We start from the raw sequence: 55,957 nt of genomic DNA, 5'->3' as shown, positions 1-55,957 counted from the left end.
CTGCGGTCGCCGGGGAGCGGGGCCGTGTTGCCGCCGATGCCGCGGGCGATGGTGCAGCACGTGACGATCTGGGACTGGGGGCAGCTGACCGAGGAGAAGCTCGGCGGGCTGTTGCGGAACTTCGGGGCGTGGCACGAGCGGCACAGTGCGCCGGGGGTGCCGCAGGCCGGGTTGTACGGGGTTCTTGAGGTGCAGCAACGCAATGGCGGCATCGCGATGTTGTCCGTGCAGGCCGATGCGGGCCTGCCGGGCGTTGACGCGATGATCGACGAGCTGGTGGGGACGGTGGGGGCGGGGCTCACGCCGGTGTTCGAGCTGCGCAAGACCGTTCCGTGGCTGCACAAGATGACGTGGCCGGGCACCGGCGAACCCGGTGACGTGCTCACGCGGCGGTACAAGATCAAGGCCGCTTACCTGCGCAAGTCGTTCGACAACAACCAGTTGGCCGCGATCTGGCGTGGTCTCAGCGACCCGGCGGGGATGCCGGGCGGGAGCCTGTTGCTGGTCGGGTATGGCGGACAGGCCAACGCCGTCGCGGCGCACGAGACCGCGATCGCGCAGCGGGACGTGGTGATGAAGGCGGTCTACCAGTCGGTGTGGAGCGAGGAGCAGGACGATGCGGCCAACCTCGCGTGGGTGCGCGAGTTCTACCGGGACGTCTACGCCGAGACCGGTGGTGTGCCGGTGCCGGGCGAGGTCAACGACGGTTCCTACATCAACTACGCGGACGCCGACCTCGCGGACCCGGCGTGGAACACCTCCGGCGTGTCCGCGCAGTGCCTCTACTACAAGGACAACTATCCGCGGCTGCAACGGGTCAAGGCCCGGTGGGACCCGCGTTCGGTGTTCCGGCACGCCCTCGCGGTCGAACCGGGCTAGTCGTGCGACCCGCCCACGGGCCGGGCGGCACCACTAGATTGACCGGCGGGGGAGAGGAACGCGGATGAGCATTCCGGTGGCGCGATGGCCGTACGTCCTGCTGGTGGTGCTGGCGGCGGCCACCTTCATGGACCGGCGGCCGGAGCCGCTCGAGCTCGTGCTGTGCGCGGTGACAGCGGGCTGGCTCGCGGCCGGCATGGCGGCGTGGGTGCGGCCCTGGGTGTTCGGTGTGGGACTCACCGCGGTGACGGCGGCCCTGGTGGTGTTCAACCCGTTGTTCGGGTTCCTGACGCCCGTGCCGTACTTCTACGCGTTCCGCACGCTGACCTTTCCGTGGCAACCGGTTGGCGTTGCGGCGGTGGCGGTCGTGGCGGGTACGGCCCAGTCGTACGCGGTGGACAAGTCCACGCCTGTCGGCTTCGCGATCTGGGTCGCGGTGATGGCCGGTAACGCGGTTCCGTTGTGTGCCTTCGCCTTCTTCAACCGGCGGCTCGAACGGCAGGAGGCAGAACGGGCGCAGGCGCTCGCGGAGACGCGGGAGGCCAACCGCAGGCTTGCCGAGTCGTTGGCGGAGAACGCCGCGCTGCACGAGCAGCTTCTGGTGCAGGCGCGCGAGGCCGGGGTGCGCGAGGAGCGGCAGCGGATGGCGCGGGAGATCCACGACACGCTGGCGCAGGGGCTCACCGGCATCATCAGCCAGCTGCGTGCCGCGGACGAGTCGACGTGGCCTCGGCACGTCGCCGCCGCGACCGGCCTGGCGAGGGAAAGCCTTGACGAGGCAAGGCGTTCGGTCGCGGCACTGCGTCCGGAACCGCTGCGGACGGCGCGGCTGGGCGACGCGCTGGCCGGGGTCGCCGCCAGGTGGTCGGAGCTGCACGACGTGCCGGTGCAGGTCGTGACCACGGGTGAGGCGCGGCCGATCGCGCCCGAGGCGGAGTTCGCGTTGCTGCGGGCGGCGCAGGAGGCGTTGGCGAACGTGGCTCGGCACGCGCGGGCGGGCCGGGTCGGGGTCACGTTGTCCTACCTGGAGAACGAGGTCGCGCTGGACGTGCGGGACGACGGGCGCGGCTTCGACCAGGCCCGTGCCGAGGGGTTCGGGCTGGTGGCGATGAGGCAGCGGATCGAGGGGGTGGCGGGGACCGTGCAGGTCGAGTCGGAGCCCGGTGCGGGAACGGGCGTGTCGGCGCGGGTTCCGGTGACGGCGTGATCAGGCTGCTGGTCGTCGACGACCACCCGGTGGTCAGGGACGGGCTGACGAGCATGTTCGCCCGCGACCCCGGGTTCGAGGTCGTCGGCGAGGCGGGGGACGGCGCCGAGGCCGTGCGGCTGGCCAGGGCGTTGCGGCCCGACGTCGTCCTGATGGACCTGCGCATGCCGGGGGTGGACGGCATCACCGCCACCAGGGAGCTGGCCGGCAGCGGTGCGCACGTGCTGGTGCTGACCACCTACGACAACGACAACGACGTGGTGGCGGCCGTCGAGGCGGGCGCCACCGGGTACCTGCTCAAGGACGCGCCGCGCGACGAGCTCCTGCGCGCCGTGAAGGCCACCGCGCGGGGTGAGGCCGTGCTCGCCCCGGCCGCGGCGGCGCTGCTGATGAAACGGGTGCGGTCTGCGGCAGCGCCCGCGTTGAGCCAGCGGGAGCTGGAGGTGCTGCGGCTGGTCGCCGGCGGGGCGACCAACCGCGAGGTGGCGGCGGGGCTGTTCATCACCGAGGCGACGGTGAAGTCCCACCTGCTCAACATCTACGGCAAGCTCGACGTCGGCGACCGGGCCTCCGCCGTCACGGAGGCGTTCCACCGCGGCCTGCTGGTCCCGCGGGTCAACCCCTGAGCAACGCGGTCGTCGCGGTCAGCGACGCTCCGGCGTTCTCCACCAGCACCGCGAAACGCCACCCTGGTAGCGACGACCAGCCGTGTTCGGTGCCGCCGCTTGCCAGGACGCCCGCCACACCGACTGTCGTCACCGTGGCGAGCGTTCCGCTGAGCAGGAGCCGGGGCGTTCCGGTCAGCCGAGCTGCGGGATGCGGGTCTGGTAGTGGCGGAGCAGCTCGGCGTTGGCCGCGTCGCCGCCCTCGACGTTCGCGCTGCGCCACAGCGGCAGCCGCACACCGGACTCGGCGGCCTGGTCGACGAGCCGGACCATCAGCAGGTTCCACAGGAACGCCGTGGCGATCGTGGAGATGGCCGCGGTCACCGGCGCCTCCGCCGGGTAGGTCGAGTCGCCGGGCGGCACGAGGTTGTCGAGCACGACCGTCGCCACCTCGGCCAGCGTCACGCCCGCGCGGCGCGGGGCCTGGGCGCTGGAGGCCACGGACGTCACGGCGACCACCGGGCAGCCCGCGTTCGCGGCCTCCTGCGCCAGCTCGACCGGGTAGTGGTTCACGCCCGAGGTCGAGAAGACGAACAGCACGTCGTGCGGGGCCAGGCCCGCCTCGCGCAGGACCTCGCCGGCGAGACCGGAACGGCGCTCGGCCGAGGTGCTGCTGATCGCGCCGTGCATCGGGAGCAGCTCGGGGTGGTAGATCGGGCGGACGCAGGCGAGACCGCCCGCGCGGTAGAAGGTCTCGGCGACCGCCGCCAGCGAGTGTCCCGCGCCGGCGGTGAGCAGGGTCCCGTCCGCCTGGACGGCGGCGAGCACCAGTTCGGCCACGTCGTCGAGCGCCGCCGCGTTGTGCTGTTCCACGCGCGCCAGATGGGTGCGCACGAGAGTGCCGTAGTCGGAGCCGGTCACGGTGTCGGTCGTCATGCGGGTCAGTAGTACCGGATCGTCGAATTGCTCACCAGTAACCCGCGCACCACGAACCCCGATACGCGCGATACAGGGGCAACTGCGCGCGGCGGACTGGCGGTGGTTTTGAGCAGACGGCACTTCTTCTTCTGGGTGGGCCTGACGGCGGTGTTCGCGGGTGCGGGTGCCACGAACATCGCGCTGGCGGTGACCTACTCCGAGCTGTGGCCGGTGTGGGCGGCGCTCGCGCTGCTCGTCGTCGCGGGCGGATGTGCGCGCGCCGCCGTGCACGCCCGGCCTTAGCCGGACCAACCGTTGCGCACGCCGGTCCTAGCGGATCTGGCCGCCGTCGCGTCGTCGCAGGTCTTCCGGCCGGTCCACGTCGTCGCCGTCGGCCACGTCCGCGCACTCGACGTGCCGGACGGTGTTCGCCTTCAGGTAGTCCCGCGCGCCCTGGTCGCCCGCCGCCGACGCCACCACGCCGGGGAAGTGGTCGGAGCCGATCAGCACCGGATGGCCGATCTCGCCGTGGTAGGTGGCGCGCGCCAGCACGCCCGGCGCGGCGAGGTCCATCAGCCGGTGCAGCGCGGCGACCGTGACGCCGGGGGTGTCGACGGGCAGAACCACGACGGCGTCCACGATGCCGGTCGCACGCAGGCCCGTGCGCAGCGACGATCCCATGCCGGTGGCCCAGTCCGGGTTGTCGACGACCGTCACGCCGTCCAGCACGGCCTTCGCCCTGACCTCCGCCGCCTGCGCGCCGAGCACGACGACGACCGGGTCGCACCCGGCGGAGATGAGCAGCCGGGCCGCCGAGTCGACGAACAGCTCGCCGCCGAGCGGGACGAGGGCCTTGGGGGAACCGAACCGGCGGCCCGCCCCCGCGGCGAGCAGCAGACCGGCCACGCGCATGTCCCCGACCCTAGTTCAGGTGTTCCAGCAGGAGGGAGGACGTGGCCTCGGGGATCTCTTCCGGGATCCAGTGGCTGACGTCCTCGACCATCTCGAACCGGTACGCGCCCGTGCACCACTTCTCGGTCTCGAACGCGGCCACCGACCCGAACGCGACGTCCTCGGTGCTCCACACGTACATCGTCTTCACGCCGACCTTGTCCGCGGCGCCGTGCGGCTTGCCCGCGCGGTACCAGTTCAGCGCGGCCGTGAGCGCCCCCGGCTCGGACAGCCGCTGGACGTACTCCTCGACGTGCGAAGGCCGGACCCGCCACTCGAACATCTGCTTCAACGCGTGGGCGTCGTTGTCCAGCATCCGCTTCTCGGTGCTGCGCTCCCGCCAGTCGAGCATGTACTGCGACCGCATCCGCTGCTCCTCGTCGGTCTGCAGCGCGGTCTTCAACGCACCGGGGTGCGGCGTCGAGAACACCGCCAGGGAACGCAGCCGCTCGGGGTGCTCGATCGCGGTCCACCACGCGACCGCGCCGCCCCAGTCGTGCCCGACGAGGTCGAACGTGCCCCAGCCGAGCGCGTCGGCCATCGCGACGACGTCTCCGACGAGGTGCGTGACCGTGTACTCCGAGACCTGCTCGGGCCGCACGCCGGGGGAGTAGCCGCGCTGGTCGGGGGCGACGGCGCGGAAGCCGTTCACGCCGAGCACGGCGACCTGGTGCTCCCACTCGACGGCGGCCTCCGGGAAGCCGTGCAGCAGCAGGACCGGGCGGCCGTCCTCGGGACCGGACGCGATGGCGTCGAAGGTGCCCGCCTCGGTGTCGATGCCGATGTGTTCGATCACCGTTCGGACACTACTGCGTGAACGGTGCTCCGATCGTGCCGGACACGTCCGGGAACGGCAGTTCGGCATGGACTTCCGACTGGGCCATTAGGACCACGTTCTCCCTCAAAAGGGTGCTGCTCCTGCCACCCGCACGGACTTCGTGGTCCTCTTGGAAGCAGGCGGTATCAAACGGCTCGCTGCGTTCTCTACTTCAGTGAAGCCCAAGCGTCGCTGTAGTGGAGGAGGTCGCCGGGATGGTTCAGCCCACAGCCGTGCGGACCGGTGGTGGTGTCGCGGTCCTCGCGCCAGGCGAAGGCGCCGAGGTCTGGAGCCGGCCAACGGTTCCCACGCGCCGGAGGGTGCGCCAGGCACCGGTCTCCAACCAGTGGCTCGCCGAGGCGGAGTTCACCGATCTCGTCGACGCAGCGCTCGACGGGGACAGACGGGCGGTCGAGCACCTGCTCGGCCGCATCCAGCCGTTGATCGTGCGCTACTGCCGCGCGCGCGTCGGCGGCCGTGAGCGCACGCTGGTCTCGGCCGAGGACATCGCGCAGGAGGTCTGCGTGGCGGTGCTCGGCGCCCTGTCGAAGTACCGCTACGAGCCCGGCTCGTTCCTCGCCTTCGTCTACGGCATCGCCGCGCACAAGGTCGCCGACGCACGCCGCCGCGCCGTCCGCAACCGCGCGGAGGTCGTGCCGGAGCTGCCGGACTGCCCGTCCCTGGAGGACGGCCCCGAGCAGCACGCCGTCACCGGCGAGATGATGGCCCAGGTCACGCGCCTGCTGCACAAGCTGCCGCCGCGCCAGCGCGAGATCCTCGTGCTGCGGGTCGCGGTGGGCCTGTCGGCGGAGGAGGTCGCGCTGGCCGTCAGCTCGACGCCGGGCGCGGTGCGGGTCGCGCAGCACCGCGCACTCGCCCGGATGCGGGAGATGATCGCCGAGGAGGGCTGAGCAGCCGCCGGGTCTCTCGCCCGAACGGATTCGCGGGACGGCCTGGACTTCCTCAGGACCTGTGCGGAGCGGGCGTCCCGAGGTCGGTGAACGCCGCCACCAGCGCCGTCACCAGGATCGCCGCGCCGAACGCCAGCAGGGCAGCCGCCCCACCGGCCGCGCCCGCGAGGAACCCGCCGAGCGCGGGCGCCAGCGGCGTCAGCACGCGGGAAGCGAGGGTCGACACCGCGTCCACGCGTCCCATCATGTCCTCGGGCACCAGCCGGGAGTGCAGCGCGGAGACCGCCACGTTGATCATCGGTGTGACGACCGCGGTGACCGCCAGCGGCACGAACGGCCAGAGGACGCCGAACGGCAGCGCCATCGCGGTGGTGCAGGTGCCGAAGACGACCAGCACGGCGACCATCAGCTTGCCGGGGGCGAGGGTGACCCTGGGCGACAGCAGCGAGCCGACGATCCCGCCGATGCCGATGCCCGCGATGACCGCGCCGGTGTCCAGGCCGTCGCCGCCGCGTTCGGCGACGAGGGCGAGCACCGGGAGCATCGAGGCGCCGCCGAACAGGTTCAGCACGAGGAAGACGATCGTGAGGTTGCGCAGGCCGGTCTGCCGCCAGAGCCAGCGAGCCGCGTCCCGCACGTCCTGACGCATCCGGCGGCGGGGCTCGTGGCGTTCGGCGCGCGCGGGGATCTTGGCGAACCACGCGCAGATCGCCGCCGCCGCGAACGTGAGGGCGTCGGCGACGAACGGGACCGCCCGCCCGGCCGCCAGGAGCAGGGCACCGAGCGGTGGACCAGCGACCCGTGCCGCGTGGCCGCGGGCTTCCTCCTGGGCGTAGGCGGTGCCGAGCTGGTCCGGTGGCACCACGGCCTGGATCGCGGAAGTGCGGGCGGGGCCGGTGAACGCGGTGCAGACGCCGTCGACGACCGCCAGCACGACGAAGACGGCGACGTACGCGTGACCGGTGAGGACGGCGACGGCCAGCGCGGCGGCGGTGAGGGCCTGGCCGGCCTGGCTCCAGAACAGCGTCCTGCCCCGGTCCCAGCGGTCGACCCAGACCCCGGCGGGCATCAGGGCGAGCAGCAGCGCGGCGGCCCGTGCCCCGGCGACGACGCCGGGCAGGAGGTACGAGCCGGTGAGCGCGACGATCAGCAGCGGCGTCACCAGAGTGGTCATCGTGGTGCCGAGCTGCGAGACCGCGCCGCCGAACCAAAGCAGCTGGAACTGAACGTTCTTCCTGAGCGGAACCCCCACGACCGTCGTTTCCAACGCATGGTCGCCCGTGGCGGATGGCAGAGTTCACGCATGGCTGATGCGGACTACGACGTGTTGCTCACCGGCACCGTGTTCCTCGACATCATCTTCACCGGACTGCCCCGGCCACCGGCTCCCGGCACGGAGGTGTGGGCGGAGGGCCTCGGCTCGTGTCCCGGTGGGATCGCGAACCTCGCGGTGGCGTTGCGGCGGCTGGAGCTGAACACCGCGCTGGCGGCGGCGTTCGGTGAGGACGCTTACGGCGACTTCTGCTGGGACGTGCTGGCCGACCAGGAAGGCGTCGACCTCTCCTACTGCCGCCGGTTCTACGGGTGGCACTCGCCGGTGACCGTGTCGATGGCGATGGAGCGCGACCGTTCGATGGTCACGCACGGGCACAAGGCGCCGGTCGTCGCGGACGACCTCTTCAACCCGCCGCCGTCGGCGAAGGCGTGCTTCGTGCACATCCAGGCCGAGGACGAGGAGTGGGTGCGCACGGCGAAGCGGAACGGCGCGATGCTCTTCGCCGACATCGGCTGGGACCGGACCGGGGCGTGGTCGCCGGAACTGCTGCGCCGTCTCGACGGGTATGACGTCTTCCTCCCCAACCACGTGGAGGCGCAGGGCTACACGCGCACCGACACGCCGGAGGCCGCCGCGCGCAAGCTCGCCGAGCACCTGCCCGTGGTTGTCGTCACACGCGGCGGCGGGGGAGCGGTCGCCGTCGACAGCTCCACGGGCGAGTGCGTGGACGTGCCGGGGCTGAACGTGGCGCAGCTCGACGCGACCGGTGCCGGTGACGTGTTTGGCGCCGGGTTCGTGATGGGCACTCTGGCCGGGTGGCCCCTGGAGCACCGGGTGCGGTTCGCGAACCTGTGCGCCGCGCTGTCCGTGCAGCACTTCGGCGGGTCGCTGTCCGCTCCGGGGTGGGGAGACATCGCGGTCTGGTGGCGGACGGTGAGCAGGCGGCCCGACGAGGAGCTGGTGAAGTACGGCTTCCTCGACGACGTCCTGCCCGACCACACGGGCGTCGAGGTGAGGAGGGCCAGTCCGACGATCGGCCTCCGGTTGCTCCGGTAGGTTGAACAACAGTCGATCAGCGGACGCAACCTCACGGGCTTCTCGCGCGACTTAATACGTAGAGGAATCTCCGAGGTCAGTTCGGAAGGAGTTGCGGGTTGTTCGCCGCACGCGCGTCAGGCTTGGTCAAGTTGCTGGGGTTGTGCCTGACTGCGGGCGTGCTCCTCGCCGCGATGGTGTTCCCGTTCGTCGGAGGTCTCGGGCTCGCGTCCAACCGCGCCGCCGACACCGTCGACCAGACGTCGGGAGACCTCGCGAAGGGTGAGCTGCCTCTCGTCACCACCATTCAAGACATGAACGGCGACCCGATCGCCTACCTGTACGACCAGTACCGCGTTCCGCTCGACCAGGAGCAGATCTCGGACACCATGAAGGCCGCGATCCTCGCGATCGAGGACAAGCGCTTCTACGAGCACCAGGGCGTCGACTGGCAGGGCATCGCCCGTGCCGCCGCCAAGGCCGGTGTGGACGGTGGCGCGACGCAGGGCGCGTCGACGCTCACCCAGCAGTACGTGAAGAACTACATGGCGTTCGTGCTCGGCGCCGACAACGAGCAGGAAGCCTGGGAGAAGGCCACCGAGGCCACCATCGGCCGCAAGATGCGCGAGGCGCGCGTCGCCCTGCAGCTCGAGCAGCAGATGACGAAGGACGAGATCCTCACCGGCTACCTCAACATCGTGCCGCTGGGCAACCAGACCTACGGCGTCGGCGCCGCGGCCAAGGCGTACTTCGACACGACCGCCGACAAGCTGACGGTCCCGCAGGCCGCCCTGCTCGCCGCCATCGCGAACCGCCCGTCGTCGCTGAACCCGGGCTCCGCCCCCGAACGGGCGCTCGAACGCCGCAACATCGTCATCGACAAGATGCGCGAGAACGGCGCCTTCGGCGCGGACGAGAGCGAAGCCCGCAAGAAGGCCGACGAGTACAAGGCGGAACCGCTCGGCGTCGTCGAGGACCTGCAGATCCTCCCGAAGGGCTGCGTCGGCGCCGGTGACGGCCCGCTCTACGGCTTCTTCTGCTCCTACCTGCTCGACTACCTGCGCCAGTCGGGCATCACGAACAAGCAGCTGCAGCGCGGCGGCCTGACCATCAAGACGACGATGGACCCGAAGGCCACCAGGGCGGCGAAGGAGTCGGCCGAGCAGCAGGTGCCGAAGACGCAGGACGGCATCGCGAACGTCATGTCGGTCGTCGAGCCCGGCAAGGACAAGCACAAGGTCCGCGCCCTCGTCGCGTCCCGCGACTACGGCAACAACGCCGAGCTCGGCCAGGTCGCCCGCCCGGTGCCCGCCGAGGTCCTCCCGTTCGGCCCCGGTTCGGTGAACAAGGTCTTCACCGCCGCCGCGGCCCTGGAGAAGGGCGTCATCGGCATCGACAAGCAGATGGACGTCCCGAAGGTCTACTACTCGCGCGTCTACCCGAACGGCGGCGCGCCGTGGAAGGTCGAGAACGCGGGCACCTACCCGGAGAAGATGTCGCTGACCCAGGCCCTCGCCACGTCCCCGAACACGGGCTTCGTGATCCTGCAGGAGAAGGCGGGCCTGACCAACGTCGTCGACATGGCCTACCGCCTCGGCATGCGCGAGACCCTGCAGGGCGTCAACCGCGCGGGCGAGCCCATCAAGTCCGACAAGTCGAACGGTCCCACCCAGGGCGACTGGACGAAGCAGAACAACGCGGGCTCCTACACCCTCGGCCCCGGCGCCACCAGCGTCCTGGAGCTGGCCAACGTGGCCGCGACCATCGTCTCGAGCGGCACCTGGTGCCCGCCCACCCCGGTGGAGAAGGTCCTGGACCGCCACGGCAAGGAGATCGCGCTCAAGGAACAGAAGTGCGAGCAGGCCGTGGAGCCGGACCTGGCGAACTCCCTGGCCCAGGGCATGTCCCACGACACGACGGGCTCGGGCACGGCAGCGGCCGCAGCCACCGCCTCCGGCTGGAACCGCCCGACCATCGGCAAGACGGGCACCACCGAAGAGCACAAGTCGGTCGCCTTCATGGCCGCGACCCCGCAGTACGCGGGCGCCGTCATGACCTACGCCGACGGCAACCGCCCCGAGGTGATCTGCGCGAACCCGATCCGCTTCTGCCCCGGCAGCTCACAGGGCGTCTTCGGTGGCCAGGTGGCCGCACCGACCTGGTTCAACGCCATGAAGGTGATCCACGAGGGCCTGCCGGTGGCCCCGCTGCCGCCGGCAACGCCCCGTTACAAGTAAGACCGCGGCTCGGCGGGTTCTCCGCCAGACCGCTGAAGCAGAGGGCCGTCGGACGCCAAGCGCGTCCGGCGGCCTTTGCTGTGGGGGAGGGAGGGGCTGGGCGTCTCCCGGCCCGCCACCGGTCCGCCTCAGTCAGCTCTGGCCCACCAGTCGCGCCAAAGCCGCCTGCCTTCCAGCCGTGCCTCACACCCCCGCTCCGGACCACCCACAACCCCGCCCAGCGCCTCAAAACACTCCAGTAGCCAGCACTCCACCCAAAGTGACCATCCACCCCCCAAGGGCCACCCACCTCACCGCCCAAACCTTTCACGATAAAGCGACTGACCAGTACAAACCCCACAACGATCATTGGTCTGAAGCCCGTTATCCGAGACCGAACAGACTCGAATACGGAGAGTGACAAACAGTGGGCCTAATCACCTGAACGCGCTCATTGCTTGCCTCTGTCGGTCACGCGAGGTTACGTTTCCGGCCGCATGTCACGGTTCGATAACCGCAAGGACACGGACTTCCCCCGAAGCGGTCCAGTCCACCACCGGGCTCCCGAAAGCCCGCAGTCCGGCCTCCCGAAGCCGGGTGAAGCGCGGTTCTCCGAACTCTCCCCGAGTGCATGGAGGCAGTTTTGGCACGCCATCGTTTGGCACGCCAGCGAGTGAAGGGCGCGTTGGTCGACGTCGTCGACCGGGTGGACCTGGACCGCAAAAAGGCAGTTACGGCGGTTGTCGCCGCGGGCGCTCTCATCGGCGCCGGTTTCACCCAGGCGATGGCCACGGTCACGCCGATGGACCGCATCGTCCCCGTCGCGGCCACGAAGGACCTCGCCGCGGCGATGACCGCGCAGCCGGAGAAGGGGCCGCAGACGGTCCGGGCGCTCTACACGGTCTCGGAGACGCGCAAGCTCATCCAGGCCGAGCAGATCCAGGCGCAGTTCAACGTCAAAGAGGCGATCAGGGTCGCCGAGGGCGCGTTCGTCCAGCGCCAGGAGGCCGCCCAGGCCGAGGCCGCTCGTGTTGCGGCCGAGCAGGAGGCCGAGCGGGCCCGCGTCGCCGCCGAGGAAGAGGCGCGCCGGCCCCAGTGCGTGAAGCCCGCCGAGGGGACGTTCACGTCCGGGTTCGGTGCCCGCTGGGGCACGAGCCACAACGGTGTCGACATCGCGAACGCCATCGGCACGCCGATCGTGGCCGCCATGGAGGGCACCGTGATCGAGGCCGGTCCCGCTTCCGGGTTCGGGCTGTGGGTGCGCGTGCAGCACGCCGACGGCACCGTCACCGTCTACGGGCACATGAACACCATCGACGTGGCACAGGGTGCGCACGTCAAGGCCGGGCAGCAGATCGCGACGATCGGCAACCGCGGCCAGTCGACCGGGCCGCACCTGCACTTCGAGGTCTGGCTCGGCGGCTCGCAGAAGGTCAACCCCGTCGGGTGGCTCGCGGAGCGCGGCGTCAGCCTTTAGCCGGTCGGCCGAGCGTGTACAAGTAGTCGATCGACCACGAAAAGTGCCGATAGTCTCCGGCCACGCCGCCGGGCATCAGGTCCGGCGGCGTGGACACCGGAGCCGCGCCCGTGATCTACCGCAGCCCCCTGCCGGCGGTGGCCGTTCCCGAGGCCACGGTCCCCGAGCACGTCCTGCGGCGTGCTCGTCACGACGACGCGGTGGCGCTCGCCGACGCGGTCACGGGAGAGTCGCTCACCTACGCCGAGCTCGCCGAGCAGGTCCGCCGGGTCGCGGGCGGCCTCGTCCGCGGCGGCGTCCGGCCCGGTGACACCGTCGCGATCACGAGCCACAACCGGCCGCGGTTCGCCGTCGGCCTGCACGCCGCGATGGCGGCGGGTGCCGCGGTCGCGCTCATCAACCCCGTGCTTCCGCCGCGTGACGCGGACAGGCTCAAGGAGCTCGCGCACGTCTCGGCGACGCTCGACCTCGACGACCTCCCCGAGGACGAGACCGCGACGCTGCCGCGCGTGGACCCCGGCGGCACCGCGGCGATCCTGTTCTCCAGCGGCACCACGGGCCGCACGAAGGCCGTCCGGCTGAGCCACCGCGCGATCGTCGCGAACCTCGAACAGCACCGGCCCGGCTGGCGCATCGGTTCCGGCGACGTGCTCGCGGCGAACCTGCCGTTCTTCCACGTCTACGGCTTCACGATCATCCTCAACTCCGGCCTGCTCGGCGGCGCCACACTCGTGACGATGCCCCGCAGCGACGCCGGGACGTACCTGCGCCGCCTCGCCGAGCACCGCGTCACGCGGGCGTTCCTGGTGCCACCGCTGGCCGCCGCCATCGCGGACCACGAGGGGCCGGTGCCGCGCCAGCGCCTCAAGCTCGTCCTCTGTGGTGCCGCGCCGCTCGACGACGCCCTCCGCCGCGAGGCCGAACGCAAGCTCGGTGCGCCCGTCCGGCAGGGCTACGGGCTCACCGAGGCGGGCGGCACGCACCAGACGTTCGACGACGACCTGGAGAGCGATCCCACGAGTGTGGGCGTGCTGTGCCCGGGAACCGAGGCGCGCGTCGTCGACCCCGGCACCGGGGCCGACTCCGAGGAGGGCGAGCTGCTGATCCGCGGCCCCCAGGTGATGGACGGCTACCTCGGTGACGAGGAGGCGACGCGGCGGGCGTTCGTGGACGGGTGGCTGCGCACGGGGGATCTGGTGCGGGTCCGCGACGGCAGGTTCCACGTCGTCGACCGCATCAAGGAGATCATCAAGTGCAACGGGTACCAGGTCGCGCCCGCCGAGCTGGAGGACGTGCTGCGCCGCCACCCCGAGGTGGCGGACGCCGCCGTCGTCGGCCGGCCCGACCGGGCGCGAGGTGAGGTTCCCAAGGCTTTCGTCGTGACGCGGGGAGACGTCACGGCGGAGGAGCTGATCGCATTCGTGGCGGGGGAGGTGGCGCCCTACAAGAAGGTGCGCGCGGTCGAGTTCGTGGCGGAGATCCCGAAGTCCGTGTCGGGCAAGGTTCTGCGCCGCGTGCTCAAGGACGAATCGGTTTGACGCAAGGGTTTTCGGCGAAGTTCACGCCGGTGGAGCAGCCGGCGGGCGAACTCTCTGTCAACGGGCAACGAATTCCGCCACACGCATGCACGAGAACAAGATATTTCTGTTGGTAGTGCGTACCTAAGACCCTTCCTCGTCGACTGGTCAACGGGGATCGTCGCGAGTGGCCCCCAGTCGTCAGGAGGCGTCATGACTGTCGGAACTTCCCCCGCAACGTTGGACCTGTCCGCCGCGCTCGAACCGGAACACCTCGAGCTCGCGCGGAATCCCTTGCACGTCACCCTTTCGGCGGATGTGCGGGACCGTGTCGCGCGGTGTCGCGAGTTCGTCCTGGACATGAGCCGGTCGGGACGCGCCATCTACGGCGTCACAACGGGTTTCGGCCCGCTGGTCGAGTTCGAGGGCCGCGCGGACAGCGCGGGCCAGAGCGACAACACGATCCTGCACCACATCGTCGGCCACGGCGACCTGTTGCCACCGCACGTCGCACGCGCGGCTGTGCTCGCCCGGCTGTTCTCGTTGGCGCAAGGGCGATCCGGTGTGTCCGAGCAGGTCGTCTCCGCGCTGATCGCCATGCTGGACAGCCGGTTCGCGCCCGCCGTGCCGCGACTCGGTTCCGTTGGCGCCAGCGGTGACCTGCAACCGCTCGCGTACGTGGCACATTGCCTGCGCGGCAACGGGAACGCGTTCTTCGAAGGACGTCTGATGCCCGCCGGGGAGGCTCTCGCCCTCGCCGGGCTGCGGAAGCTGGAGCTGGACGGGCGGGACGCGCTCGCGTTGGTCAACGGCATCTCGGTGACGGCCGCGGCGCTCGGACTCGCTGTGGCACAGGCGGTCCGGGCACGACGCACCGCGGAGCTGCTGTCCGCCCTGATGGCCGACGTGCTGGGCTGCGGCACGGAGTACACCTCGGTTGGACTGCTGGCCGCGTTCGGGCACCCGGACGTCGCGGACACCGGTGCCGCGCTGCGGACCTGGCTCGAAGGAAGCGTTCCATCGGGTGAACGGCCGCTGCAGGAGGCTTACAGCATCCGCTGCACGCCGCAGCTGATCGGGGCGGCGGCCACGAACATCCGGCAGGCGGACGAGGTCGTGCGCCGCGACCTCAACGGGGTGAGCGACAACCCGTTGTTCTTCCCGGAGACCGGGGAGGTCGTGCACGGCGGCAACTTCTTCGGCCAGCCGGGCGCCTTCGCGGCCGACCAGCTCAACGTCGCGCTGGTGCAGCTCGGCAACCTCGCGGAACGCCAGCTCGACCTGCTCGTGGACCCCAGGCGCACCAACGGGTTGCCGCCGATGCTCAGCCCTGACCCCGGCAGGCACCACGCCGTGCAGGGCGTGCAGATCGGGGCGACCGCGACCGTCGCCGCGATGCGCAGGGCCGCCGCGCCGGCCTCCGTGCAGAGCCTGCCGACGAACCTGCACAACCAGGACGTCGTGCCGTTCGGCACACAGGCCGCGTTCACCGCGCTCGACCAGGCCCGCCTGCTGCGGTACCTGCACGCCGGACTGGCGGTCGCGGTGCGTCAGGCCGTCCACGTCGGCGCCCGCCGGCCGCGGTCGCCCCGGCTCGCGGAGGTGTTCGACCGGCTGGCCGCCGCGGTGCCGCCGATCGTGGCGGACCGCCCGCTCGACACCGCGATCGCCGGGGTCGCCGACCTGCTCGACACCGTCGCGTCCGAAGTGGAGAGTGTGCGATGAGCGCTCCCGTCTGCCTGCCCAGCTGGGGTCACACCTGGGTCGACCTGCCGGTCCTGCGCCTGCCGTCGCCGGGGGAGGACCTGATCCCGTGCGGGAGCGGGTGCTACCAGATCCCGATCCACATCAGCGCGCCGTCGGACCCGGTGGAACGCGCGGTGCACCGCTGGTTCCTCGGCCACCACGGCGCGTTCCTGGTCTGGCGGTTCCTGGCGGATTCACTCGATCGGTTGATACGTGAGCACGATTCGGAGCTCGTCCGTCTCGCTGCGCTTGGATACGACGCGTACTCGGTGATGTTCGCCTACGCGGGCAGCTGTTCCCGTGAGGTGTACGAGGACGTCATCCGGCCGATGATGGTGACGTTCGACCCGGCGTTCAGCGGGCGGTGGGCGCGTGACTACGAACCACTGCCTGGGCTGCTGCGCCGGGTGCGCACCGCACTGGGTCCCGTGGCGGCGGAACCGCTTTTCTCGGCGAGCAAGGCGAACTTGGTGGCACACATGGAGGTCATGCGCAAACTCGTCCCCGACGGCCAGTCGCTGCTGCGCGAGTCGGGACGTACGCGCGTGCCCACCACCGACGCCGAACGCGCGCGGTTCGACGAGTTCTTCCTCGTCAGCAGGGAGAACGTGTGCGTGAGCCGCTACGCCGCCCACCGCACCGCCGTGCTGACCGCCATCGACCAGGACCTGGCGGAACAACCGCTGCGGCCCGAGTACCGCGACACGCTGAGGACGTTGCTCACCCACCTATGAGAGAAGGCCGCGCGTGAACGACTTCAAGACCGTGGTCATGACGCCGCAGATCTACCGCTACGTGCGCACGCAGGCGGGGCGGCCCACCGAGGTGCAGGAGAAGCTGATCGCCCGCACCGCCGAGCTGGGCGACTCGGCGGAGATGCAGATCCCGCACGAGCAGGCGGTGCTGCTGTCCCTGCTGGTCAAGCTCACGGGGGCGCAGACCGTGGTCGAGGTCGGCACGTACACCGGGTACTCCACGCTGGCGTTCGCGCAGGCGCTCCCGCCGCACGGCAAGGTCATCACCTGCGACGTCTCCGCCGAGTGGACGGCGATCGCCGAGGAAGCCTGGCAGGCGGCGGGGGTACGGGAGCGGATCGACCTGCGGATCGGCAGCGCCGCCGAGACGCTGGCGGCGCTGCCGGGAGAGCCGGTGGTCGACCTGGTGTTCATCGACGCGGACAAGGCCGGGTACGCGCACTACTGGGACCTGCTGGTGCCGCGGGTCCGCCAGGGCGGCCTGCTGCTCGCGGACAACACGCTCTACTACGGGGAGGCCGCCGACGAGCAACCGACGGGCAACGCCGCCGCGATCGACGCCTTCAACAGGTTCGTGCTGGCCGACGAACGGGTGGAGTCGGTGCTGGTGCCGATCGCGGACGGGCTGACGGTGGCGCGGAAGAAGTAGGGTTGTACGCATACCGACCGGTCGGTAGGGTGCCCTCAAGTCGCTGACCTGGAGGGGCGCTCATGGCTCGTTGGGGAATCACGCTGCCGCTGATCGGTGTGCCGGTGCTGGAGCACCGCGCGCTGGTGTCCGAGCTCGCCGGGCTCGGCTACACCGACGTGTGGTCGGCCGAGACCACCGGGACGGACGCGTTCACGCCGCTGGCGCTGGCCGCCCAGTGGTCGGACGAGCTGCGCTTCGGCACGGCCATCGCCCCCGTCTACACGCGCGGCCCCGCCACCCTCGCGATGACCGCCGCGACCCTCGCCGAGGTGACCGGCGGGCGGTTCGTGCTGGGCATCGGCTCGTCCTCGCCCGCGATCGTGCAGCGCTGGAACGCCATCCCGTTCGAGGAGCCGTTCAAGCGCACCCGCGACACCCTGCGCTTCCTGAAGGCCGCGCTCGCGGGCGAGAAGGTCACCGCCGACTACGACACGTTCTCGGTCAAGGGCTTCAAGCTGGAGCGCCCGCCCGCGGAGAAGGTGCCGATCATGCTCGCCGCGCTGCGACCGAACATGCTGCGCCTGGCCGGTCGCGAGGCCGACGGCGCGATCACCAACTGGCTCGGGGCCGGGGACGTGCCGAAGGTGCGCGCCGAGCTGGGCGACGCCGAGCTGGCCGCCCGGATCTTCGTGTGCCCGACCGAGGACGCCGACGCCGCGCGGGCACTCGGCCGCATGCTGATCAGCACCTACCTGACCGTCCCCGCCTACGCGGCGTTCCACGACTGGCTGGGCCGCGGCGAGCTGCTGCGCCCGATGCACGAGGCGTGGGCCGCGGGCGACCGCAAGGCGGCCTCGAAGGCGATCCCGGACGAGGTCGTGGACGCGCTCGTCGTGCACGGTTCCGCCGAAGAGTGCCGTGCGCGCGTCGCCGAGTACCAGGCGGCCGGCGTGGACACGCCGGTCATCGCGCTGCTGCCGACCGGTGGCGACCAGGCCGCGCAGGTGCGCGCGCTGGCACCGCGGGCCTGACCGTGCCCACCGCGACCGAGCAGAAGATCATCGACGCGGCCGTGCGCCTGTTCGCGTCGCAGGGCTACGACGCGACCTCGGTGCAGGAGATCGTCAAGGCCGCCGAGGTCACCAAGGGCGCGCTCTACCACTACTTCCGCTCCAAGGACGACCTGCTCTTCGAGATCTACCGGCTGCTGATCACGGCCCAGTCCGCCGACCTGGACCGGATCATCGCCCTCGGCCTGCCCGCCGCCGACACGGTCCGCGAGATCATGCGCTCGCTCGTCGTCTCCACGGCGGAGCGGGTCGACGAGACGAGCGTGTTCTTCCGCGAGCTGCACCGGCTCGGCCAGGAGCGGATGGCCGACTTCCGCGCCGAGCGGCGGCGCTACCACGAGACGTTCCTCGCGGTGGTCGAGAAGGGACAGGCGGACGGCGAGTTCAGCTCGGCGGTGCCGGCGGACACCGTCGTGCTCGTCGCGGTCGGCGTCGTCAACCAGCTGCCGACGTGGTTCCGGCCGGACGGCCAGAAGAGCCCCGCCCGGCTGGCTGACGAGATCGCCGACTTCGTGCTGGCCGGCCTGCGGACCTGAGGACGCTTCCAGCAGCTGTCCGTAACCCCCGGCCCCGCTCGCGACTCTCTTTCGTGTTTCCCGCCGGGTACGCGGGGGCCCTACGTCCCATCCGCTCGAACGCGGGGGCCCCGCGTCCTATAGCCACGTCACGCGGAGGCAGCGGGGAACACTGGCGGATTACGCACGGGAGGGTGCGTGGCGGGTCGCGGTGGGCAGGACCTCTGGTGCAGCGCCTGGGGTGGTACCAGGTTTTAACGGCCGCGCAGGGCGGCCAGGGCCTTGTCGGCGTGCGCGTTCATGGAGAACTCGCTCCTGATCACCGAGATGACCTCGCGGCCGGTTCCGATGACGAACGTGTGCCGCTTGATCGGCATCGCCGCGAACCGCCGCCGTACGCCGAACTGCTCCGCGACCGCGCCGTCGGTGTCCGACAGCAACGGGTAGTCGAAGGCGTGCAGCTCGGCGAACTGCTTCTGCTTCGCCACGTCGTCCATGGAGATGCCGACCCGCTGGGCGCCCGCCTCCGCGAACTCGGCGGCCAGGTCGCGGAAGTGGCAGCTCTCCGCCGTGCAGCCGCGGGTCATCGCGGCGGGGTAGAAGAACAGCACGACCGGGCCGTTCTCCAGCAGTTCGGAGAGCTTGCGCTCGGTGCCGTCCTGGTCGGGCAGGCTGAAGTCGGGGGCGAGGTCGCCGGGCTCCATGGATCTCCAATACGCTCGGGCCGTGACCAGCATGTCCGACGTGGCCAGGGCCGCAGGGGTGTCCGCCGCGACCGTATCGCGTGCCCTGCGAGGCGAACCGGGCGTGTCCGAGGCCACGAGGCAGCACGTCAGCGAGGTCGCGCGGCGGATGAAGTACGCCATCGCGCGCGACGCGTCCTCGCTGGCCGGTGGGCGCCGGTACGCGATCGCGGTGCTCACCGCGGAGGTGAGCCCGGTGCTGGCGGGGGCGGAGGGCGCGCTGCGGCAGGCCGGGTACGACGTCCTTCTTTACGTCCTCGCTGACCGCGAGGCGCGCGCGAAGTTCTTCGGCGACCTGCCGCTGGGGCGCAGGGTCGACGGCGTGCTGCTGCTGTCGATGTCCCTCACCGACGCCGAGCAGACGGCGCTGGAGTCGCTGGAGGTCCCGCACATCGCGGTCGACGACACCGACCTGCGGCACGCGCTGCAGACCGCCGTCGAGCACCTGCGGGGCCTCGGGCACCGCGACGTGGCACTGGTGCTGGCCGACGGCGTCGACGAGTCCTACGACGAGATCCTCACGGCCGCCGGGCTCGAAGTGCGTCCCGAGTGGACCGTCTGGTGCTCGCCCACTGTCGACGGCGGCGAGCAGGTGGTGGACGTGCTGCTCGACGGCGAACGGCTGCCCACGGCGGTGATCAGCTCGAACGGCGCGGCGGCGCTCGGGATCTTCCTGCGCGTGCAGCGCGACGGGCGGGCGGTGCCGGACGAGCTGTCGATCGTGTCGCTCGACGGCCAGGAGCTCACCCGCGTCGTCGGGCTGACCGCGGTCGAGGGCGCGGAACGCGAGCAGGGCGAACGGGCCGTCGCCGACCTGCTGACGCTGGTCAGGGGCGGGCAGGTCGAACCGGCCGAGCACCCGCTGCGGCTCGTCGTCCGCAACTCCAGCGGCCCGGCCGCCGGCGCGGGGTGACGACGTGCCCGCCGAAGAACGCCTGACCGAGCTGCCGGGACTGCCCGGCACCCCCGGCTACGCCCACGCGGTGACGGTCTCCGGCAGGCTCGCGTTCGTCTCCGGCCAGGTCGCGGTCGACGCCACCGGACGCGTCGTCGGCGTGGACGACCTGGCCGCGCAGACCCGCCAGGCGCTGAGCAATCTTCATCACGTCATCTCCGTGTTTGGCGCGGACTGGTCGGATGTCGTCAAGTTCACCTGGTACGTGCTGGACGTGTCCGACGTGCAGACCATTCGCGACGTGCGTGACGAAATGCTGCGGCCGGTCCTCGGTGAACTCCACAACCCTGCCAGCACGCTGGTCCAGGTCGCGGGGTTGTTCGGGCCCGACTTCCTCGTCGAGGTGGAGGCCGTGGTGTCCATTCCTGATCAAGCATCGGATGTTTAGCCGCCTGACGCGGCAGTCAGTTTCCGACCGGCCTGCACCCATCGGGTGACCAGGGACCATTTGCTCTGGTAATGCCGCCCCGGCTGTGACATAGCTTGTACCCGTGGAGGACCTGCTGGTTCGGCTGGCGGACGCCTACGGCGTCGCCACCCGGTATGAAAACTCCGACCAGCAAGAGGTGGTCGTCGAGACGGACGTGGTCGTGAAGGTCCTCGCCCAGTTCGGGGTGGACGCGTCCACAGAGGACTCGGCCGCCCGTGCGCTGGCCGAGGTCGAGGAGCGCCGCGCGGCGCGGGCGTTGCCGCCCACGATCGTCCTGCGCGAGCACGACACCTGCGACCTGGGCGGCCCCGCGACGGTCGAGCTGGAGGACGGCACGTCGCTCGCCGTCGACCGGCACCTGCCGGACAGCCTTCCGCTGGGCTGGCACCGGATCGTCACGGCGGACCAGACGGTGACGCTCGCGGTCGCGCCCAGGAAGCTGCCCGAGGTGCCGCGGACGTGGGGCTGGATGCTGCAGCTGTACGCGGCGCGCTCGAAGGACTCGTGGGGGATGGGCGACTTCGCCGACCTCGCGACGATCGCCCGCCGCTCCAGCCTGGAGCTCGACGCCGGTGTCGTGCTGGTCAACCCGGTGCAGGCGCCGAGCCTCACGCACCCGGTCGAGCGCTCGCCGTACTCGCCCACCAGCCGCCGGTTCGCGAACCCGCTCTACCTGCGCGTCACGGACACCGCCGAGTTCCTGCAGGCGTGCCCGCGCACCCGCCAGCTCATCCGCGACCTCCGGCCGGACAACCAGGAGCTGATCGACTACGACGCGATCTGGGACGCGAAGCGGCAGGCTCTGGAGCTGCTCTTCCCCGGCGGCGAGATCGAGGTGGACGCCGAGCTGGAGAAGTTCGCGACCTACTGCGCGCTCGCCGAGGTGCACGGCCCCGACTGGCGGGAGTGGCCCGCCGACCGCGCGCAGCCGTCACCTGAACGGGTTGCTTTTCACGCCTGGGTGCAGCACCTGTGCAGCCGGCAGCTTCAAGACGTGCGGGTCGCCGCGCACGAGGCGGGAATGGCCGTCGGCGTCATCCACGACCTCCCGGTGGGCGTCGCCCCCGGCGGCGCGGACACCTTCGCGGACCCGGACGTGTTCGCCATCGACGTGACGGTCGGCGCGCCGCCGGACGCGTTCAGCGCGGACGGCCAGGGCTGGGGCCTGCCGCCGTGGCGCCCGGACAAGCTCGCGGAGACCGGCTACCGCCCGTTCCGCCAGGTGCTGCGCAGCGTGCTGCGGCACGCCGACGGCATCCGGATCGACCACGTCGCCGGGCTGTGGCGGCTGTGGTGGATCCCGCCGGGCGAGCCGCCGTCGCGCGGCACGTACGTCTACTACGACGCCGACGCCATGCTGGGCGTGCTGGCGCTGGAGGCGTACCGGGCCGGTGCTGTCGTCGTCGGCGAGGACCTCGGCACGGTCGAGCCGGTCGTCACGAAGACGTTGCAGGAGAACGGCATGCTGACCAGCGCCGTGCTCTACTTCCAGCGCGACTACTACGTGGAGGGTCATCCGCTGATCCCGCCGGCGCGGTGGAACCCGAACCAGATGGCGAGCATCTCGACGCACGACCTGCCCACCGCGGCGACGTTCTTCGCGGGGGAGGACGGACCCGACTTCGACGAGCTGATGCGCCAGGAGGGCGTGCGGGCCGCGGACCGGGTCGAGGGCGCGCACGAGCTGCTCGCGCAGGCACCCTGCGCCCTGGTCCTGACGTCCCCCCAGGACGCTCTGGGCGAGACCCGGCAGCCCAACGTGCCGGGCACGATCGACGAGCACCCGAACTGGCGCATCCCGCTGCCGGTCCCGCTGGAGGACTTCTTCCCGCGGGTCAGGGAGATCACCAGGCCGCTGCGCGGCCGGGGAAGATGAAACTTCGGCTTAACGGCAGGTCGTGAACCTGCGGAGTACGCTGAGGCCGTCACCCGACGGCGGACGACGAACGTTTTGGAGGTGGCGTAACAGATGAGCTCAGCCGTGAGCACACGGACATCGACCGAGGTGCTGGAACTCGCCGTGGAGCAGGTGCTCGCCGCGGTGAGACCTGCCTCGCTCGGCGACCCGGTCGCCGGGGCCCGGCACGCGGAGGAGTCGCTGCGCGACGCGTTGCGGGACACGGGACCCGTGGCGGACGACAACGTGGCGCTGAGGTACGCCCTGGCGTGCGCCGAGGCCGCGTGTGAACACCTGAAGTACTGCGAGATCCAGGAAGCGCGCACCTTGCTCACGGCCGCACGTGGGCAGCTCGTCCTGGCGCGTTCCGCGGCGTGATGCCGGGTCGGGGTTAGGCGGATAGGGTCGGCGGGTAGCTACCTGCGTGTGAGGAGCATCGTGCGACCCTGGCCTGGTACGCCCTACCCGCTAGGCGCTGGATATGACGGCGTTGGCACCAATTTCGCCCTGTTCTCCGAAGTCGCGGACTACGTGGAGCTCTGCCTCTTCGACGACGACGGCACAGAGACACGTGTGAGGCTGCCGGAGGTGGACGGCTTCGTCCACCACGGCTACCTGCTGGGAGTCGGGCCAGGACAGCGGTACGGCTACCGCGTCCACGGCCCGTACGACCCCGAGCGGGGTCTTCGCTGCAACCCCAACAAGCTCCTGATCGACCCGTACGCCAAGGCCATCTCCAACGGCCTGGCGTGGGACGAAGCCCTGTACGGGTACAAGTTCGGGTCACCCGACGAGCGCAACGACGCCGACTCGGCCGAGTTCGTGCCGAAGTCCGTCGTCGTGAACCCGTTCTTCGACTGGACGAACGACCGTTCACCGCGCACGCCGTACCACGAAAGTGTGATTTACGAGGCCCACGTCCGCGGTTTGACGATCGACCACCCCGAGATCCCGCCGAAGCTGCGCGGCACCTACGCGGGCCTCGCGCACCCGGTGATGATCGACCACCTCCGCAAGCTCGGCGTGACCGCCGTCGAGCTGATGCCCGTGCACCAGTTCATCAGCGACCACACGCTCGCCGAGCGCCGCCTGTCGAACTACTGGGGCTACAACACGATCGGGTTCTTCGCCCCGCACGACGGCTACGCGGCCTTGCCGCTCAACCAGGTGCAGGAGTTCAAGGGCATGGTCCGCGCCCTGCACCAGGCGGGCATCGAGGTCATCCTCGACGTCGTCTACAACCACACGGCGGAGGGCAACCACCTCGGCCCGACGCTGTCCATGCGCGGCATCGACAACGAGTCGTACTACCGGCTGGTCGAGGACGACCCGAAGTTCTACATGGACTACACGGGCACCGGCAACTCGCTGAACGTGCGCAGCCCGCACACCTTGCAGCTGATCATGGACTCGCTGCGCTACTGGGTGACGGAGATGCACGTCGACGGGTTCCGCTTCGACCTCGCCGCGGCGCTCGCCCGCGAGTTCTACGACGTCGACCGGCTGGCGACCTTCTTCGAAGTCGTGCAGCAGGACCCGGTGGTCTCGCAGGTGAAGCTGATCGCGGAGCCGTGGGACGTCGGTCCCGGCGGCTACCAGGTCGGCAACTTCCCTCCTCAGTGGACCGAGTGGAACGGCAAGTACCGCGACACCGTCCGCGACTTCTGGCGCGGCGAGCCCGCGACGATGGGCGAGTTCGCCTCGCGTATCACCGGCTCGTCCGACCTCTACCAGGACGACGGCCGCCGCCCGTACGCGTCGATCAACTTCGTCACCGCGCACGACGGCTTCACGCTGAACGACCTGGTGTCGTACAACGACAAGCACAACGAGGCCAACGGCGAGGACAACCGCGACGGCGAGAGCCACAACCGCTCGTGGAACTGCGGCGTCGAGGGACCGACCGACGACGCGGAGGTGCGTGAGCTGCGCGCCCGGCAGCGGCGCAACCTGATGGCCACCATGCTGCTCTCGCAGGGCGTGCCGATGATCCTGCACGGCGACGAGTTCGGCCGGACGCAGAACGGCAACAACAACGCCTACTGCCAGGACAACGAGGTCTCGTGGGTCGACTGGTCGCTCGCGGAGGCCAACTCCGAGCTGATGGAGTTCACCTCGGCGGTCACGGCGTTCCGCAAGGCGCACCCGGTGTTCCGGCGCAAGCGCTTCTTCGCGGGCAGGCCGATCCGCAAGGGCGAGGAGCTGCGCGACATCGCGTGGTTCACGCCGGCGGGCGAGGAGATGACCGAGCAGAACTGGGAGGACGACTTCGGCAAGTGCATCGTCATCTTCCTCAACGGTGAGGGCATCCCGGACCTCGACGCGCGCGGCATGCGGGTGGTCGACGACTCGTTCCTGATGGCCTTCAACGCCCACCACGAGGACATCGAGGTGACGCTGCCCGACGCCGAGTACGGTCCGGAGTGGACCGTCGTCGTCGACACGGCGACCGGTCAGGTCGGCGACTCGGAGAAGCCGGTCGCGGCGGGGGACACCCTGAACCTCACCGCGCGATCGCTCGTCGTGCTGCGCAGGGTGGGCTGATGGGCGCGCCGTCCTCCACCTACCGCGTCCAGTTCACCCCGTCCTTCACCTTCGCCGACGCCGCGGGCATCGCGGACTACCTGGCACGTCTGGGTGTCGGCGCGCTCTACGGCTCGCCGATGCTGGACGCGCGGGAGGGGTCGACGCACGGCTACGACGTCGTAGACCCGACCCGCGCCCGGCCGGAGCTGGGCGGCGAGGCCGGGCGGGTGGCGATGCAGGAACGCCTCACCGAGCTGGGCCTCGGCCTGGTCGTCGACATCGTGCCCAACCACATGGTCGTGCCGAACCCGTGGTGGGACGACGTCCTCGAACACGGGCAGGAGTCGAAGTACGCGCGGTACTTCGACATCGACTGGTCGTCGGGCAAGGTGCTGCTGCCCGTCCTCGCCGAGGACGCCGAGGACGAGGTGCACGAACACCACGTCAAGGTGAACTGGCGGCGCGGCAACACCGAGCTGAACTACCGCCGGTTCTTCGACATCACCGAGCTCGCCGCCATCCGGGTCGAGGACCAGGAGGTGTTCGAGGCGACGCACCGCGAGGTGCTCTCGTGGGGCGTCCAGGGCCTGCGCATCGACCACCCGGACGGGCTCGCCGACCCCGGCGGTTACTTCCGCAAGCTGCGCGAGCACTTCGACGGCTGGCTCGTCGTCGAGAAGATCCTCGGGCCGGACGAGCAGCTGCCGCAGAGCTGGCCGGTCGACGGCACCACGGGCTACGACGCGTTGCGCGAGGTCTGCGGCGTGTTCGTGGCGCCGACGGACGCGTTCGCCGGTGACTTCCACGCCGTCGAGCACGCGGCGCGGCAGCAGGTGGCCGACTCGATCCTGGTGGCCGAGGTGCGCAGGATCGCCCGGCTCGTGCGGGACGTGCCGTTCGAGGACGCCTGCCGGGCCGTCGCCGAGGTGATGGTCAACTTCCCGGTCTACCGCTCGTACCTCCCCGAGGGCGCGCGGTACTGGGAGGCGGCGGTGAAGCTCAGCAGCTCGCCGGCGGTGCGCGCGCTGGACGAGCAGGTCCGCGCCGACCCGCACGGCGAGCTCGCGACCCGGATCCAGCAGACGTCCGGCATGGTCGTCGCGAAGGGCACCGAGGACACCGCGTTCTACCGGTACACGAACTTCGTCGCGCTCAACGAGGTCGGCGGCTCCCCGGACAGGTTCGGCCTGCCGGTGGAGGAGTTCCACCAGCGGGCCGCGCGGCGCGAGTCGGGCGAGCCGCTGGCGATGACCGCGTTGTCGACGCACGACACCAAGCGGTCGGAGGACGTGCGGGCCCGGCTCGCCGTGCTCGCCGAGATCCCCGACGAGTACCTGGCGTTCGAGTCCGAGATGAACGAGAAGCACGGTTTGTCCGAACCGACGCTCAACCGGCTCGCGTGGCAGTCGCTCGTCGGCGCGTGGCCGATCACCGAGGACCGCCTCGCCCAGTACCTGGAGAAGGCGTCCAGGGAGGCGAAGGTCAGGACGTCCTGGGTGGACCGGGACGAGGAGTTCGACGCCGAGGTGGCGGCCTGGCCCGCGCAGGTGCTGGACGAGCCCGCCGTCGCCGCGTTCGCCGAACGCGTCACGGCCCCCGGCTGGTCCAACTCGCTGGGGCAGAAGCTGGTCCAGCTCACCGCGCCGGGCGTGCCGGACGTCTACCAGGGCACCGAGCTGTGGGACTTCTCGCTCGTCGACCCGGACAACCGCCGTCCCGTCGACTACGACCTGCGGCGCGAGCTGCTGGAGCGGATCGAGTCCGGCTGGCTGCCCGAGGTCGACGAGTCGGGCGCGGCGAAGCTCCTGGTGGTGCACAAGGCGTTGCAGGTGCGCAAGCGGGGCCTGCACGGCTACCGCGCGTTGCGGGCCGAGGGCGCCGCGGCGGAGCACGTGCTCGCGTTCCAGCGCGGCGGCGTGATCACGGTGGCCACCAGGCTGCCCGTCACGCTGGCCCGCAAGGGCTGGCAGGACACGGTTCTGCCGCTGCCGGGTGCGAAGTGGACGGACGTGCTCACGGGCCGTCCCGCCGCGGAGGACCTGGCGTCGTTGCTCGACCGCTATCCGGTGGCACTGCTCGTGCAGGGGGACCAGTGACCTTCTCCGTGTGGGCACCGACGCTCGAGTCGGTGCAGGTCCGCGTCGACGGCGTGGACCACGAGATGAAGCGCGACGGCGAGTGGTGGCGCTCCGACGCCGAGGGGACGGACTATGCGTTCGTCATCGACGGCGAGGCGTATCCGGACCCGAGGTCGTTGTGGCAGCCGAACGGCGTGCACGAGGCGTCGCGGGTCTACCGCCACGACTACGAGTGGGGCGACGGCGGCTGGACCGGCCGGGCGCTTCCCGGCGGAGTCATCTACGAGCTGCACATCGGCACGTTCACGCCGGAGGGCACGTTCGACGCCGCCATCGGCAAGCTCGACCACCTCGTCGACCTCGGCATCTCGTTCGTCGAGGTCATGCCGGTGAACAGCTTCGACGGCGTCGAGGGCTGGGGTTACGACGGCGTGCTCTGGGGCGCCGTGCACGAGCCCTACGGCGGGCCGGACGGGTTCAAGCGGTTCGTGGACGCCTGCCACGCCCGTGGCCTCGCCGTGCTGCTCGACGTCGTCTACAACCACCTCGGGCCGTCCGGCGCGTACCTCGACAAGTTCGGGCCGTACTTCGCCGGGCGCAACGACTGGGGACCGGGCCTCAACCTCGACGGTCCCGGCTCCGACGAGGTGCGCCGGTACGTGATCGACAACGCGCTGCAGTGGCTGCGGGACTTCCACGTCGACGGGCTGCGGCTCGACGCCGTGCACGCCCTCGCAGACCAGCGCGCGGTGCACGTCCTGGAGGAGCTGGCCGTCGAAGTGGACGCGCTCTCAGCGTCGCTGGGGCGGCCGCTGACGCTGATCGCCGAGTCCGACCTGAACGACGCCAAGCTCGTGACGGCACGCGAAGGCGGCGGGTACGGCCTGCACGCGCAGTGGTCCGACGACCTGCACCACGCGCTGCACGTCGCGCTCACCGGCGAGACGTTCGGCTACTACGAGGACTTCGCGGCGCCGGACGCGGTGAAGACCACGCTGGAGAAGGTGTTCTTCCACGCGGGCACCTGGTCGTCGTTCCGCGGCAAGCACCACGGCAAGCCGGTGGACACGGCGTTGATCCCCGGTCACCGTTTCCTGGCGTACACGCAGAACCACGACCAGGTGGGCAACCGCGCCACCGGCGACCGTCTGCCGGCGACGGTGCCGACGGGGAAGCTGTTGTGCGCGGCGGCGATCGTGCTGTGCTCGCCGTACACGCCCATGATCTTCATGGGGGAGGAGTGGGCCGCCTCGACGCCGTGGCAGTTCTTCGCGTCCTTCCCGGACCCAGGTCTGGCCGAGGCGGTGCGGACGGGCAGGCGGCGCGAGTTCTCCCGGCACGGCTGGGGCGAGTCCGAGGTGCCGGACCCGATGTCGCCGCAGACCGTCGAGAACTCGCGGCTGAGGTGGGACGAGGCCCGTGAGGGTGATCACTCGATCGTGCTGGACACGTACCGGGCGCTGATCGCGTTGCGCCGCTCCCGCCCGGAGCTGGCCGACTCGCGGCTGGACCGGTTCGTGGTGGAGCAGGACGGGGCGTGCTTCGTGCTGCACCGCGGGACGACCCGCGTGGTGGTGAACCTGGGCACGGCACCCGTCCCGCTGCCTCAGGGCGAGGTGCTGCTGACCTCCTCGGCCAGCCCGTCGTCGGTCCTGCCGGAGTCGTTCGCGGTGGTCGCGCCGACGTGATCCCACAGCGCCTGGTCGGCCGGGTCCACCGGCCGGCCGAGGTGCGCCTGCACGAACGCGGTCACCAGGCGGTCGGCGGCGACGTGCAGCTTGATGTTGTGGTGCTGGGAGATGTGCACCAGCAGCTGGAAAGCCTGCTGGGGTGTGCAGGGCTTGCGGGCGGCGATCAGGCCCGATGCCTGCCCGATGACTGTCCGGGACACCAGAGCCTTGCGCAGCCCCGCCACCTCGGCCTCGAGGGCGGTGATTCTCGCGGACGGCACCGCCGGCTCCTTTCGCGTCGTCGTGTCACAGCGGCATGCCGGTGTGAGGACGGTGCTCTGAAGCTGCACTGCGAAGGGCGGGCACACCCAGAGCAAGCCGTCACATCGGCTTGCGGCTGGGTTCTCAACCGCGAGTGATCACCTTATCAACTGTTTCAGACGCGGCTCGCCGGGTAACCGAAGAACGTAGCCGACCGTCAGTGAAGGAGCCTGATCCATGGGTGCCGACGAGAAGTTCAGCAACAAGGCAGAGGAGCTCAAGGGCCGCGCCAAGGAAGCTGTCGGTGACGCCACGGACAACGAGCAGTGGCAGGCCGAGGGCCGCGCCGAGCGTGCCAAGGGCGCCTTGAAGCAGGCCGGTGAGAAGGTCAAGGATGCCTTCCGCTCGGACAAGTAGGACGACGACTTCCGCCGCCCAGTTCGTCCCTTCGGGGGAGGACTGGGCGGCTTTGCGTTCGGCGGCGGACGGGTGCCGCGGATGTGACCTCTATCAGGACGCGACACAGACCGTGTTCGGTGAGGGACCGGTTCCCGCGAAACTGATGATGGTCGGTGAATGTCCGGGTGATCGTGAGGACACCGACGGTCACGTGTTCGTCGGACCGGCGGGAAGGTTGCTGGACAAGGCGTTGGCGGCGGCAGGGATCGACCGCTCGAAGACCTATCTGACCAACGCGGTCAAGCACTTCCGGTTCACCGAGCGCGGCAAGCGCAGGATCCACCAGACGCCCCGGCGCGGCGAGGTCGTGGCGTGCTTCCCGTGGCTGCGGGAGGAGATCAGGGTCGCCCGGCCGAAGCTCGTCGTCTGCCTCGGGGCCGTGGCGGCGAAGGCGGTGCTGGGGCCGTCGTTCAAGCTGACCGAGCACCGCGGCGAGGTGCTGGAGCACGAGGGCCTGCGGGTCGGCGTGACGGTGCACCCGTCGGCCGTGGTGCGGGCCGAGAACTTCACCGAGGCGTTCGACGCGTTCGTCGCCGATCTCACCGCACTGAAGAAGTCCTGAAGCTTGCCGCGGGGGTCCGGAAACGGGACAACCCCCGGACGACTCCTGCGCGAGCAGGCCGAGCGGGACCAGCGCTCGAAGTCCGGGGGCCGGGTGGCTGCCTGGTACTCGCCAGGTGTCACCAAAGGCGGTCCTAGCGGACAGCCACCTCACGAGTCCTGTAGCTATACAACTTGGGACCACCTCCTCTCTTGTGTACTTCGAACCTATGTCGCGATCGGGTGTGCGTGCAACGGACTTTTCTCACGCCGACCGGAACGTCTTCTTCGCGTAGAATCCGCGACCATGGTGCGCATCCCACTGACGTCGCTGGAACGGGAGCGCGGCAGGCGGCTCGGTCAGCTGCTCCGGGACGCCCGCGGCGACGCGAGCATGGTCGAGATCGCGGCCCGCGCCGGTCTGTCCGCCGAGACCGTGCGCAAGATCGAGACCGGTCGCGCCCCCACGCCGTCGTTCTTCACGATCGCGGCGCTCGCCGGGGCGCTCGGCATCTCGCTCGACTCGATCAACGAGCTGCTGGCCCCGCAGAGCCGGTCCGCGTAGTCACCTGGCCGGTGGGTTTCGCCGCCGCCTTCTCTACCCCGCGAGGATGCGGGTAAACCTTTGACTTCAAACCTGTGTCGTGTTGCCGTGAGTCCACGAGACTCGCACTTCTCGACGCAGGGGAGAACGATGAAACTCATTTCCGCGGTGCTGGCCGCATTCCTCGCTTTCACGCTCACCGGCGCACCGGTGGCGACCGCGGCTCCGGTGGAGCAGGTCACCAGGACCGAGCTGCTGGAACGCGCCGCGACGTGGCTGACCGCGGACAACGGCAGCCGGGTGCCGTACAGCATGGAGCTGCACTGGACCGACGGGTATCGGCAGGACTGCTCCGGGTTCGTCTCGATGGCGGCGAAACTGGGGAACGAGGACCCGCGCGGCGGCCCGAACACGGTCGCTCTCGCCGCGGACGACTACACCCTGCCCATCGCGCTCGCCGACCTGCGGCCCGGCGACCTGCTCCTCGACGCGGTGGACGAGCCGGGCGAGGACTTCCGGCACGTGGTGATCTTCGAGCGGTGGACGAACGCCGACCGCTCCGAGTACCTGGCCTACGAGCAGCGCGGCGGCCACGGCACCGACCACCGGGCGCTCACCTACGGCCTGGAGCCCCACAGCAGGTACCAGCCCTACCGGCTCAAGAACGTGACCGGATGAGGCCGGCCGCGGCGAACGCGGCGACGAGCACGCCCGTGGACAGGATCTGGCCGCGGGCCTCGTCGTCGAGCAGCATCAGCACGACGACACCGGCGATCGCCACCAGCGCCACCCAGGACAGGTAGGGGTGGCCCCACATCGGCACCTTCGGCTCTGGCGTGACGCGGCGCAGCCGGATCTGCGAGACCGCGACGAAAGCCCAGACGATCAGCAGCGCGGAGCCGACGGCGTTGAGCAGCACCAGGAAGACCGTGTCCGGCCACAGGTAGTTGAGCAGCACGGAGAAGAAGCCGAACGCCGTCGACGCCAGCACGGCGTTGCGCGGGACGCCGTTCCTCTTGGTCAGCAACGCTTTCGGCGCCTCGCCGCGTTCGGCCAGCGAGCTGAGCATGCGGGCGGCGCCGTAGAGGGTGGCGTTGATGGCGCTCAGCAGCGCCACGAAGATGACGACGTTCATGATCTGCCCGGCCGCCGGGACGCCGATGCGGTTCAGCACGGCCACGTACGGGCTCGCGCCGACCTCCGAGTCGTTCCACGGCAACAGGGTCACCACCACGGCCAGCGAGCCGAGGTAGAAGACGAGCAGCCGCGTCAGCGCCGTCCGCAGCGCCTTCTTGATGGCGTGCGCGGGGTTCTCGGCGTCGGCGGCCGCGATGGTGATGACCTCCAGGCCGCCGAACGCGAACACCGTCACCATGAACCCGGCGACCACGCCGCCCCAGCCGTTGGGCAGGAAGTCGCCCAGGTTGGTCAGGCCGGGTGAGGTCACACCGGGCAGCACGCCCGCGACGGCGGCCACGCCCAGCGCGAGGAACAGCACGATCGCGGCGACCTTGAGTCCCGCGAACCAGAACTCGAACTCGCCGAAGTTGCGGACGTCGGCGAGGTTCACGGCGGTGAGCGCCGCCATGAACAGCAGCACCCAGGCCCACTGCGGCACGGAGGGGACCCAGCCGGACGCGATCTTGGCGGCGCCCGTCGCCTCGACGGCGAGCACGACGCCGACGGCCGACCAGTAGACCCAGCCGACCGTGAAACCGGCCCAGGGGCCGATCGCTTTTTCGGCGTGCACGGAGAAAGCGCCACCGCTCGGGTGTTCCGCCGCCATTTCCCCGAGCATGCGCATCACGAGGAGCGCCAGAATTCCGGCGAGGGTGAACGAAATGAGCACCGCCGGTCCCGCGAGGGCGATGCCCGCGCCCGTTCCGACGAAGAGCCCCGCTCCGATCACGCCACCGAGCGCGATCATGGTGACGTGCCGTTCTCGCAGGTGAGTCACGCTCTCCAGCCCCGTTCGAGTGTGCCGATGGCGGGCCGATAGTGGATTCATGGCGGCGGAGAGTCAAATCGTGTGATCGGAGTTACACCGCACAAGTGGGGTGAGAACGATGAGCTCGCACGAGGGAGTACTGCCGTCCGGAGTTCTGCCGCGGCTCGACACGTTCTCGGCCGCTTTGCAGCGTTGTTCGGACTGGGGATGGCTGGTGCTGCGGTCGGAGAACCGGCTGCTGCTCACGACCGACCACCAGGTGTCCGCCGTGGAGATGGCGGCGGGCATCGGCGACGAGGTCCGGCACTACCTGTCCGTCCGGCTGCTCGGCGGACCGGTCGTGGTGCTGCCGGGGGCGCCGGGGAGGTGGCTGCTGCTCACCGAGTCGGCCGACGAGGCGTCGCAGGTGAACCTGATCCGGCTGCGTGCCCGCGGGGCGCTCACGCACCGGCTGGGGACGCTCGTGCCGTTGCCGCCGTCGCGGATCGGCGGTAGCGGGGTCCGCTGGCTGGAGGGGATGCCGGCGGCGAAACCGTTCCTGCCGCCGTTCTCCGCCGTGGTGGCGGCGATGAGGGCGGTCACGGAGACCCTGGGCCCCCGCTGACCTCGACGCGCACTGACGTCGGCCCCCGGGGCGACGCCGGTCCGCGGCCGACGTCCGGCCAGGGGACGACGCCGGTCCGCGGCCGGCGTCCGGTTCACGGAAAGTCGTTGCCACGGGCCCGATTTGCCGGTTCCGCGTCCCCCGGATGCGGCGGAAATTCACTCCACAGGCGCCAGGAGAACCTCTAGCTTTGTGAGGTCGGACACACGAGAGGAGTGGGACATGGACGGGTACGAGCACCTGGCCGACGAGGACGGACACGTTCGCGGTTACGACTAGACCGCAACCGGCCGCGCGGGGGAGCCGCCGCCACGGGGTGGCTCCCCCGCGGCCCGGTCAGAGCTCCAGACCGGTCAGCACCAGCACCCTCGGCTCCGTGAGGTCCTCCATCGCGGCGCGCAGACCTTCGCGCCCGATGCCGGACTCCTTCACCCCGCCGTAGGGCATCTGGTCCGCGCGGTAGCTCGGCACGTCGCCGACGATGACGCCGCCGACCTGAAGCCGTTGCGCCGCACGGAAAGCCAGCCGCACGTCGGTCGTGAACAGACCGGCCTGCAGGCCGTAGCGGGACGCGTTGACGCGGTCGAACGCCTCTTCCACGCTGTCCACCCTGGACAGCGTGACGACGGGACCGAAGACCTCCTCGGCGTTGACCTTCGCGTCCTCCGGCACGTCGGTCAGCACGGTGGGCGCGTAGACGAGGCCGTCGCGCGTGCCTCCCGTGAGGACCTTCGCGGACGCCTCTTGCACCCACGCCTCGACGCGGTCGGCCGCGGCCTCGTTGATCAGCGGGCCGACGTCGTTCGCCACGTCCAGCGCGTTCACGTGCCGCACAACGGCTTCCGCGATCGTGTCGTAGACGTCGGTGTGCACGAAGACCCGCTGCACCGAGATGCACGACTGGCCCGCCTGGTACATCGCGAACGTGGCGATGCGTTGCGCGGCGAACTCGATGTCCTGCCAGTCGGGGGCGACGATCGCGGCCGCGTTGCCCCCGAGCTCCAGCGTCACGTGCTTGCGCGGCAGGCGTTCCTTGATGCCCCAGCCGACCGGCCCCGACCCGGTGAACGAGACGACCGGCAGCCGCGGGTCCTCGACGAGCTTCGCGGTGTCCTCGTTGGACAGGTGCAGCACCGACCACGCGCCGTCCGGCAGGTCGGTCTCCGCCAGCAGCTCGCCGAGCAGCAGCGCGGACGTCGGCGTGGCGGGCGCGGGCTTCAGCACGATCGGCGCGCCGACCGCGATGGCCGGCGCGACCTTGTGCGCCACCAGGTTCAGCGGGAAGTTGAACGGCGCGATGCCGAGCACCGGTCCGCGCGGCACCCGCCGCACCAGCGCGAGACGACCCTCGGCGGCCGGGTCGGTGTCGAGGCGTTGCAGCTCGCCGGAGAACCGGCGCGCCTCCTCCGCGGCCCAGCGGAACGTGGAGACCGCGCGGGTCACCTCGGCGCGCGACCACTTGAGGGGCTTGCCGGAGTCGCCGGTGATGGCCTGCGCGAACTCCTCCGCCCGTTCCGCGAGCCGCCGCGACACGTGGTCCAGGGCGGCGGCCCTGCGGTGGGCGGGCAGCGCGGCGAGCTCGGCAGCGACGGCGGCGGCCTTCGCCACGGCGGTCTCGACGTCCTCTGCGGTGTGGAAATCGGTCATGCGGGCAGGGCTCCTTCGCGCACGTCCGGACCTTCGATGAGCGGACCGGTCATGTCCCCAGCATGGTCCGGGGGAGCAGGTCGCGCATCGGTGGAGGCACCGGACTCGGCTCAGCTCCCGACCGCGAAGGTGAGCGAGGCCGTGTACCCGGAGGTCGCGTCACCCGACATCGTCGCCATCTGCCGGTCGACGCCGTCGCGGAACACCATGTCCTGAGCCAGCGACGTCCGCCCCATGTTCCGCACGCTCTGCGTGTACCCGGCGGTGCCGTAGACCTCCTTGCAGGTCGTCTCCGGCAACGCGAGCTGCGAGGTCGTGATCCGGTTGCCCGCCTTGGTGGCCTCGGCGAGGCTCGGGTAGACCTCGAAGTGGACGTGCGGCCAGCGTCCCGCGTACGCGCCGGGGAAGACGCTGACGAACCGCAGCTTTCCGGACGTGTCGGCCTCCTGGACGCCGCGCAGGAAGTTCTCGTCCTTCACGCGGTCCGAGTACATCGAGTAGTCGCCGTTGATGTCGCAGTGCCACAGGTAGACGGCCGCGCCCGCGTACGGGGTGCCGTCCTCCTTCTGGACCGTGAGGTCGATCGTCAGGTCGACGCCCTCGGCCTCGCGGGTCGAGGCGCCGAAGCTGGACCGGATGTCCGACCGCACGATGCCGCTCTGCGTGAGCGCGTTCGGTCCGTTGGAGCCGTCGCCGGGATAGGGGCCCGCGGTCTCCTCGGGGATGGCTTCGAGCACCCCGCCGTTCGTCGTGGTGGCCGGGGCCGTGGTGCCGGGGCTGGTCGACGGGGCGCAGGCCACGAGCGTGAGGCCGGCGCCTCCGAGCAACGACAACGCCCGCCTGCGTCCGATCAGCGTGGCGAGGTCGAACTGGAGGCCGCGGTCGTGGTTGTCCGTCATGGAGACCAGGGTGAGCCGCTTTCCTGTGAGCCGCCTGTGGAAGAGCTGTCATCAGGATGGCGATCACACGCGGAATTGCACGGTTTGCCGTGAGCTCTCGCGCAAGAATTCCGTCGAGAGCCCTTAAAGGCCCCCGGGACGCGCCCGCTGTTGTGATCGGGATCTCATTCCCGGCTCGCGGTGCGGCTGGGGTGAGGGGAGGGCCGGGCGGTTTCGGCCACCTCGTTGTCGCAATACCTGAGTATTCACCCGGACGTCGGTACGCGTCCATGTGACGTCGCGGTTCCGCGCATTGACCGGGGGAGCGCGGTGAAGAAGTGGCCGTTGGATTAATCCGGCGGCGATGTGGGTCTTTCCGGCTGAAGGGCGGCGCCCACGAGGGGATTGATGGGCGCCGCCATTCCGCGGGCGGGCGAACCCCTGCCGTTCGCCCGCGCTCCGCTACCCGGAGTGGTCCGCTGCCCTGGTTCGGCGGCTCTGTCGCGCGAGCACCGCCGCCCTGTCCACCTCGGCGTGCGGCACGTGCAGCGCCGCGCTGATCCAGGCGCGCCAGTAGGGGCCGGGAATGCGTTTTCCGCGTTCCCACCTCGACACTTCTTCACGGGTGACGCTGTCGTTCTGTGAGATCTCGCACAACAGGTCCGCGAGTTCGCGCTGGGTCAGGCCCCGTCTTCGGCGGGCCCGGGGAATCAGCGTGGTAATCGGCGGGACGTCCTGGTGCTCGCGGGAGTCGGGGGCTGCCTTGAGCACGGTTCTGCTCCGTTTCGGTGAGACGACTGGGTGCTGCCCAGCCTGCCGCAAAGAGCCGCTCTCCGTGCCGTGCATTGTGGTGATACCGGCGGTCGTTGAAAGTTCAGCCACCGTTCGAATCACTTGATCGGTTGTTCGGTGGAACGAAGATGGTCCGATGGGGTGTGCGCCGTCGGTTTTCGTGCCGCTGACTAAGGTGGGAGAAATGTTTTCGACGGTCGAAGTGGTGCAGGTGTTCCTGGCGCGCCTGGCGGCACAGGACGCGGCGGGCATCGCGCGGTTGTGCGCGGCGGCCGTGGAGTGGGAGGCACCCGACCCGGCCGGTGCCCGGTGGTCGCGGGGCCCGCGCACCCGGCGCGAGGTCGAGTCGTGGTTCCTCACCCTGTTCGCCGCGTTCGACCTGGAACAGCTGTCCGCGCGGCAGGTGGTCGTGGACGGCGGCGACGCGGCGGTGATCGGCTCGGCGCGCTGGCGGGTCCGCGCCACCGGTGACGCCGTCCAGGCGCGGTTCGCGTCGATGATCTCGGTGCACCAGGGGGAGATCGAGCAGTTCTGGCACCTGCCGGACACCCTCGCGCTGGCGGGGGCGGGGGCATGAGCGCCACCGGCCGGGAGAGAGCCGCGCACACGCGGGCGAGACTGCTGCGCGCCGCCGCCGAGGTGTTCGACCGCGACGGCTTCGCCAGGTCCAGCCTCACCGCCGTGTGCGCACGGGCCGACGTGTCGAAAGGCGCGTTGTACTGCCACTTCCGCTCCAAGGAGGCGCTCGGCGTCGCGGTCATCGAGGAGCAGTCGCTGCTGTGGCACCGGTTGCGCGACGAACAGCTCGCCGTCGAGCCGTCCCCGTTCCAGGCGCTGATCTCCATGTCGTTCGAGTTCGCCGACCGGCTCGACACCGACCTGACCGTGCGGGTGAGCGCGAAGCTGTTGCGGGAGGCGGTGTTCTTCGACGTCGCGGCGGCGGCGCAGGTGATCGGCTGGGTCACCGTCGTGCGGGAGCTGCTCACGCTCGCCCGCGAGCACGGCGAGCTGCGCCCGGAGGTGAACGTGCGGCACGCGGCCGAACAGGTCGTGGCCGAGCTGCTCGGGCTGCAGTTCGTCGCCAGGGCGCTCAGCGGCGGCACGGACCTGCGCACCCGGCTGGCCCGGCTCTGGCGGGCGTCGTCCGGGTGCCTGGTGACGGCTCCGGTCAGGGCGAGGCTGCGCTTCGAGTGACGGTCGTCTCGGCCCAATCGAGACAGGAATTCCTGCTCGCGCCTCCGCTGTTGTCCTCTCTCATCCGTCCCCTCGTCCGGCAAGGACCTCGACCATCAGGAGGACAACGGTGTCCCGTCGCAGCATCGTCGTGGTGGATCCGTTCGCGGCCGGCAAGACCGTCGCGCCCGCGTTCGCGGCCCGCGGTGTCGACGCGGTGGCGGTGCTGACCGCCGCCATGCCGCCCAGCTGGCTGCGCAGGGTGTGGAACCCGGCCGACTACCGCGAGCTGCACGCCCTCGGCGACCTCGACGAGCTGGCGGCCACGCTCACCGGCCACGACCCGGTGGCCGTCGTCGCGGGCGCCGACACCGGCACCGAGGCCGCGGAGACGTTGTCGGAGCTGGTCGTGCCGGGCCGCTCGAACGACCTGACCCTCTCGTCCGCGCGCCGCGACAGGTGGCAGCGCGACGTGGCGCTGCGCACCGCCGAGGTGCCACACCTGCGGCAGACCAGCTCCGAGTCGCCCGACGCGGTGGCGGCGTGGCTGCGGCGCGAGGGGCTGGAGAGCTCGCCGATCGTGCTGAAGCCGGAGCACAGCGGCGACACCGACGACGTGTTCGTGGCGATGCCCGGTGACGACTGGCGCACCAGCTTCAACCGCGTCCTCGTCGTCAACAGGACGACCTTCCGCAACGACCGGGTGCTGGTGCGCGAGCTCGCGGTCGGCACCGAGTACGAGGTCGACACCTACTCGGTCGACGGCGGGCACGGCCTCGTCGCCGTCTGGCACTGCGCCAAGGAGGGCACCGACGACGGCCTCGGCATCTTCCGCTCCAACACGCTCGTCGCGCCGTCCGACCCGGTGGTCGGCGTGCTGTTCGGCTACGTGAGCCGCGTCCTCGACGCGACAGGCGTGCGCAACGGCCCCGCGCAGGCCCAGGTCGTGATCACCGCGGACGGCCCGCGCCTGGTCGAGATCGGCGCGCGGCTGGCAGGCCCGGAGCAGCAGGAGCTGGCGTTGCTCGGCACCGGCGAGAACCAGGTGACGCGGATGGTGAGCCACCACCTGGACGGCGCGGGCGCCGCGGGCCGCTACGAGCAGCTCCAGCACGTGCGCTCGGTCTACCTGGCCTCACCCGCGGCGGGCGAGCTCGCGAACTCCGTCCGCTTTGACGAGCTGGCCTCACTTCTGCCCAGCTACCAGCGCGACGTCCTGCCGTACCGGGAGGGGTCGATGGTGCCGCGCACGGCCGACCTGCGCACGTCGCTCGGCCACGTCGTGCTCGCGACCACCGACGCTGAACAGCTCGAACGCGACGAGGCCACCGTCAGGGAGATCGAGGCGGGCCTCATCGTGGTTTGATCTTGGATTCGTACCGGGTGGCACACGTGTGCGACGACCGGTTAGGTTCTCGGCGACGAGCGGAGGCCCATGAGCGACCCCTGGGACGGAGACCTGACCGGCGCGGTGATCGACGACCGCTTCGTGATCGGTTCGCTCCTCGGGTCGGGTGGAATGGCCGAGGTCTACCGCGCCTACGACCGCGAGACCACGTCGTCCGTCGCCGTGAAGATCTTCTCCGGCCCCGGCCTCCCCGACGACGAGCTGCGTCTGCACCGCGAGGCGTCGATGCTCGCCTCCCTGGAGTGCCCCGGCATCATCCCGGTCTACGCCTCCGGCACCGTGCGGGGCCGCCCGTACTTCGTGATGCGCGAGATCACCGGCGGCACCCTCCGCCAGCGAATGCGCGAACCCCTGCCACCCCGCTTCGTGGCGCGCCTGGGAGGCCAGATCGCCGCGGTCCTGGACCACGTCCACGGCCTCGGCGTGGTGCACCGCGACATCAAGCCGTCCAACATCCTTCTGGACGACACCGAGAAGCAGGCGTACCTGGCCGACTTCGGCCTGGCGCTGGTGGCGGAGGTCACCAGGGTCACCACCTCCGGCGTCCTGGTCGGCACAGCCGGCTACCTGTCGCCGGAACAGGTGAGGGGCACCGACGTAGGCCCAGCCGCCGACATCTACTCGCTCGGCCTGGTCCTCCTGGAATGCCTGACAGGCCGCACCGAGTACCCCGGCGGAGACGCCGAAGCGGCCCTCGCCCGCCTGGCCCGCCCACCCCGGATCCCGGTGGACCTGCCCACGGCCTGGATCTCCCTGCTCTCGGCGATGACAGCCACCACCCCCGCCAACCGCCCCACCGCAGCCCAGTGCGCCACCTCCCTGGACGCGGCCTTCGAAGCCAGCAGGGGCCTACCGGCCCTGCTCCCGGACGCGGTGGTGGAAGCCCAGGACATCCCGAAACCAAGACGCGGCAAACGCCTGGCCATCACCACGGCGGCCGCCGCGGCAGCAGCGGCCGCGGTGGCGGTGGCCGTGGCAAACCTCGGCGGCACCACCACCGACTCCCCAGCCGCGGACACCAAGGCGCCCAACCCACAGACCCGGGTGGTCACCGTCTCCCCGTCGACGGTGACAGTCGTCCACACCCCGGGAGCCCCGGACAACACGTTCGACGCGCCCACCATGTCCAACGTCCCCGGCGCCCCTCAACAGGACGCCGGCAACACACCACCCGGCACACCGGCCGGTGGCTCCACGTCCGACGAGACGACGACCACCGAACCCCCGACCGGGGAGACGACGAACGACGCCCCCGAGTCGAAGGCCCGCGGCAAGCCCTCCGAACTACCCCGCCCGACTCACGCCGCCTCACAAGCAGCGGCACGCCGCTAACGCTTCGGTGCGGTCGCTGCCGGTACGCCCGGCGGCCCCGATCGCGACCGTCGCGCAGCCCGGGTACGCCCCCTACGGCCCCACCGCGGCCATGGGCAGATCCGTCAACTCCCCGCGCAACCGATCCAAGTCCGGATAAACGGCGGAAGCCCCCCGCTCCACCAGCTCCCCCTCCGAAAAACCACCGGTCAACACCCCGACCGACGGCAACCCGGCCCGCCCGGCAGCCTCACAGTCCCAGACGGAATCCCCGATCACCACCGCCCGGGAAGCCGAGACCTGCGACAAGGCAACCTGCACCAGATCAGGCTCAGGCTTGCTGTCCTCGACGTCATCAGAGGACGTCCAAGCGATGTCCCCGGGGTCGAGCAGCTTCAGGTAGTGCTCAACGTGCTTCTTCTTCCCGGAGCTGGCGAGCACGACGGAGAACCCGGCGTCGGTGGCCGCACGGATGAGCCGGTGGGCGCCCTCGAACGGCTGGATCTCGTCGATCACCTCGTCGAAGTACCGTTCCCACGCTTCGCGCAGGGTGTCGCCGTGGGTGCGCTCGACCATGTCGCCCGCGACGGCGGCCACCAGTTTGTCGCCGCCCATGCCGATGGCTCGGTGCACTCGCCAGCCGGGCACGGTGATGTCGACGCTGCGGAACGCGCGCAGCCACGACACGGTGTGGTGGTAGTTGGTGTCGACCAGCGTGCCGTCCACGTCCAAGACCACGGTGTTGCTCATGGTTGCAGGTTTGCCCGGCCTCTCAGCGAGGCAAACCCACCAGCTCACGTGCGTCCTGAAGGGACGCGACCTCGCGGCGCAGCACACCGTCGAGCCACTGGGCGTCGGACATCCACGACTGGTTGGTGTTCAGGCAGACGTGGACGGACGAGCGGTACACCGACAGTGCGATGCCCACCGCGTGGCCGGGGGCGACGGGCGCGACCGGGTACAGCTCGCACAGGGCGGCGCCGTCCAGTGCGAGTGGGACGGACGGCAGGGGGACGGACGTCACCAGCGTGTCGAACAGCAGGGGAGCGCAGCGGCCCATCACGGGGGCGGTCAGGCGGTGGACCAGGGGTGGGACGCGGTCGGCCAGCAGGGGCAGGGCTCCCGCGCCGCGGTCGGGACCCGCTGCCTTCGCCGCTTCCATCTGGGCGCGGAGGTCGCGCAGGCGTTCCACCGGGTCGGGGCAGCCGACCGGCAGTGACACCAGGTAGCCCGAGATCTGGTTGCCCGCGGCGGCGTCGCCGGTGCGGGAGCGCTGGTCGACCGGGATCAGGGCGCGCACGACCGACGACGGGCCCGCGCTGCCGTGTGCGGAAAGCCAGTGGCGCAACGCGCCTGTGACGAGCGCCAGCAGCACGTCGTTCACCGTGCCGCCGTGGGTGCGCCGGATCCGGTGGACGTCCGCGAGGTCCAGGCGGGACATCACGACGCGCCGCGGCCGGGTGGACGAGGTGAGCACAGGGGAGCCGAGTGCCGGTGGGCGGGTGTTCATCAGGACCGACGACGCGAGGTCGATCGTGTCCTTGATCCCGCGCAACGACATTCCGCTCAGCGACGGGATCATCGGGCGCGACGGCGCGGGAGTGTCCGGAATGGACAGCCGGGAGGCGTCGAACAGCCGCAGGCCCAGGCCGACGGCCTTCATGCCGTCGCACAGGGAGTGGTGCAGCTTCGCGACGACGGCGAACCGCCCGCCGGTGAGGCCGGTGACGACGTGCAGCTCCCACGGCGGGCGCGCGAGGTCGAGCGGTTGCGCCATCAGGTGGGAGACCAGCGTGGCGAACCGTTCGCGGCCCCGCACGTGATGGGTGAAGACGTGGTCCTCCGGCGCGAAACCGGGGTCTTCCACCCAGCGCGCACCGCCCAGCAACGACGTCCGGGCGCGCTGGCGCAGCCGTGAGACCTCCTGCGCGCGCTCGCACAGCAGGGCAGCGATGCGCGCCGGGTGCACCGGGGTGGAGGGCGCGAAGGTCGCGACCGCACCGAGGTGCAACGGGTTCGCGCTGCCCTCCATCGCGAGGAAGGCGATGTCGAGTGGGGAGAGGTGGTCTGTCATAGGTGAGCAAGGAAAACAGGTCCGCGTGTCAGACGCATTGCGATGAGATGGCGGCGACTCCCTAACGCCCCAAGTACACCCGAACGGTGGTACCGCTGTGACTCGTGTGAGTGCGAACCAGGTCACAGAGCAGGTTCACCATCACGATCCCGAAGCCGGAGAGGCCGGTGAAAGACGGCGGGAAGCCCTTGCCGGAGTCGCTCACCTCGCACACCGCCGTGTCGCCTTCCCGCCACAACCGGAGTACGCCGTGGCCGGACGCGTGCAGGATGCTGTTCGTCGCCAGCTCGTTGACCGCGAGCACCAGGTCCTCGACCTGTTCGCGACGCAGCCAATGCGCATAGGTCGCCACGAGTTTGCGTGTGCGCGCAAGCGTTGCCACGGAGAACGCGTGTTCCTCGGCTGTGTCCGGTGGAGGCGGCAACGGCACGTTGTAGAGGTCGGCGAGACTGGCCGGGTCGGTGTAGCGGTCGCTCGTGACGCGCTTCTCGCCGTCGATGACCACCGGGTGCGTGCGCCGCGCGTCCTCCAGCACATGCCTCGGCAACGCGCTCGCGTCGTACGGGCACAGGATGACGCCCTGCCTGCCCTCGAACGCCGTGTTGACCAACGCCTCGTGCTGCACGCACGCGGGGTACTCGAGCTCGGTGCGGCCCGGCCACATCGGTTCGCCGACCATCCGGAACCGCTGCCGCGTGCTCGCGCTGAACGCCATCAGCACACCGGGGATGATCCGGCCGGGGTTGCGGCCCGCCTCGGTCATGTCGATGAAGTGGACCTGGTCGGCCTGGCCGCCGAGCCGTTCGCGCAGCGGGCCGATGCGGGCCTCCCTGACCGCCACCAGCACCGGCTCGCCTCTGTCCACGCCGCCCGCGACGAACCGGGCCGTGCCGGAGAGGAAGGCGTCCTCGTCGCTGTAGAACAGGGCCTCGTGCGTGAACGGAGCAGCGGAGTTCATCGGCTTCCCGGTGGGGTCGGCAGCGGGGGAACCCCACATTCTGCTACCCGTGACAGTGTTACGGATGGGGCCGGGAAGGTGGTTGTGGGAACACGTGCTCCAGTCGGCGCAACTCGTCGTGCGGGACGGAAAAACGCCGGGCAGACTCGCGGGCTGTCGGGGTTTCGCGAGGAGGTGGCGCCGTGATCGGGCACTACACGCTGACCGGGCCGGAGGACGCGCCGGTGCTGGTGCTCGGCAACGCGCTCGGCACGACCACCGGGCTGTGGCGGGACTTCGGGCTGCCGTTCCGGCTGCTGCGCTTCGACCACCGCGGCCACGGCCGCAGCGCGCCCGTCCCGGGCCCTTGCGCGATCGAGGACCTGGCGCGCGACGTCCTGGACCTGCTGGACCACCTGGAGCTGCGGCAGGTCCACTACTGCGGCGTGTCCCTCGGCGGCATGGTCGGCATGTGGCTCGCCGCGCACACCGACCGGATCTCCCGGCTCGCGCTGATGTGCACGACGGCCTGGTACCCGGACAAGTCGGTCTGGGACGAGCGGATCGAGGTGCTCGGCTCACGCGGGATGGAGCCGCTCGCGGACTCGATCGTCGCGCGCTGGTTCACCCCGGCCTTCCCGCCGGACGTCGTCGCGCGCTTCCGCGCCGAGCTGCTGGAGGTCGACGTCCCGTCGTACATCGCCTGCTGCCGGGCGATCAGGGACATGGACCTGCGGCCCGCGCTCGCGAAGATCGACGTGCCCGCCGTGGTGATCGCGGCGGCGCAGGACAGCGCGACGCCGCCGGAGTTCGCCCGGCACCTCGCCGACGAGCTGCCGGACTCGGAGCTCTACGTCGTGGGCGACGCGGCGCACCTGGCGGTCGTCGAGGCGCCGAAGACGATCTCGGTGATCCTCGACGACCACTTCGGCAACAGCTGACCCAGCAGTGCTGTCCGTAACGCCCGGCCCGCACGCGACTCTCTTTCGTGTTTCCCGCCTGGTACGCGGGGGCCCCACGTACCATCCACGCGAACGCGGGGCCCCCGCGTCCTACAGCCACGTCACGGCGAGGTGTCGGTGAGCGCTGACGGATGACACGCGGGCGGGTGGTTGGCGGGTAGCGGCGAGGCAGACCGCGTCGGTGGCGGTCAGACGGGTGCGAGCGCCTGGTGCGGCTCGACCGGCAGCTCGACGCGGATCTCGTCACCGGGCCGCACGACGCCGCCGACGAGCACGACCGACATGATCCCGGCCAGCCGGACCAGCTCGCCGTCCTCGTCCTTGCGCAGGACCTCCTTGAGCAGTCCCTTGGAGAAGGCGTCGATCTGCACGCACGGGTTGCGCAGCCCGGTCACCTCGACCACGGCCTCGGGGCCCAGGTGCAGCCGCGTTCCCCTGGGCAGGCCGAGCAGGTCGACCCCGCGCGTCGTGATGTTCTCGCCGATCGAGCCCGGCTCGACGCTGTGGCCCTTGGCCCGCAGCTCGTCGTGGAGCTCCTCGTGCATCAGGTGGACCTGGCGCAGGTTCGGAGCCGTCGGGTCCTTCGCGACCCGCGACCGGTGCTTGACCGTGACGCCCTGGTGGACGTCGTCCTCCACGCCCAGGCCGGCGAGCAGGGTGATGCTCTCCCTGGCCTGCTTGGTGAACGTGTACTCCTCGTTGCGGCTGACCGCTGTCACAACCCCCATGACACCGATTCTGCACGACCGGGAGCCGCACGGGCACTGCTCTTTCCGGCGTAGTGCCGCGAGTGCCGGGAAACGCGGCGGAAGTTCCGGAACTTCGGGGTCCGCCCTGCCCGACCTGCGGAGACCGCACGCGGTGTGGAAACGCTCTCACGAACTTCTGGAAAGAGTCTTGACTAATACTCGCCGCAGGCTGTTGACTCCGTCACACCTCAGCGGAACCGGTACCGAAACCGGTTTCAGAGGCGGCGGAAGGAAGTTCGGCATGCGTGTCACGATCGCGGAGGTCGCCCAACGCGCCCAGGTGTCCAAAGCGACCGTGTCACGTGTGCTGAACGGAAAACCCGACGTCGACGCCACCACGGCGCAGCGCGTCCGCAAGGTCATCGACGAGATCGGCTACGTGCCCAGCGCCCGTGCCGTCGGTCTCGCCAGGGGCCGCACCCGGACCGTCGCGATGCTCGCCCCGTCGCTCACCTGGCCGTGGATGGGCGAGGTCCTGCAAGGCATCGTCGACGAGCTGGAGGCGGACGGGTACGGGCTGCTGCTCTACACGCTGAACCGCGGTCCCGAGTCGCTCAACCAGTTCGCGAACCACGTGTCCGCCAACGCCTTCGACGGTCTGCTCGTGGTCGAGCCGCCGGACGCGCTGCACTACATCTCCACGCTCTACCGGGCGGGACTGCCGGTCGTCATGATCGACGACCGCGGCTCGCACCCGGAGTTCCCCTCGGTGACGACGACGAACCGGCAGGGAGGCGCGGACGTCGCGAAGCACCTGCTCGCCGCGGACCGCCGCAGGTTCGCCGTCGTCACCGGGCCCCCGCACTTCGGCTGCACGCAGGCGCGGCTGGACGGGTTCCGGCTGGCGCTGGCCGAAGCGGGCCTGACGCTGCACCCGGACCTCGTCGTCGACGGCGACTTCACCCAGGAAGGCGGGCAGGTCGCCGTCGAGAAGCTCCTCGCGAGCGGCATCCCGTTCGACGCGGTGTTCGCGCAGAACGACATCTCCGCGGTCGGTGTGCTGCGGGCGCTGCGGGAAGCGGGCAGGGACGTTCCCGGTGACGTGTCCGTCGTCGGCTTCGACGACGTGCCCGTCGCGCGGCAGACCGAACCGCGGCTCACGACGATCCGCCAGCCAGCCCAGGAGATGGGCGCCGCCGCCGCGCGGATGCTGCTCTCCACGCTCGAGGGACAGCCGCTGCCGGACCACCCGCTGGTGCTGCCGACCTCGTTGGTCGTGCGCGAGTCCGCGCCCTGACCCCACCTCTTCTTCACAAGGCCGCCGCCGCAGCCGAATGAGCCGGCCGGACCGCACGCTCGGTCCGGTCAGCTCGCCATCAAGCATGAGAGAGCGCTCTCATGCTTTGTCGTGTCGGGAGACTTCCCATGCGCAGAACAGTCATCGTCGCGCTGGCACTGGCGCTCGCGGCGACCGGGTGCTCCTCCGGCGGTGCCGGAAGGGCCTCCGGGGTGCTGACCGTGGGCATGCCCAACGGGCCGCTGACCGAGAACCACAACCCGTTCCTGCCCACCTCGGCGGCGGGGTCGCTGGGCTACCGCTACCAGATCTACGAACCGCTCGCGTTCGTCAACAACACGCGTCCGGACCAGGACCCGGTGCCGTGGCTCGCGACGGCGTGGGACTGGGCGGAGGACTACAAGAAGGTCACCTTCACGCTGCGGGAGAACGTGAAGTGGTCCGACGGCAAGCCGCTCACGGCCGACGACGTCGCCTTCTCGTACGAGATCCTCAAGAAGTGGCCTGCGCTCAACAACCGCGACTCGCTCAAGGTCGAGACCGCGACGGCGACACCGGACGGCAAGGTCGAGGTCACCTTCGGCTCGCCGCAGTTCGTCACCCGCAACAAGGTCATCAGCGCGATGGTGGTGCCGAAGCACGTCTGGAGCACCGTGCCGGACCCGACGACCTACACGAACCCCGACCCGGTCGGCACCGGTCCGTACCAGCTGAAGTCGTTCACCTCGCAGACCGTCACGATCGCCCGGCGCGCCGAGTACTGGCAGGAGCTGCCGAAGGTGCCGGAGATCCAGTACACCTCGTACAACGACAACACGGCGCAGACCACCGCGCTCGCGTCGGGTGCTTCCCAGTGGTCGTACGTCTTCATCCCCGACTACCAAAAGCTGTACGTGGACAAGGACCCCGCGCACCACAAGCTCTGGTTCCCCGCCGGGCTCGGCATCCACGGCCTGTGGCTGAACACGACCGTCGCGCCGTTCGACAACGCCGCGCTGCGGTCGGCGATGAGCGACGTGATCGACCGCGAGGCCATCTTCGTCCGCGGTGAGGCGCGGCTGTTCCCGAAGCTGGAGTCGCCCACCGGCATGCCGTTGCCCGCCGGTGACTCGTTCCTCGCCCCGGAGTACGCGGACCTGCGCTTCAAGATCGACGTCGAGGGTGCGAAGCGGAAGCTCGCCGCGGCCGGCTTCACGCTGGAGGGCGATGTCCTGAAGGCGCCGGACGGCAAGCCGGTGACGATCGAGCTCACCAACCCGTCGGGCTGGTCGGACTACCTGACCGTGCTCGACATCATCAAGAGCGACCTCAAGAAGATCGGCATCGAGGCGACCGTGCGCACGCAGACCGCGGACGCGTGGACGACCGACTTCGCCAACGGCGCGTTCCAGGGCTCGCTGCGCTGGACCAACACCGGTGCGACGCCGTACGAGATGTACCAGAACATCATGGACGGCGCGGAGATCAAGCCGGTCGGACAGACCGCCGCGGTGAACTTCGGCCGCTACGACAACCCCGCCGCGACGGCGGCGCTGGCGGAGTACGCGAACGCCCCGGACGACGCCACCCGCGCCAAGGCGCTGGCGGTCCTGCAGAAGATCATGGTCGAGCAGGTTCCGATGATCCCGACCTCGGCGGGCCCGATCGGCGCGGAGTACAGCACGAAGCACTGGGTCGGCTGGCCGAGCGAGGAGGACCCGTACGGCCCGCCGCAGGCGACGCTGCCGAACGCGCTGCAGATCGTCATGAAGCTCAAGCCGGCGGGGTCGTAGGTGGACGAGATCGCGCTGGAGGCGAAGGGCCTCGTCAAGACCTACAAGCGCGTGCGCGCGGTGCAGGACGTCTCGTTCGTCCTGCGCCGCGGGCGCGTCACCGCCCTCGTCGGCGAGTCGGGGTCCGGCAAGTCGACGGTGGCGAAGCTGCTCGCGCGGCTGGTCGAGCCCACCGCGGGAGAGGTCCTGCTCGACGGCGAACGGGTGCGGCGGGTGCGGGAGTACCGGCGCAAGGTCCAGATGGTGTTCCAGGACCCGTTCGCGTCGCTCAACCCCGTCCACACCATCCGCTACCACCTGGCCAGGCCGTTGAAGATCCACCGGCGGCCGGAGACGGTGGAGGAGCTGCTGGAGCGGGTGAACCTGCCCGCGGACTTCGCCTCCCGGTACCCGCACGAGCTGTCCGGCGGCCAGCGGCAGCGCGTCGCGATCGCACGGGCGCTCGCCGCGCACCCCGAGGTCCTGCTCGCCGACGAGCCGGTGTCCATGTTGGACGTCTCCATCCGGCTCGGCGTGCTGAACCTGTTGCTGGACCTCAAGGAACGGCTCCGGCTCGCGGTCCTCTACATCACGCACGACATCGCGTCGGCCCGCTACTTCGCCGACGAGACGTTCGTGATGTACGGCGGGCAGCTCGTCGAGGGCGGCGACAGCGAGACCGTGACGCAGCAGCCCGCCCACCCGTACACGCAGCTGCTGATCGAGTCCGCCCCCGACCCGGAGCGGTCGGTGGCCGCGCTGGACGCCCCGGCCGAGGAGAACACCAGGGTGTCGGACGGGTGCCGGTTCGCGCCGCGCTGCCCGAAGGCGCGGTCCCGGTGCTGGACCGACGCGCCACCGCGGGCCGAGGTCGGCATTCCGGGGCACTGGGCGGCGTGCTGGCTCTACGTGGAGGCGGTCGCATGACCTTCCTGCTGCGCCGCGGGGTGTTCTACCTGGTGACCCTGTGGGCCGCGATCACGGTGAACTTCCTGCTGCCGCGCCTGCTCCCCGGCGACCCGGTGCAAGCGATGATCACCAAGCTCGGCGGGCGGCTGAACAGCGACGCGATGGCCTCGCTCTACGTGCTGTTCGGGCTGGACGAGGACAAGTCGATCTGGCGGCAGTACGTCGACTACTGGGGCGCGCTCGTGCGGGGCGACCTCGGGCTGTCGTTCACGTTCTTCCCGACGCCGGTCGCGGACGTGCTGTCGCAGTCGCTGCCCTGGACGCTCGGGCTCGTCGGCGTCACCACGGTCATCGCGTTCCTGCTGGGCACCCTGCTGGGCGTCTACGCGGGGTGGCGGCGCGGGTCGTGGCTGGACTCGCTGATCCCGGTGACGACGTTCCTGTCGTCGATCCCGTACTTCTGGCTCGGGCTGATCGCGATCTCGCTGTTCTCCGTGACGTGGCCGCTGCTTCCGGCGTCCGGTGGCTACGCGCCCGGCCTGGTGCCGGAGCTCTCCGGCGAGTTCGTCGGCAGCGTCCTGGAGCACGCCGTGCTGCCCGGCGTCACGATCGTCGTGAGCTCGGTCGCCGGGTGGATCCTGGGGATGCGCAACATGATGGTGACCGTCACGGCCGAGGACTACGTGCTCGTCGCCAAGGCCAAGGGCCTGCCGCAGCGGCGGATCATGTTCGCCTACGCGGCGCGCAACGCCGTGCTGCCGTCGATCTCCGGGTTCGCGCTGTCGCTGGGGTTCATCGTGGGCGGCGCGCTGCTCGTGGAGATGGTGTTCTCCTACCCGGGACTCGGGTACGTGCTGTTCCAGGGCATCGGCGCGAAGGACTACCCGTTGATGCAGGGCGTGTTCCTGGTGATCACCCTGGCCGTGCTGGTGGCGAACCTGCTGGCGGACGTCGGCTACCTGCTGCTCGACCCCCGCACGCGACGGGAGGGCTGATGAACCTCAAGACGAAGCTCGGCCTGGGCGTCCTGGCGTTCTTCGCCCTCGTCGCCGTCGCCGGCGAGTGGGTCGCGCCCTACGACCCGTCCGCGATGAGCGACGACCTGCTGTCGCCACCCTCGGGCGCGCACTGGTTCGGCACGACCATGACCGGCCAGGACGTCTTCTCGCAGGTGCTCGTGGGCACCAGAGGCGTGATGGTCGTCGGGTTGGTCTGCGGCGTGCTGGCGACCCTGCTGTCGATCCTCGTCGGCGTGACGGCGGGATTCCTCGGCGGCGCCGCCGACGAGGCGTTGTCCATGCTGTCCAACGTCTTCCTGGTGATCCCGGCACTGCCGCTGATCATCATCGTGGCGTCGATGCTGCCGTCGGCGGACACCGTGCTGATCGCGGCGGTGATCTCGCTGACCGCGTGGGCGTGGGGCGCACGGGTGCTGCGCGCGCAGACGATGTCGTTGCGGCGCCGGGACTTCGTCGAGGCGGCGCGGGCGTCGGGGGAGTCGGTCTGGCGGATCATCGTGTTCGAGGTGCTGCCCAACCTGACCGCGGTGATCGCGTCGGGCTTCGTCGGGACGGTGATCTTCGCGGTGATGCTCCAGATCACGCTGTCGTTCGTCGGCGTTGTCTCGCTGTCCACCTGGAACTGGGGAACGATCTTGTTCTGGGCGCAGAGCAACCAGGCGCTCGGATTGGGTGCGTGGTGGTGGTTCGTTCCCGCTGGTCTGTGCATCGCACTGCTCGGGACGGCGCTGGCTCTGATCAACTTCGGGATCGACGAGTATGCGAATCCTCGGCTGCGGAAGGTGCGCGCGTGAGTCCGGTCTTGGAGATTCGTGATCTTTCGGTGGATTACGGCTCTTTGCGTGCTGTTCATGACGTCTCGCTGGTGGTGAACGCCGGGGAGGTGTTGGGGATCGCCGGGGAGAGCGGTAGTGGGAAGTCCACGCTTGCTTATGCGGCCACTCGGTTGTTGCAGCCGCCCGGGCGAGTTGCTTCCGGGGGTGTGTTCTTCAAAGGCCGGGACCTGTTGGCGTTGGGGGAGAAGGAGTTGCGGGAGGTGCGGTGGAGTGAGATCTCCATCGTGTTCCAGGGGGCCATGAATGCTTTGAACCCTGTTTTGTCCGTGGGGGCGCAGATTGATGACGTTCTGCGGGCTCATCGGGGGTTGTCCCGGCGGGAGCGGGTGGCTCGTGCTCGGGAGGTGCTGGCGTTGGTGGGGATTCCTGTCGATCGGTTGCCGGCTTATCCCCATCAGCTGTCCGGTGGGATGAGGCAGCGGGTGATGATCGCGATGGCTTTGGTGCTGGAGCCTTCGGTCGTGATCATGGATGAGCCCACCACCGCTTTGGACGTTGTGGTGCAACGGCAGATTCTCGGGCAGATGATGCGGTTGCGGGGGCTGCTGGGGTTCTCGGTCGTGTTCATCACGCATGATATTTCGTTGTTGGTGGAGTTTTCTGATCGGATTGCGATCATGTACGGGGGCAGGGTGGTGGAGGAGGGGCGTGCTTCTGAGATTTATTCGTCTGCTTTGCATCCTTATAGCCGGGGCTTGCTGGGGTCGTTTCCCGGGGTGAAGGGGGAGCGGAGGGAGCTGCGGGGGATTCCTGGAGGGCCTCCGGACTTGCGGGCCATGCCCAGGGGGTGTGCTTTTCATCCTCGGTGTGGTGAGGCTGTTGTGGAGTGCGGGGAGCGGGTGCCCGCGTTGGTGGGCGGGTCTCGGCGGGTTGCTTGTTGGGTCGCGTCCCCTGGGAGCGCTGCCCCCAGGCCCCCGGCGATCTGATCCCGGGACCGACGCGCCACGGGTGCTTCGGCGGTGGCGGCTGTGGGTTGAGGGCGGCTCGGGTTTCACTGGTCAGCGACGTGGATCACGTCCGAAAGTAGTAGCTAAGGCATGCCTTAGTTAAGTTAGGGTTCCTTTACGCCACTGGAAGTGCTCGGAGAGGAACGCGATGGAACCGGTGTTAGACCTGGCCGGGATCGGCTTCGGGCCGTCCAACCTCGCTCTCGCGATCGCTGTGGAGGAGCATCCTCTTCCTGTTCGCGCTCGGTTCTTCGAGAAGCAGGCCCGGTTCGGGTGGCATCGGGGGATGTTGCTCGAGGACGCCACGATGCAGGTCTCGTTCCTCAAGGACCTCGTCACGTTGCGCAACCCCATGAGCAGCTACAGCTTTCTCTGCTACCTGCGGGAGCGTGGGCGGCTGGTCGACTTCGTCAACCACAAGAGCCTGTTTCCGCTGCGCAGGGAGTTTCACGACTACTTCGAGTGGGCTGCTGAGCGGGTTGCTCGTCATGTCTCGTACGGGGTCACGGTCGGTGACGTCCGGGTTGAGGGTGATGGGTTCGCGTTCTCGGCTGGGGAGCGGGAGGTCTTCGCTCGGAACCTGGTGCTGGCCACCGGGTTGGAGGCGAACCTGCCGGAGGGGATCGAGACCGGGGAGCGGATCTGGCACACCAAGGACCTGCTGCACCGGGTGGAGTCGGTGAAGGACCCTCGGCACGTCGTCGTGGTGGGGGCCGGGCAGAGTGCGGCCGAGGCTGTGGCGTTCTTCCACGAGCGGTATCCCGGGGTGGTGGTGCACGGGGTGTTCGCCCGGTACGGGTACAGCCCGGCTGATGACAGCTCGTTCGCCAACCGGATCTTCGACCCCGGTGCCGTGGACGACTTCTACTCGGCGCCGGAGGAGGTCAAACGCCGGTTGATGGGGTACCACGCCAACACCAACTACGGGGTGGTGGACCAGGACCTCATCGAGGAGCTGTACCGGCGGGTGTACCGGGAGAAGGTCGCCGGGAAGCAGAGGTTGTTGTTGCACAACACTTCTCGGCTCGTTGACGTGCGGGCTGACGGGCGGTGTGCGGTCGAGTCGCTGGCCGATGGTGGGCGGGTGCCCGTCGAGGCCGATGTGATCGTGTACGCGACCGGGTACCGGCCCGCTGACCCCGTTCGGTTGCTGGGGGAAGTGGGGGAGCACTGTCTGCGGGACGAGTACGGGCGGTTGCGGGTCACGCGGGACTACCGCGTTGCGACCAGCGATGACGTGCCCGGTGGGATTTATCTGCAGGGTGGTACCGAGCACACGCACGGCATCACTTCGTCGTTGTTGTCGAACACGGCCGTGCGTGTCGGCGAGATTCTCGAGTCGGTGTTGCGGCGGCCTGCCGTGACGCCGTTGTCGAAGCTTCAGGCAGTCAAGTAGTTCCCGAGGAGAGTGTCATGACCAACCCGTTCGAGGACCCGCAGGGCCGATTCTTCGTGCTGGTCAACGAAGAGCAGCAGCACTCGCTGTGGCCGGTGTTCGCGGAGGTGCCCGCCGGGTGGACCAAGGTCTACGGCGAGGACAGCCGGGAGGCGTGCCTGGCGTACGTCGAGGCGAACTGGACGGATCTGCGTCCCGCCTCCATCCGCGGCTGAGAGTGGGCCGGGCGTGGCCGCGGGTCACGCCTCCACTCGTACGCGGTGGTAGTAGGCGAGCACGACGGTGCCGGAGACCGCTGCCACCGCGCTGGTGACCAGGCCCGCCCGGGTCCAGGCGCTCATGCCCGTGCCCTCGCCCAGCAGCGTGATGCCGATCCACGCGGCGACGATCGGGTTCACGACGGTCTGGCCCGCCACCACCAGGTCGGGTGGGCCCGCGGCGTAGCCGAGCTGGATGAACCAGGCGCCGGTCAGGAACGCCGTGAGCAGGCCCGCCAGGGAGATCCATTCGACGGTCGGTAGCGAGGTCGTGACGTCCCTGACCAGGACCGCCACCAGGCCGTAGGCGATGCCTGCGCCTATCGAGAGCGCCAGGGCTCTGATCGCGCCCGTCGTGAAGGTTGCCGCGACCACGCACACGAGCACGCCTGCCGCGACCAGCTGGCCTGCCTGTAGTGCCACGTTCGGTGACACCGAGGTGGGTACGGCCGCGCCGGCTGTGATCGACACGAACATCACGATGCCCGCCGTCGCCACCAGCACCGCGACGGCGAGGAGGCCGGTCAGGCGGTGGGCCCTCGCCACCGCGATGATCGGGATGGCCAGCGCGTTCAGCGGCGCCACGACCGACACCGGGGCCAGTGCCAGTGCGATGACCTGGAGGACCGCGCACGCGGCGAGCACCAGGAAGCCGTGGACCCAGCGGCGGGACGACACCAGGCGGTGGGCCGACGTGAGCTTGAGGTCCGTCACCTCCCGCACGCCCGCGTGCTGCCACATCGCGCCGAGTGCGCTGCACCCCGCCGCGAGCACCGCGCACACGATCGCGATCCCGACCACGTCCCGATCGTACGCTCGCGGTGCTATGGTTCATTACATGAGTAACGAACCCAGGAAGTGACGCGGTGTTCGACGACCGGAGCCCGATCTACCGCCAGATCGCCGACCGGATCAAGGCGGACGTGCTGAGCGGGGCGTTGAAGGCGGACGAGCAGGTCATGTCGACCAACCAGTACGCCGCGCACCACCGGATCAACCCGGCGACGGCGGCGAAGGCGTTCCAGCAGCTGGTGGACGAGCAGGTGCTCTACAAGAAGAGGGGGATCGGGATGTTCGTGAGTGCGCAGGCTCGCGACATGTTGCGGGCGCAGGGGAGGGAGACGTTCTTCGGCGAGGTCGTGGACCCGATGGTCGCGCAGGCGCGGGCCATCGGCATCCCGCTCGCCGACGTCGTCCGCCACATCGAGCAGCACGAGAACAGGGGCGTGTGATGCGGGTCGAGGTGCGGGGGCTGACGGTGCGCTACGGCGACGTCACGGCCGTTGACGACGTGAGCTTCACGTTGGAGGGCAACAAGATCCACGGTCTGCTGGGCCGCAACGGCTCGGGCAAGACCAGTCTGATGTCGGCGCTCGCCGGGTATCGTCAACCGGCCGGTGAGGTGACGGTCGACGGCCTGCCGGTGTTCGAGAACGCCGCGGCGACGCGGAACATCTGCCTGGTCCGGCACACCCCCGACGCCGCGGACAAGGGTGACAAGGTCTCCCACGTCCTCGCCTACGCCGCGGCCTGGCGCGAGTCGTGGGACGACGGGTACGCGCGGGAGCTGCTCGACCTGTTCAAGATCCCGTTCAAGACCAAGGCCGGTGAGCTGTCACTGGGGCAGCGGTCCGCGCTGGGGGTCGTGATCGGGCTCGCCAGCCGCGCGCCGCTGACCATGCTGGACGAGTCGCACCTCGGCATGGACACGCCGACCCGGTACGCGTTCTACGACGCCCTGCTGGCCGACTTCATGGCGCACCCGCGCACGATCGTGATCTCCACGCACCTCATCGAGGAGCTGGCCTCGCTGCTGGAGGAGGTCCTGATCATCGACGCGGGCCGGCTCGTGCTGCAGGAGGAGGCGGACGTGCTGCGCTCGTCCGGGACCGAGGTCACCGGCCACGCGCCGGACGTCGACGAGTTCACCGCCGGGCTCACTGTGCTCAGCGAGAAGTCGCTGGGGCGCACCAAGTCCGCGATGGTCTACGGGCCCGTCGGGCAGGAGCGGCTCGTCCGGGCGCGGCAGCTCGGCCTGGAGCTCGGGCCGGTCGCGTTGCAGGACCTGTTCGTGCACCTCACCGACCCGGTGCGGGGTGCGGCGTGAAGATCTTCCGGCACCTCACCACGTCACTGGTCGTGGTCTGCGCGGTGATCGCCGCCGTCGTGTTCGTGTTCTCGCTCGTCGTCGTGTTCGTCGTCTCGGCGTTCCGCGACATCGAGATCAGCGCGTGGAATCTCGTCGCGACGCAGATCGCGCGGTGGTTCCTGCTCTTCATCGGCGTGTACGTGATCCACAACGTCCTGCCGATCGCCGTCGCGCACGGCAGGACGCGGCGCGAGTTCCTCGTCGCGTCGTCCGGGTTCGTCGTCGTGCTGGCGGCGGTGATGGCGGTGCTCGCGTGGCTCGGGTTCCTCGTCGAGGGCGGGATCTACTCGCTGATGGACTGGGGGTCCGACGCGCACGGCACGCTGCCGCAGTACTTCCTGATG

General features: G+C 70.2%; 58 protein-coding genes (2 of these 58 cut by a window edge). 42 read left to right on the top strand and 16 right to left on the bottom strand.

What is annotated here, in order from left to right; all coding sequences use genetic code 11:
* The 3 genes from BLT23_RS31865 to BLT23_RS31855 form a co-directional block, all read left to right on the top strand.
* Nucleotides 1-879: the 3' portion of an FAD-binding oxidoreductase gene (locus BLT23_RS31865; protein ID WP_090056037.1), read on the top strand. Its footprint begins 693 nt before the window's first position; the window shows 879 of its 1,572 coding nt (coding positions 694-1,572); its start codon lies beyond the left edge, outside the window; it ends in the stop codon at nt 877-879.
* Between the two features lie 64 nt (nt 880-943).
* Entirely contained in the window at nt 944-2,086 is a 1,143-nt protein-coding gene (locus BLT23_RS31860; RefSeq protein ID WP_090056035.1) for a sensor histidine kinase, read from the top strand.
* Complete coding sequence (locus BLT23_RS31855; protein WP_090056032.1) at nt 2,083-2,712, top strand: response regulator transcription factor; 630 nt, start codon at nt 2,083-2,085, stop codon at nt 2,710-2,712. Before BLT23_RS31860 ends, BLT23_RS31855 begins: the two co-directional genes overlap by 4 nt.
* Here the strand turns inward: BLT23_RS31855 and BLT23_RS41075 are convergent.
* Both BLT23_RS41075 and BLT23_RS31850 read right to left on the bottom strand, forming a co-directional pair.
* Nucleotides 2,702-2,845, bottom strand: a complete 144-nt coding sequence (locus tag BLT23_RS41075) for a hypothetical protein (protein WP_176947009.1) — start codon at nt 2,843-2,845, stop codon at nt 2,702-2,704. The genes BLT23_RS31855 and BLT23_RS41075 overlap by 11 nt on opposite strands.
* Nucleotides 2,846-2,886: 41 nt before the next feature.
* On the bottom strand, nt 2,887-3,627 hold the full coding sequence (locus BLT23_RS31850) for an SIS domain-containing protein (RefSeq protein WP_090056030.1): 741 nt from the start codon (nt 3,625-3,627) through the stop codon (nt 2,887-2,889).
* Nucleotides 3,628-3,729: 102 nt separating this feature from the next.
* Between BLT23_RS31850 and BLT23_RS40295 the strand changes: the two genes are divergently transcribed.
* A complete protein-coding gene (locus BLT23_RS40295; protein ID WP_143036111.1) occupies nt 3,730-3,912 on the top strand; it encodes a hypothetical protein in 183 nt (60 codons plus the stop codon).
* Between the two features lie 27 nt (nt 3,913-3,939).
* Here the strand turns inward: BLT23_RS40295 and BLT23_RS31845 are convergent, their stop codons facing one another.
* Together BLT23_RS31845 and BLT23_RS31840 are read right to left on the bottom strand one after the other, a co-directional pair.
* Nucleotides 3,940-4,521: a nucleotidyltransferase family protein gene (locus BLT23_RS31845; protein ID WP_090056027.1), complete on the bottom strand. Its 582-nt coding sequence runs from the start codon at nt 4,519-4,521 to the stop codon at nt 3,940-3,942.
* 10 nt (nt 4,522-4,531) lie between these two features.
* Nucleotides 4,532-5,356, bottom strand: a complete 825-nt coding sequence (locus tag BLT23_RS31840; RefSeq protein WP_090056025.1) for an alpha/beta fold hydrolase — start codon at nt 5,354-5,356, stop codon at nt 4,532-4,534.
* A gap of 236 nt (nt 5,357-5,592) precedes the next feature.
* On the opposite strand from BLT23_RS31840, the gene shbA reads away from it, so the two are divergent.
* Nucleotides 5,593-6,288, top strand: a complete 696-nt coding sequence (gene shbA / locus BLT23_RS31835) for an RNA polymerase sigma factor ShbA (protein ID WP_090056170.1) — start codon at nt 5,593-5,595, stop codon at nt 6,286-6,288.
* Between the two features lie 52 nt (nt 6,289-6,340).
* On the opposite strand, the gene BLT23_RS31830 is transcribed toward shbA, so the two are convergent.
* On the bottom strand, nt 6,341-7,540 hold the full coding sequence (locus BLT23_RS31830) for an MFS transporter (protein WP_176947008.1): 1,200 nt from the start codon (nt 7,538-7,540) through the stop codon (nt 6,341-6,343).
* Between the two features lie 51 nt (nt 7,541-7,591).
* Here BLT23_RS31830 and BLT23_RS31825 point away from each other — a divergent pair, with 51 nt between their 5' ends.
* From BLT23_RS31825 to BLT23_RS31785, 9 genes are all read left to right on the top strand, one after another.
* Nucleotides 7,592-8,620 carry a carbohydrate kinase family protein gene (locus BLT23_RS31825; RefSeq protein WP_090056020.1) on the top strand — a complete coding sequence of 343 codons (1,029 nt, stop codon included), beginning with the start codon at nt 7,592-7,594 and terminating at the stop codon, nt 8,618-8,620.
* Nucleotides 8,621-8,742: 122 nt separating this feature from the next.
* Complete coding sequence (locus tag BLT23_RS31820; protein ID WP_245744399.1) at nt 8,743-10,836, top strand: transglycosylase domain-containing protein; 2,094 nt, start codon at nt 8,743-8,745, stop codon at nt 10,834-10,836.
* 622 nt (nt 10,837-11,458) lie between these two features.
* Nucleotides 11,459-12,292 (top strand): M23 family metallopeptidase, encoded by an 834-nt coding sequence (locus BLT23_RS31815; RefSeq protein ID WP_245744397.1) that lies wholly within the window; start codon nt 11,459-11,461, stop codon nt 12,290-12,292.
* Between the two features lie 89 nt (nt 12,293-12,381).
* On the top strand, nt 12,382-13,830 hold the full coding sequence (locus tag BLT23_RS31810) for an AMP-binding protein (protein WP_245744395.1): 1,449 nt from the start codon (nt 12,382-12,384) through the stop codon (nt 13,828-13,830).
* 192 nt (nt 13,831-14,022) lie between these two features.
* The gene (locus BLT23_RS31805) at nt 14,023-15,534 is read left to right on the top strand and encodes an HAL/PAL/TAL family ammonia-lyase (protein WP_090056017.1); all 1,512 of its coding nucleotides are present in this window, start codon (nt 14,023-14,025) and stop codon (nt 15,532-15,534) included.
* Nucleotides 15,531-16,289 (top strand): hypothetical protein, encoded by a 759-nt coding sequence (locus tag BLT23_RS31800; RefSeq protein WP_090056015.1) that lies wholly within the window; start codon nt 15,531-15,533, stop codon nt 16,287-16,289. Before BLT23_RS31805 ends, BLT23_RS31800 begins: the two co-directional genes overlap by 4 nt.
* 13 nt (nt 16,290-16,302) lie before the next feature.
* The gene (locus BLT23_RS31795; RefSeq protein ID WP_245744393.1) at nt 16,303-16,959 is read left to right on the top strand and encodes an O-methyltransferase; all 657 of its coding nucleotides are present in this window, start codon (nt 16,303-16,305) and stop codon (nt 16,957-16,959) included.
* A 62-nt stretch (nt 16,960-17,021) separates the two neighbouring features.
* Nucleotides 17,022-17,972 (top strand): LLM class F420-dependent oxidoreductase, encoded by a 951-nt coding sequence (locus BLT23_RS31790; protein ID WP_090056012.1) that lies wholly within the window; start codon nt 17,022-17,024, stop codon nt 17,970-17,972.
* 2 nt (nt 17,973-17,974) lie between these two features.
* Entirely contained in the window at nt 17,975-18,547 is a 573-nt protein-coding gene (locus BLT23_RS31785; protein WP_090056009.1) for a TetR/AcrR family transcriptional regulator, read from the top strand.
* Nucleotides 18,548-18,780: 233 nt separating this feature from the next.
* On the opposite strand, the gene BLT23_RS31780 is transcribed toward BLT23_RS31785, so the two are convergent.
* Complete coding sequence (locus tag BLT23_RS31780; RefSeq protein ID WP_090056007.1) at nt 18,781-19,230, bottom strand: peroxiredoxin; 450 nt, start codon at nt 19,228-19,230, stop codon at nt 18,781-18,783.
* 31 nt (nt 19,231-19,261) lie between these two features.
* Here BLT23_RS31780 and BLT23_RS31775 point away from each other — a divergent pair, with 31 nt between their 5' ends.
* From BLT23_RS31775 to treZ, 7 genes are all read left to right on the top strand, one after another.
* Nucleotides 19,262-20,182 (top strand): LacI family DNA-binding transcriptional regulator, encoded by a 921-nt coding sequence (locus BLT23_RS31775; protein WP_090056149.1) that lies wholly within the window; start codon nt 19,262-19,264, stop codon nt 20,180-20,182.
* Between the two features lie 4 nt (nt 20,183-20,186).
* Nucleotides 20,187-20,612 (top strand): RidA family protein, encoded by a 426-nt coding sequence (locus BLT23_RS31770; RefSeq protein WP_090056003.1) that lies wholly within the window; start codon nt 20,187-20,189, stop codon nt 20,610-20,612.
* A 103-nt stretch (nt 20,613-20,715) separates the two neighbouring features.
* Nucleotides 20,716-22,530, top strand: coding sequence for a 4-alpha-glucanotransferase (locus BLT23_RS31765; RefSeq protein WP_090056000.1), 1,815 nt, complete (start codon nt 20,716-20,718; stop codon nt 22,528-22,530).
* Nucleotides 22,531-22,635: 105 nt separating this feature from the next.
* Entirely contained in the window at nt 22,636-22,929 is a 294-nt protein-coding gene (locus BLT23_RS31760; protein WP_245744392.1) for a hypothetical protein, read from the top strand.
* Nucleotides 22,930-22,989: 60 nt separating this feature from the next.
* Complete coding sequence (gene glgX / locus BLT23_RS31755) at nt 22,990-25,095, top strand: glycogen debranching protein GlgX (RefSeq protein WP_090055994.1); 2,106 nt, start codon at nt 22,990-22,992, stop codon at nt 25,093-25,095.
* Nucleotides 25,095-27,173 (top strand): malto-oligosyltrehalose synthase, encoded by a 2,079-nt coding sequence (treY, locus tag BLT23_RS31750; RefSeq protein ID WP_090055991.1) that lies wholly within the window; start codon nt 25,095-25,097, stop codon nt 27,171-27,173. Before glgX ends, treY begins: the two co-directional genes overlap by 1 nt.
* Nucleotides 27,170-28,843, top strand: a complete 1,674-nt coding sequence (treZ, locus tag BLT23_RS31745) for a malto-oligosyltrehalose trehalohydrolase (protein ID WP_090055988.1) — start codon at nt 27,170-27,172, stop codon at nt 28,841-28,843. The genes treY and treZ overlap by 4 nt, the downstream gene beginning before the upstream one ends.
* On the opposite strand, the gene BLT23_RS31740 is transcribed toward treZ, so the two are convergent.
* Nucleotides 28,762-29,106, bottom strand: coding sequence for an ANTAR domain-containing protein (locus tag BLT23_RS31740; protein ID WP_090055985.1), 345 nt, complete (start codon nt 29,104-29,106; stop codon nt 28,762-28,764). The two genes, treZ and BLT23_RS31740, sit on opposite strands and share 82 nt — an antisense overlap.
* A 217-nt stretch (nt 29,107-29,323) precedes the next feature.
* Between BLT23_RS31740 and BLT23_RS31735 the strand changes: the two genes are divergently transcribed.
* The 4 genes from BLT23_RS31735 to BLT23_RS31720 all read left to right on the top strand — a co-directional run bounded on the left by BLT23_RS31735 (nt 29,324) and on the right by BLT23_RS31720 (nt 31,307).
* A complete protein-coding gene (locus BLT23_RS31735) occupies nt 29,324-29,503 on the top strand; it encodes a CsbD family protein (RefSeq protein WP_090055981.1) in 180 nt (59 codons plus the stop codon).
* The gene (locus BLT23_RS31730) at nt 29,481-30,107 is read left to right on the top strand and encodes a UdgX family uracil-DNA binding protein (RefSeq protein ID WP_090055978.1); all 627 of its coding nucleotides are present in this window, start codon (nt 29,481-29,483) and stop codon (nt 30,105-30,107) included. The genes BLT23_RS31735 and BLT23_RS31730 overlap by 23 nt, the downstream gene beginning before the upstream one ends.
* Nucleotides 30,108-30,392: 285 nt before the next feature.
* Nucleotides 30,393-30,650, top strand: a complete 258-nt coding sequence (locus tag BLT23_RS31725; RefSeq protein ID WP_090055974.1) for a helix-turn-helix domain-containing protein — start codon at nt 30,393-30,395, stop codon at nt 30,648-30,650.
* A 129-nt stretch (nt 30,651-30,779) separates the two neighbouring features.
* On the top strand, nt 30,780-31,307 hold the full coding sequence (locus BLT23_RS31720; protein ID WP_090055971.1) for an NlpC/P60 family protein: 528 nt from the start codon (nt 30,780-30,782) through the stop codon (nt 31,305-31,307).
* Here the strand turns inward: BLT23_RS31720 and BLT23_RS31715 are convergent.
* The gene (locus BLT23_RS31715) at nt 31,288-32,586 is read right to left on the bottom strand and encodes an amino acid permease (RefSeq protein WP_245744390.1); all 1,299 of its coding nucleotides are present in this window, start codon (nt 32,584-32,586) and stop codon (nt 31,288-31,290) included. The two genes, BLT23_RS31720 and BLT23_RS31715, sit on opposite strands and share 20 nt — an antisense overlap.
* A gap of 109 nt (nt 32,587-32,695) precedes the next feature.
* On the opposite strand from BLT23_RS31715, the gene BLT23_RS31710 reads away from it, so the two are divergent.
* On the top strand, nt 32,696-33,181 hold the full coding sequence (locus BLT23_RS31710) for a hypothetical protein (RefSeq protein WP_143036110.1): 486 nt from the start codon (nt 32,696-32,698) through the stop codon (nt 33,179-33,181).
* Between the two features lie 336 nt (nt 33,182-33,517).
* Here BLT23_RS31710 and BLT23_RS31705 read toward each other — a convergent pair whose 3' ends face one another.
* The 3 genes from BLT23_RS31705 to BLT23_RS31695 all read right to left on the bottom strand — a co-directional run bounded on the left by BLT23_RS31705 (nt 33,518) and on the right by BLT23_RS31695 (nt 36,477).
* A complete protein-coding gene (locus tag BLT23_RS31705) occupies nt 33,518-34,942 on the bottom strand; it encodes an aldehyde dehydrogenase family protein (RefSeq protein ID WP_425434431.1) in 1,425 nt (474 codons plus the stop codon).
* On the bottom strand, nt 34,939-35,727 hold the full coding sequence (locus BLT23_RS31700; RefSeq protein ID WP_090055958.1) for a dioxygenase family protein: 789 nt from the start codon (nt 35,725-35,727) through the stop codon (nt 34,939-34,941). The genes BLT23_RS31705 and BLT23_RS31700 overlap by 4 nt, the downstream gene beginning before the upstream one ends.
* Nucleotides 35,728-36,168: 441 nt before the next feature.
* Nucleotides 36,169-36,477 (bottom strand): helix-turn-helix transcriptional regulator, encoded by a 309-nt coding sequence (locus BLT23_RS31695; RefSeq protein ID WP_245744388.1) that lies wholly within the window; start codon nt 36,475-36,477, stop codon nt 36,169-36,171.
* A gap of 205 nt (nt 36,478-36,682) precedes the next feature.
* Between BLT23_RS31695 and BLT23_RS31690 the strand changes: the two genes are divergently transcribed.
* The 4 genes from BLT23_RS31690 (at nt 36,683) to BLT23_RS31675 (ending at nt 40,411) form a co-directional block, all read left to right on the top strand.
* Nucleotides 36,683-37,075, top strand: coding sequence for a nuclear transport factor 2 family protein (locus tag BLT23_RS31690; protein WP_176947007.1), 393 nt, complete (start codon nt 36,683-36,685; stop codon nt 37,073-37,075).
* Nucleotides 37,072-37,692 (top strand): ScbR family autoregulator-binding transcription factor, encoded by a 621-nt coding sequence (locus BLT23_RS31685; RefSeq protein ID WP_090055947.1) that lies wholly within the window; start codon nt 37,072-37,074, stop codon nt 37,690-37,692. The genes BLT23_RS31690 and BLT23_RS31685 overlap by 4 nt, the downstream gene beginning before the upstream one ends.
* Nucleotides 37,693-37,801: 109 nt before the next feature.
* On the top strand, nt 37,802-39,037 hold the full coding sequence (locus BLT23_RS31680) for a hypothetical protein (RefSeq protein WP_176947006.1): 1,236 nt from the start codon (nt 37,802-37,804) through the stop codon (nt 39,035-39,037).
* 69 nt (nt 39,038-39,106) lie between these two features.
* On the top strand, nt 39,107-40,411 hold the full coding sequence (locus BLT23_RS31675) for a serine/threonine-protein kinase (RefSeq protein WP_090055942.1): 1,305 nt from the start codon (nt 39,107-39,109) through the stop codon (nt 40,409-40,411).
* Between the two features lie 72 nt (nt 40,412-40,483).
* Here BLT23_RS31675 and BLT23_RS31670 read toward each other — a convergent pair whose 3' ends face one another.
* The 3 genes from BLT23_RS31670 to BLT23_RS31660 all read right to left on the bottom strand — a co-directional run bounded on the left by BLT23_RS31670 (nt 40,484) and on the right by BLT23_RS31660 (nt 43,422).
* A complete protein-coding gene (locus tag BLT23_RS31670) occupies nt 40,484-41,140 on the bottom strand; it encodes an HAD family hydrolase (protein ID WP_090055939.1) in 657 nt (218 codons plus the stop codon).
* 22 nt (nt 41,141-41,162) lie between these two features.
* On the bottom strand, nt 41,163-42,464 hold the full coding sequence (locus BLT23_RS31665) for a wax ester/triacylglycerol synthase family O-acyltransferase (protein WP_090055934.1): 1,302 nt from the start codon (nt 42,462-42,464) through the stop codon (nt 41,163-41,165).
* A gap of 61 nt (nt 42,465-42,525) precedes the next feature.
* Nucleotides 42,526-43,422: an anti-sigma factor RsbA family regulatory protein gene (locus BLT23_RS31660; RefSeq protein WP_090055932.1), complete on the bottom strand. Its 897-nt coding sequence runs from the start codon at nt 43,420-43,422 to the stop codon at nt 42,526-42,528.
* Nucleotides 43,423-43,604: 182 nt separating this feature from the next.
* Between BLT23_RS31660 and BLT23_RS31655 the strand changes: the two genes are divergently transcribed.
* Nucleotides 43,605-44,342, top strand: a complete 738-nt coding sequence (locus tag BLT23_RS31655; protein WP_090055928.1) for an alpha/beta fold hydrolase — start codon at nt 43,605-43,607, stop codon at nt 44,340-44,342.
* A 209-nt stretch (nt 44,343-44,551) separates the two neighbouring features.
* On the opposite strand, the gene BLT23_RS31650 is transcribed toward BLT23_RS31655, so the two are convergent.
* Nucleotides 44,552-45,091: an MOSC domain-containing protein gene (locus BLT23_RS31650; protein ID WP_176947005.1), complete on the bottom strand. Its 540-nt coding sequence runs from the start codon at nt 45,089-45,091 to the stop codon at nt 44,552-44,554.
* A 262-nt stretch (nt 45,092-45,353) separates the two neighbouring features.
* Between BLT23_RS31650 and BLT23_RS31645 the strand changes: the two genes are divergently transcribed.
* The 8 genes from BLT23_RS31645 (at nt 45,354) to BLT23_RS31615 (ending at nt 53,422) form a co-directional block, all read left to right on the top strand.
* Complete coding sequence (locus tag BLT23_RS31645) at nt 45,354-46,349, top strand: LacI family DNA-binding transcriptional regulator (RefSeq protein ID WP_090055921.1); 996 nt, start codon at nt 45,354-45,356, stop codon at nt 46,347-46,349.
* Between the two features lie 128 nt (nt 46,350-46,477).
* Nucleotides 46,478-48,121 (top strand): ABC transporter substrate-binding protein, encoded by a 1,644-nt coding sequence (locus BLT23_RS41070; RefSeq protein WP_176947004.1) that lies wholly within the window; start codon nt 46,478-46,480, stop codon nt 48,119-48,121.
* A 9-nt stretch (nt 48,122-48,130) separates the two neighbouring features.
* Nucleotides 48,131-49,027, top strand: coding sequence for an ABC transporter ATP-binding protein (locus BLT23_RS42340; RefSeq protein ID WP_425434430.1), 897 nt, complete (start codon nt 48,131-48,133; stop codon nt 49,025-49,027).
* Nucleotides 49,024-50,004 carry an ABC transporter permease gene (locus BLT23_RS31635; protein WP_090055917.1) on the top strand — a complete coding sequence of 327 codons (981 nt, stop codon included), beginning with the start codon at nt 49,024-49,026 and terminating at the stop codon, nt 50,002-50,004. Before BLT23_RS42340 ends, BLT23_RS31635 begins: the two co-directional genes overlap by 4 nt.
* On the top strand, nt 50,004-50,822 hold the full coding sequence (locus BLT23_RS31630) for an ABC transporter permease (protein ID WP_090055914.1): 819 nt from the start codon (nt 50,004-50,006) through the stop codon (nt 50,820-50,822). The genes BLT23_RS31635 and BLT23_RS31630 overlap by 1 nt, the downstream gene beginning before the upstream one ends.
* Nucleotides 50,819-51,790, top strand: coding sequence for an ABC transporter ATP-binding protein (locus tag BLT23_RS31625; protein WP_090055911.1), 972 nt, complete (start codon nt 50,819-50,821; stop codon nt 51,788-51,790). Before BLT23_RS31630 ends, BLT23_RS31625 begins: the two co-directional genes overlap by 4 nt.
* Nucleotides 51,791-51,959: 169 nt before the next feature.
* Complete coding sequence (locus tag BLT23_RS31620) at nt 51,960-53,207, top strand: lysine N(6)-hydroxylase/L-ornithine N(5)-oxygenase family protein (RefSeq protein ID WP_090055906.1); 1,248 nt, start codon at nt 51,960-51,962, stop codon at nt 53,205-53,207.
* 17 nt (nt 53,208-53,224) lie between these two features.
* Complete coding sequence (locus BLT23_RS31615; protein ID WP_090055902.1) at nt 53,225-53,422, top strand: MbtH family protein; 198 nt, start codon at nt 53,225-53,227, stop codon at nt 53,420-53,422.
* 24 nt (nt 53,423-53,446) lie between these two features.
* On the opposite strand, the gene BLT23_RS31610 is transcribed toward BLT23_RS31615, so the two are convergent.
* Nucleotides 53,447-54,265 (bottom strand): DMT family protein, encoded by an 819-nt coding sequence (locus tag BLT23_RS31610; RefSeq protein ID WP_090055898.1) that lies wholly within the window; start codon nt 54,263-54,265, stop codon nt 53,447-53,449.
* Nucleotides 54,266-54,330: 65 nt separating this feature from the next.
* On the opposite strand from BLT23_RS31610, the gene BLT23_RS31605 reads away from it, so the two are divergent.
* The 3 genes in view from BLT23_RS31605 to BLT23_RS31595 are tightly spaced (each overlapping or abutting the next) and all read left to right on the top strand, a layout consistent with a single transcriptional unit that may run on beyond the window.
* A complete protein-coding gene (locus BLT23_RS31605) occupies nt 54,331-54,696 on the top strand; it encodes a GntR family transcriptional regulator (protein WP_090055894.1) in 366 nt (121 codons plus the stop codon).
* A complete protein-coding gene (locus BLT23_RS31600) occupies nt 54,696-55,571 on the top strand; it encodes an ATP-binding cassette domain-containing protein (RefSeq protein WP_090056145.1) in 876 nt (291 codons plus the stop codon). Before BLT23_RS31605 ends, BLT23_RS31600 begins: the two co-directional genes overlap by 1 nt.
* Nucleotides 55,568-55,957: the 5' portion of a hypothetical protein gene (locus BLT23_RS31595; RefSeq protein WP_090055889.1), read on the top strand. 270 nt of this gene lie beyond the right edge of the window; the window shows 390 of its 660 coding nt (coding positions 1-390); it begins with the start codon at nt 55,568-55,570; its stop codon lies beyond the right edge, outside the window. Before BLT23_RS31600 ends, BLT23_RS31595 begins: the two co-directional genes overlap by 4 nt.

The organism is Lentzea fradiae (genome assembly GCF_900100955.1).
Lineage (GTDB): Bacteria > Actinomycetota > Actinomycetes > Mycobacteriales > Pseudonocardiaceae > Lentzea > Lentzea fradiae.
The sequence above is the reverse complement of the archived record's forward strand: the minus strand, read 5'-3'. Positions and strand labels throughout refer to the sequence as shown.

What these genes read in the sequence shown, in the direction of transcription:
- BLT23_RS31725 (WP_090055974.1), top strand. Translation starts at nt 30,393, where the DNA reads ATGGTGCGCATCCCACTGACGTCGCTGGAACGGGAGCGCGGCAGGCGG.
- BLT23_RS31670 (WP_090055939.1), bottom strand. Translation starts at nt 41,140, where the DNA reads ATGAGCAACACCGTGGTCTTGGACGTGGACGGCACGCTGGTCGACACC.
- BLT23_RS31675 (WP_090055942.1), top strand. Translation starts at nt 39,107, where the DNA reads ATGAGCGACCCCTGGGACGGAGACCTGACCGGCGCGGTGATCGACGAC.
- BLT23_RS31780 (WP_090056007.1), bottom strand. Translation starts at nt 19,230, where the DNA reads ATGGAGCCCGGCGACCTCGCCCCCGACTTCAGCCTGCCCGACCAGGAC.
- treY (WP_090055991.1), top strand. Translation starts at nt 25,095, where the DNA reads ATGGGCGCGCCGTCCTCCACCTACCGCGTCCAGTTCACCCCGTCCTTC.
- BLT23_RS31805 (WP_090056017.1), top strand. Translation starts at nt 14,023, where the DNA reads ATGACTGTCGGAACTTCCCCCGCAACGTTGGACCTGTCCGCCGCGCTC.
- BLT23_RS41070 (WP_176947004.1), top strand. Translation starts at nt 46,478, where the DNA reads ATGCGCAGAACAGTCATCGTCGCGCTGGCACTGGCGCTCGCGGCGACC.
- BLT23_RS31860 (WP_090056035.1), top strand. Translation starts at nt 944, where the DNA reads ATGAGCATTCCGGTGGCGCGATGGCCGTACGTCCTGCTGGTGGTGCTG.
- BLT23_RS31710 (WP_143036110.1), top strand. Translation starts at nt 32,696, where the DNA reads ATGAGCTCGCACGAGGGAGTACTGCCGTCCGGAGTTCTGCCGCGGCTC.
- BLT23_RS31700 (WP_090055958.1), bottom strand. Translation starts at nt 35,727, where the DNA reads ATGACGGACAACCACGACCGCGGCCTCCAGTTCGACCTCGCCACGCTG.
- BLT23_RS31650 (WP_176947005.1), bottom strand. Translation starts at nt 45,091, where the DNA reads ATGGGGGTTGTGACAGCGGTCAGCCGCAACGAGGAGTACACGTTCACC.
- BLT23_RS31720 (WP_090055971.1), top strand. Translation starts at nt 30,780, where the DNA reads ATGAAACTCATTTCCGCGGTGCTGGCCGCATTCCTCGCTTTCACGCTC.
- BLT23_RS31685 (WP_090055947.1), top strand. Translation starts at nt 37,072, where the DNA reads ATGAGCGCCACCGGCCGGGAGAGAGCCGCGCACACGCGGGCGAGACTG.
- BLT23_RS31660 (WP_090055932.1), bottom strand. Translation starts at nt 43,422, where the DNA reads ATGAACTCCGCTGCTCCGTTCACGCACGAGGCCCTGTTCTACAGCGAC.
- BLT23_RS31735 (WP_090055981.1), top strand. Translation starts at nt 29,324, where the DNA reads ATGGGTGCCGACGAGAAGTTCAGCAACAAGGCAGAGGAGCTCAAGGGC.
- BLT23_RS31690 (WP_176947007.1), top strand. Translation starts at nt 36,683, where the DNA reads ATGTTTTCGACGGTCGAAGTGGTGCAGGTGTTCCTGGCGCGCCTGGCG.
- BLT23_RS31665 (WP_090055934.1), bottom strand. Translation starts at nt 42,464, where the DNA reads ATGACAGACCACCTCTCCCCACTCGACATCGCCTTCCTCGCGATGGAG.
- BLT23_RS31845 (WP_090056027.1), bottom strand. Translation starts at nt 4,521, where the DNA reads ATGCGCGTGGCCGGTCTGCTGCTCGCCGCGGGGGCGGGCCGCCGGTTC.
- BLT23_RS31635 (WP_090055917.1), top strand. Translation starts at nt 49,024, where the DNA reads ATGACCTTCCTGCTGCGCCGCGGGGTGTTCTACCTGGTGACCCTGTGG.
- BLT23_RS31850 (WP_090056030.1), bottom strand. Translation starts at nt 3,627, where the DNA reads ATGACGACCGACACCGTGACCGGCTCCGACTACGGCACTCTCGTGCGC.
- BLT23_RS31645 (WP_090055921.1), top strand. Translation starts at nt 45,354, where the DNA reads ATGCGTGTCACGATCGCGGAGGTCGCCCAACGCGCCCAGGTGTCCAAA.
- BLT23_RS31600 (WP_090056145.1), top strand. Translation starts at nt 54,696, where the DNA reads ATGCGGGTCGAGGTGCGGGGGCTGACGGTGCGCTACGGCGACGTCACG.
- BLT23_RS31800 (WP_090056015.1), top strand. Translation starts at nt 15,531, where the DNA reads ATGAGCGCTCCCGTCTGCCTGCCCAGCTGGGGTCACACCTGGGTCGAC.
- BLT23_RS31620 (WP_090055906.1), top strand. Translation starts at nt 51,960, where the DNA reads ATGGAACCGGTGTTAGACCTGGCCGGGATCGGCTTCGGGCCGTCCAAC.
- BLT23_RS31790 (WP_090056012.1), top strand. Translation starts at nt 17,022, where the DNA reads ATGGCTCGTTGGGGAATCACGCTGCCGCTGATCGGTGTGCCGGTGCTG.
- BLT23_RS31730 (WP_090055978.1), top strand. Translation starts at nt 29,481, where the DNA reads ATGCCTTCCGCTCGGACAAGTAGGACGACGACTTCCGCCGCCCAGTTC.
- BLT23_RS31630 (WP_090055914.1), top strand. Translation starts at nt 50,004, where the DNA reads ATGAACCTCAAGACGAAGCTCGGCCTGGGCGTCCTGGCGTTCTTCGCC.
- shbA (WP_090056170.1), top strand. Translation starts at nt 5,593, where the DNA reads ATGGTTCAGCCCACAGCCGTGCGGACCGGTGGTGGTGTCGCGGTCCTC.
- BLT23_RS31825 (WP_090056020.1), top strand. Translation starts at nt 7,592, where the DNA reads ATGGCTGATGCGGACTACGACGTGTTGCTCACCGGCACCGTGTTCCTC.
- BLT23_RS31615 (WP_090055902.1), top strand. Translation starts at nt 53,225, where the DNA reads ATGACCAACCCGTTCGAGGACCCGCAGGGCCGATTCTTCGTGCTGGTC.
- BLT23_RS31775 (WP_090056149.1), top strand. Translation starts at nt 19,262, where the DNA reads ATGTCCGACGTGGCCAGGGCCGCAGGGGTGTCCGCCGCGACCGTATCG.